The following is a 55,700-nucleotide window of genomic DNA, read 5'->3' on the forward strand; positions in this document are numbered from 1 at the left end:
GAAACCTGGCCAGTGCTGGCCATTGCGCCAGCGCCCAGTCAATCCGCGATTACTTCCGGCTTAAGGCCCATGGCCAGGGCTATACCCTCAGCCACAGCCAGCAGCGGGTGATCGACTGCATGGCACAACAGGCCGGCCTGTTGTTCGGCCCTTCGGCGCAAACCCCGCCCAGTCTCTACCTGCACGGTGCCGTCGGGCGCGGCAAGAGCTGGTTGCTCGACGGTTTCTTCCAGGCGTTGCCGATCCAGCAGAAACAACGCCTGCACTTTCATGAGTTCTTCGCCCGCCTGCATCAGGGGATGTTCCGGCATCGCGAACAGGACGACGCCCTCGGCACCACCCTTGATGAGTTGCTGCAGGACTGCCGGGTGCTGTGCTTCGACGAATTCCATGTGCATGACATCGGCGACGCGATGCTCATCACCCGGTTGTACAAGGCCTTGTTCCAGCGTGGAATTCTGTTGCTGGTGACCTCCAACTACCCGCCGGAAGGCCTGTTGCCCAATCCGCTGTATCACGCGCGGTTCAAACCGGTGATCGACCTGATCAACGCCCGCATGCAGGTCATGGAAGTTGGCGGCCCCCACGACTACCGCAGCCAGGCGCGCAATCACGCGCATCAGTTGTTCACCCAGGGCCATTACGTCTGGCCGGCCACACCGGCACAACGGCTGGCGCTGGATTTGCCGCCACGGGATACCGCACCGCAGCCGTTAACGGTCGGCAATCGGGTTTTACAGGCGCGTCTATGCGAAGGCCGCCGCGCTGCCTTTACCTTCAATGACCTGTGCGAGCAGCCCACGGCCGTGATGGATTATCTGGAGCTGTGCCGGCGCTTCGACCAGTGGATCATCGATGAACTGCCGGAACTGGACGAATGCTCGATCGCCGTCCAGCAGCGTTTCATCAACCTGATCGATGTGCTCTACGACCAGGACAAACACCTGACGCTGCTCGGACAACTGCCTCTGCACGAAAGCCTGGCCGGCAACGCCATTGACCTGGCCCGCACCCGTAGCCGGCTGGGGCAATTGGCGGAAGTGCGCGAACCGGCCTGATTTGCCGTTATCATGCCGCCCATTCCCGGCGTCATGGCGCCCTCTCGATAGCGACCTTTTACATGCACACCCTTGCTCAATTGCGCGCCGGCGAACTGTCGGGCATCACCCGGCTGGACCTGGTCGAAGGCTTGACCGAGTTCCCACAAGAGATCTTCGAACTGGCCGACACGCTTGAGGTACTTAACCTCAGTGGCAACGAACTGAGCAGCCTGCCGGACGATTTGCACCGTCTGCCGCACTTGCGCGTGCTGTTCTGTTCCGATAACCGGTTCACCGAGTTACCCGAATGCCTTGGCCAGTGCCAGGCCCTGAGCATGATCGGCTTCAAGGCCAACGGGATCGTCCGAGTGTCCGGCACCGCCCTGCCACCGCAGTTGCGCTGGCTGATCCTGACCGACAACCTCATCGAAACCCTGCCAGCCGAACTGGGCGAGCGCCCGCTCCTGCAAAAGCTCATGCTCGCCGGTAACCGTCTGCGCGCCCTGCCGCCATCGTTGAGTCAGTGCCATCGACTGGAGCTGATCCGCATCGCTGCCAATCAGCTGACAGAATTGCCGCAATGGCTGTTGACCCTGCCGAGCCTGACCTGGCTGGCCTACGCCGGCAACCCGCTGGAAACCGAGGCCGACGCCGCCGCACTCCAGGCCACGCCGCTGATCGACTGGTCGACCCTGCGTCTGGAGCAACGGTTGGGCGAAGGCGCGTCCGGGGTCATTTCCCGTGCGTCGTGGCAGCCGGTCGGCCAGCCTGAGCGTTCCGTGGCGGTAAAGCTCTACAAGGGCGAAATGACCAGCGACGGTTCACCGTTGCACGAGATGAATGCCTGCATCACCGCCGGGCTGCACCCCAACCTGATCCGGGTCGAAGGACGCATCGACAATCACCCAGATGGCCAGCAAGGATTGGTGATGCAACTGATCGACCCGAGCTATCGCAACCTCGCCGCATTGCCGAGCCTGGCGTCCTGTTCGCGGGATATCTACACCGATGACTGCCGGTTCAGTGCCGATGTCGCCTTGCGCATCGCCAAGGGGATTGCGTCGGTCGCCGAACATCTGCATGAACAAGGCATCACCCATGGCGACCTCTATGGGCACAATATCCTGTTGAATGATCGGGGCGATTGCCTGCTGGGAGACTTTGGCGCGGCGTCGTTTCATGCCACCACGGACAACCCGGAAACCCGCGCGCTGCAACGCATCGAAGTACGTGCCTTCGGCATTTTGCTGGGGGAACTGCTGGCGCGAATCGACTCGGGTCTGAGCGCGGATCGACGTGTGCGGCTGGAGGCACTGGAACAGCGCTGCTGTCAGCCGGAGGTGCTGGCGCGGCCGGGTTTCAACGAGGTCGTGCAGCAGCTGGAATCGTTATAACCGCTACACCGCCATCGCGAGCCGGGCTCGCGATGGCAGCACTTTTGACGCAGCGGATCAGCCGGCCAGGCCGACGAACATTTCCTGCACGTCGTCGTGGTTGTCGAGGCCTTCGAGGAACGCTTCGACTTCAGCCATCTGCTCATCGCTCAGGCCGCTGACCGGGTTCTTCGGCTGATAGCCCAGCTTGGCCGACAGCACGGTGAAACCTTGCTCCGGCAGGGCTTTCTGCACGGCGTCGAGGTCGGTCGGATCAGTCAGGAACAGGGTCGCACCGTCTTCGCCCGGCTCGAAGTCCTGAGCACCGGCTTCGATCGCGGCCATTTCCGGATCGGCGTCCGGGGTGTCTGGCGAGGCTTCGATCATGCCGACGTGGTTGAAGTCCCACGCTACAGAACCGGAAGCACCCAGCTGGCCCTTGCGGAACGCCACGCGGATTTCCGCGACGGTGCGGTTGATGTTGTCGGTGACGCACTCGACGATCAACGGAACCTGGTGCGGAGCGAAACCTTCGTAAGTCACGCGATGGTACTGAACGGTCTCGCCCAGCAGGCCCGCGCCTTTCTTGATCGCGCGATCCAGGGTTTCCTTGGGCATCGAGGCTTTCTTGGCCTGTTCGACCACCAGACGCAGGTGTGCGTTGGTGGCGGTATCGGCACCGTTGCGGGCAGCGATGGTGATTTCTTTCACCAGTTTGCCGAAGATCTTGCCCTTGGCGTTGGCTGCCGCTTCTTTGTGTTTAACCTTCCACTGTGCGCCCATTACTCACTCTCTTGATCTGTGGCGCCGAGACATCTATTGGCCGACGCGTGGCGCCAAGTTTATACGGCCTAAAGTCGGCAATCGACCAAAAATTCCGTCACGTGTCGACATCTTCTACACACCTCGTAGGGCGATTCTGAAAAACCGGTTTGTCATGACCATTTCGTACTGCGGTTTCGTACCCTCTGTGGCCCGTATCACCCAACAGAGCCCATCCGAATGCTCAATGACAAGGAAAGTCCCTTCACGCTGAACCTCATCGAGGGTGGTCTGCGCCTGCCGGTACTGCGCTTCAGCGGCCACGAAGGCCTGAACCGGCCCTTTCGTTTCGAGATAGAAGTCGTTGGTCTTGCCCCAGCCCTCGCCCCCGCTACCCTGCTGCATCGGTCGGCCTTCCTGCAGTTGAGTGAAAACCATGGCCTTCACGGCACCCTTCACAGCGCCAGTTGCGAACATCGCGGCGCCCATCGGATCGGTTACAGCGTTGTGCTGGTACCGCACCTGCAGAGGTTGGAGCAGCAACCCAGGCGCCGGGTGTTCACCCGTTTGAGCGTGCCGGACATTCTCGAACGACTGCTCACCGAACATCGCCTGCCCGCAGACGGTTACCGGCTCGACCTGACGGTGGGACACTATCCGCCGCGCCCATTCTGCATCCAGTACGACGAGTCCGACCTGGCGCTGTTGCATCGACTGTGCGAGGAAGAAGGCATCCACTATCACTTCGAGCACCGGCCGGATGGCCATGTCGTGGTGTTCGCCGATGACAGCCTGAACCTTCCGCAGTCACCGATACCCGTGCCCTTCAGCCCAGAGAGCGAGGCTCAATCCCCCGCCCTAAGCACGCTGTTCCTGCGTCACGACGCGGTCATGACGCAAGTGTCACCCACCGTCCGTGAGCGCGGGCAACCGAGCAACGACGATGACGCTGCCAATCACCCGGTGACAGGCGTCATACCCCTGCGAGGATTCCCGCCCTCCGGGCAACGCCACGCCGATCAACGCAGCCGTCGACAGCTGGAGCGCCAGCGCTGCCAATACCGTTGCATTCAGGGACGCAGTGACTGCACGCAATTGCTCAGTGGCCACTTGTTGCAGGTCACGGATCATCCGCTGGGCGCGTTCAACGAGCAGTGGCTGATCACCGAATTGCGTCATCAGGGCCAGCAACCGTCGATTCTCGACCCGATGTCCGCGCCCCGCCGATATCACAACGACTTCACCGCACAGCCTTGGTCGACGGAGTTTCGCCCACTGCTGCGACAGCCGCGCCCGAGCATTCCTGGGTATCACCCGGCGCAAGTGCTGGGCTCGCCCGGGCAACCTCCACAGCTGGACGATCTGGGCCGAATCGCTATCCGGTTATGGCCCGCGCTGACGCAGAATACCGACAGTGAGGGGTTATGGCTGGCGGTTGCCTTGGTCGGCAGTGGCGGCCGGATCGCCAGGGAAGCGCTGCCCCGTGCCGGCAGCGAAGTGTGGGTGAGTTTTCTCGACAGCGATCCGGATCGACCGATCCTGTGCCTGGACGTCAGCCAGCCTCGTCCGGCGCGCAAAAAACCGGAACCGCACGATGACGGCCTGTTGCTCGACTGGTTGCTCAACCGCCCCTCGCCTTCGTCCTGACGTTCAACCCTTGTCGGCCTTGCCGGCGGCGGCAGCGAATTTCGCCAGACGCACATCGAGGTGCCGAGGCCGCCGCCCGTGATCTTCGGCGCGTTCTTTGCGGCGAATGGCGTTGCGCACCATCAGCGAGCCGAGATAGCGGATCGGTTCCGGCGGGAAATAGCCCAGCGGCCCGCTGACCAGCGGCGAGCGTGTCCACGGGTTGTCGAGCCCCTGCACCAGCGAGGCGAGAATCTGCCCGCCCATGTGACACGGCCCGACGCCGCTGCCGGAATAACCGAATCCGTAGAACACATTGCCGCTGGCACTCATCTGGCCAAAAAACGGCAGGCCGGTGACCGAGCGATCCGACGGGCCGTTCCACGTTGCGTCGACTTTTACATTGGCGTAGGCCGGGAAGAAATCGTCGAGGCTGCGCTTGAGCAACCCGGCGTAAGGTGATGGCTGATCGAACACCGGCAGCATCCGCCCGCCGTAAGCGAAGGTGTTACCGCCCTTGCCGAGCATGATCCGGCCGTCCGGGGTGTTGTGGTAGTAGTGCACGAAAATCCGCGAATCGAGCACAGTCACGCCGCTGGTCAGGCCGATTTCCTGCAAAAGCTCCGGGCGCGGCTCGGTGATCAGCATGTCACTGGAGACAATCGCCACACTGCGCTCGAACTGTGGAAAAGCCCGCGCCATCCAGGCATTCATCGCCAGCACCACGCGGTCAGCGACCACACTGCCGCTGGTCGTCTGGAGGCGTACCGGACGCCCTTCCTCCAATCCGGTCATCGCTGTGTTCTCGTGAATTTTCACGCCCAGTTGCAATGCGACTCTGCGCAACCCGCGCACCAGTTTGCCCGGCTGCACACTGGCGGCCGCCGGCGAAAACCAGCCTTCCAGATGTTTATCGGAGCCGGCCATGCGCTGAACATCGGCGAGCGGACGCTGGGTGAACGAGTTGATGCCGTTGCGCTCAAGCGCCGCAATCACTGCATCGGTCGAGCCGCATTGCGCCCGATTGGTCGCGGTGTAAAGCGTACCGTCGAGCCGGTAATCGGCATCGACGCCGTACTGCCCGCAGAACTCGCCGATGGCGTGAATGCTGCGCTCGGACTCCTGGACCAGCCGCACCGCCTCTTCGACGCCAAACAGCCGCTCGAGGGTGAAATACTTCGCCGACCATGACAGCGCACAACCGCCGTTGCGCCCACTGGCGCCGGCGCCGCAAATATCGGCCTCGATCAGCAACACATCGAGTTCGGGGTTCTGCTGCTTGAGCATGATCGCCGTCCACAACCCGGTGTAACCACCGCCGACGATGCACACGTCGGTGCGCACTTCGCCTTGCAGCGGCGGGCACGGTTCGGACGAATCGAGCTGCAAGGCCTGCTCCAGCCAAAACGGTCTCATGAAAACTCTCCAGTCAGTCGGCCACGGCACAGCCTGCCGCGAATGCCGCGAATGCCGCAGCAGGCCGCGAGGCAGGGATTGTTCAGTTACGCAGAGGTTTGATGGTCAGGGCCCGATTGGGCACATAGGCACGAGGCTCCATGACGCCGACAGGGCGGCTGTTCCAATGCGGAATCAACACCAGCGCCGAGAACAGCGCGCAACCAGCGAAGACAATGAAAACCGTCACCGAGTCGAAATAGCCCGGCAGCAATCCACCGAGCACCGCACCGACCGAACCGCAGCCGTTGACAAATCCGGCCGCCGTGGCGCCTGCCTTGGCCTTACCGAAGTCGATGGCGGCCGCACCGCTGATCATCGAATCCGGGCCGTACAGGGTCAGGCCCATCACGAACAGCAGCGCCACCACGAGCATCACGCTGCCGGTGTGCAAGGCGCCCATGAACAGCGCCAGGGTTATGGTCAGCGCCAGCAGGCTCAGTACGCAGGCCGGCATGCGCCGGGCGCCGAACAGTTTGTCCGAGGCCAAGCCGATCATGATCGGGCCGAGAAGACCTGCCAATTCAAACGCGGTGGGAATGATCGCAGCACCGACCTTGCCCACGGTGGGCATCTGTTCAAAAACGATCACCGGGCCCCACAACAGAATCGCGTAACGCGCCGGTTTCAGCAGGAAATACGCCAGCCCGAGCACCAGCACCGTGCGGTTGCGCAGGATTTCCTTGAGCGGTTCCCAGACGCTGAGTTTGCTGTTGGCTTCGGCTTCCTCGGCGCTGATGACCGGCTCCGGCTCCACGGCGGGCAAGCCGACATCTTCCGGTTTGTTGCGCTGAAAGATGAAGAACAGCACCGCCACCAACGCGACCACCGCCGCACTGGAAATGAACGCCGCGTGCCAGGTACCGACCAGTGTGTAAGCCCACCAACCGGCGAACGGTGACGCCACCAGGCCGCCAAACGCGTAGCAGGAACTCCATAACCCAAGCACCCGCCCGCGCTGTTCGGCGGGGAAGAAACTGCCGAGGTTCTTGCACAATCCCGACCATCCGGTGGACTGCGCCAGCCCCTGAATCAGCATGCAGGTCGCGAAGATCGGCAAGGTCGCGAAGCTGCCCATCACCAGCGCCGCAGCGGCGGAAATAAGCAAGCCGCCGAGGACCACGATCCGTGGACCAAAGCGGTCGGCGAGCATGCCCCAGGTGAACTGACCGATGGCGTAAGCCGCCAGATAAATCGCGTCGAGGTTGGCCATCGCCATTTTGTCGAGCATGAAGGTGGGGTCTTCTGCGATGCCCAGTTTGGCCACCGAAAAGGCTTTGCGGGTGAAATAGAACGCGGCGTAAGCGAGCCAGGTGACAGCGAAGATCTGCATGCGCCAACGCGCAAGGGTGCCGATGTGCTTGTTCATTGTGGTTCTGACCTCAGGGTGTGAGTGTGCCGGCAGAATCGTTAAGTAAACGCCTGTGTTTTTTATTGTTGAGCACTGCGATATCACCCCGTCCCTTCGGCGATACCGGTCAGATGAGTCCTGGTGTTGCACGCACAGGCTCATGGCCAGCGTCGCTGCCCGACCGGGCAGTCAGCGTTGGCGTGAGCGGATCAAAGCAATTACTGTTTAATAAATAAAATCGATTTATCGTATTTCACACATAAGCTCAGCTTGTTACTGGAGTCAGAGATGTCTGTTTCCCACGCCCAGCTCAAAGCCTTTCACGCCGTGGCCGTGCACGGAAGCTTCACCAAAGCCGCCGAGCGGCTGTATCTGACGCAACCGGCGATTTCCGACCAGGTGCGCAAGCTCGAAGAACGCTTCGGTGTGTTGCTGTTCCATCGCAACAAACGTTCGGTACGCCTGACGGATCTCGGCGAGCGTTTGCTGGCAATCACCCAGCGTCTGTTCGTGGTCGAGGCCGAAGCCCAGGAGTTGCTGCAGGAATCCCAGGCCTTGCAGACCGGCAGCCTGATTCTGGCGGTGGATGCTCCGGTGCATGTGCTGCCGCAGATCGCCCGATTCTGCGAGCGTTACCCGGGGATCAGCGTGAAGGTCGAAACCGGCAACACCGATGAATCGCTGTTTCGCCTGTTCAACTATCAGGCCGATCTGGCGTTGCTCGGACGCGATGTCAGCGATGAGCGCCTGCTGTGCGTGCCGTTGCGCAACGATCCGATGGTGGCATTCGTCTCGCGCCATCATCCGTGGGCCGAGCGCGAGTCGATCTGTCTGGAGGATCTGGACGACACGCCGCTGGTGCTGCGCGAACACGGTTCGGTGACCCGCCAGACCCTGGAAGAAGAAATGGCCCGCGCCGGTTTCCGCATCCGCCCGGCGATTCAGGTCGAAGGCCGGGAAGCGGCGCGTGAGGCGGTGGTCGTGGGGATTGGCGTGGGCGTGGTGTCAGCGGCGGAGTTCGGTGCGGACTCACGGGTCTGCGCGCTGCCGATCACCGATTGCACCCGGCGCTTGACCGAAACGCTGGTGTGCCTGCGGGAGCAGAGTTCGCGGCGGGTAGTGGCGACGTTTCTCGATATGGTGCGCGAGAGTCTTGTTCAGACCGGGGCCAATCCGAAAAACGCCTGAATCAACCGCAGCTCCCGCCGGCGCTCCACGCAACCGATCATGTGCCGGTTCACCAACCCTTCTCCCGCGATGGGGATCGCGACGACACGGGGGTCGTGGCTGACTTCCACCGATGACACCACGCCAACCCCCAATTCAGCCGCCACCGCCTCCGTCACCGCCTCACGGCTGTCCAGCTCCAGCAACACCCGTGGATTGACTGACGCCTGGGCACAGGCCTGATCGAAGGTGCGTCGGGTAATCGAACTCGGCTCGCGCAGGACCATGATCACCTGATCCAGCTCCTTGAGCCTGACCTCGCCACTTCGAGTCGCCCACGGATGCCCGGCGGGCACCAGTGCGCAGATCCGCGACTCACTCAGCGCTTGCAGGTGTAGGCCCTTGCGCGGCTCGACTTCGGTCAGCACCGCCACGTCCGCATGTTCGGACAACAACGCCGCCAGGGTTTCCTGGGCATTGCCCAATCGCAGGTTCACCGTGATCCCCGGATACCGCGCTCGCAGGCTGGCAAGCATCGGCATGACCATGTGCGGGCCGTCCGCCGCGACCTCCAGACGCCCGGTCAGCAACTGCCGATTGGCTTCGAGCAGCGCCTGGGCCTCTTCGGCCATGCCGAACATCGCCCGGGTGATCGCCGCCAGTTTGGTGCCCTCTTCGGTCAACTCGACCCGGCGCGCCGTCCGTCGCAACAGGGTGATCTGGTAATGCTCCTCCAGCGCCTTGATGTGTCCGGTAACCGCCGGTTGGCTGATGAACAACCGCGCGGCGGCACGGGTGAAGCTGCCCTCCCGGGCCACGGCGTCGAAGGCACGGAGCTGGAACAGGTTCATGAATAACCCTCACTGATGGCTGGCATAACAACAAACAATTTGATTGATGATCCGCCGAATTGCAACGTATGCCCCGTAGCTTCATCCCACAGCGCTATCGCGAGGACACACGAATGAGTACTGCCGCACCCATCCTGCTCACTCCCGGCCCGTTGACTACCTCGGCCCGCACCCGTCAGGCGATGATGGTCGACTGGGGTTCATGGGATGACCGCTTCAATCAACTGACCGCCAGCCTCTGCGAACAACTGCTGGCCATCCTCAACGGCGCCGACAGCCACCACTGCGTGCCTTTGCAGGGCAGCGGCACCTTCGCCGTCGAAGCCGCGATCGGCACTCTGGTGCCTCGCGACGGCAAGGTGCTGGTGCTGATCAACGGCGCCTACGGCAAGCGTCTGGCGAAAATCTGCGAAGTGCTGGGCCGCTCGTTCAGCACCTTTGAAACCGCTGAAGACGAGCCGACCACCGCCGCCGACGTCGACCGCCTGCTGCGCGCCGACAGCGACATTACCCACATCGCGCTGATCCACTGCGAAACCAGCACCGGCATCCTCAATCCGCTGCCGGAAATCGCCCAAGTTGTCGAGCAACACGGCAAACGCCTGATCATCGATGCCATGAGTTCCTTCGGCGCGTTGCCGGTGGATGCACAGCAAGTCCCGTTCGATGCACTGATCGCCGCCTCCGGCAAATGCCTGGAAGGCGTGCCGGGGATGGGCTTCGTATTTGCCCGCAAGGAATCCCTGGCCGCTGCCGCCGGCAACTCGCATTCGCTGGCGATGGACCTGTTCGACCAGCACAGCTACATGAAGAAGACCGGCCAGTGGCGCTTCACCCCACCGACCCACGTGGTCGCGGCGTTGCATGAAGCCCTGCTGCAATACAACGAAGAAGGTGGCCTGCCGGCACGGCATGCGCGTTACGCCGCCAACTGCCAGGCGCTGATGGACGAGATGGGCAAACTCGGCTTGCGCAGCTTCCTGCCCGCCGCGATCCAGGCCCCGATCATCGCGACCTTCCATGCACCGAAAGATCCGCGCTACCAGTTCAAGGACTTCTACGAACGGGTCAAGGCCAAGGGTTACATCCTCTACCCCGGCAAGCTGACCCAGGTCGAGACCTTCCGCGTCGGCTGCATCGGCCACGTCACCCCGGCGCAGATGCGCGAAGCCGTCGCGGCGGTGGGTGAAGTGTTGCGCGAGATGGAAGTGCTCGACATCTGATTCATCCGGCCCGCTCCCCCATTTGAATTGCATTGCCCACTCAGGAATTTGATTGCCATGAACTACAACAACCCAAGCAAACTGCAAGCCGCCATCCTCGACTGGGCCGGCACCGTGGTCGATTTCGGTTCTTTCGCACCGACCCAGATCTTCGTCGAAGCCTTCGCCGAATTCGATGTCCAGGTCTCCATTGACGAAGCTCGTGGCCCGATGGGCATGGGCAAGTGGGATCACATCCGCACCCTGTGCGATCAGCCGCAGGTTGCCGAGCGCTACCGCAGGGCATTCGGTCGCACCCCGACCGACGATGACGTCACCGCGATCTACAACCGCTTCATGCCGCTGCAGATCGAAAAAATCGCCGAGCACTCGGCACTGATTCCCGGCGCACTGGAGACCATCGCCAACCTGCGCCAGCAAGGGATCAAGATCGGCTCCTGCTCCGGTTATCCGAAGCAAGTGATGGACAAGGTCGTGGAGCTGGCCGCCACCAACGGCTACGTCGCCGACCACGTCGTGGCCACCGACGAAGTGCCGAACGGCCGACCATGGCCGGCCCAGGCCCTGGCCAATGTGATTGCGCTGGGCATCGACGATGTTGCCGCCTGTGTGAAGATCGACGACACCGTGCCGGGAATCCTCGAAGGTCGTCGCGCCGGGATGTGGACCGTGGCGCTGATCTGCTCCGGCAACGCGCTGGGCCTGGATTACGAAGGCTACCGCGCACTGGGCAGCGACGCGCTGGCCAGCGAACGCAAGCGCATTCACGCGATGTTCGAAGGCTCGCGCCCGCACTACATGATCGACACCATCACCGACCTGCCGGAAGTGATCGCCGACATCAACAAGCGCCTGGCCAAGGGTGAGATGCCGCAAAGCAGCTGATAACGCGGCCTGCAGCAAACAAAAACGCCAGTGTCTGCCCGACACTGGCGTTTTTTTATGGGCAAACCCCTGATTTCGCGCAATGAAAGAGTTTTTAGACACGCGCAAATCGGCCAAAGCGGATTACAGTTAAAGCATGCCGTCGCTCAAGAACGGCACGTTTCGACCCTGATCAGTGAGGAAACACCGTATGCCGTGGACAAGTTCCGAATCACGCTACAGCACCGTGTCGGTCCTGTTGCACTGGTTGATGCTGGTGTTGTTGGTGCTGGTGTATGCCAGCATGGAATTGCGAGGCATCTTTCCCAAGGGCAGTGGCGGCCGCTCGCTGATCCGCGAAGTGCATTACATGCTCGGCCTGACCGTGTTCGTGCTGGTGTGGTTTCGCCTGCTGGCGCGCAGCCTCGGCCCGGCGCCGAAAATCTTCCCGGCTTCACCGCAGTGGCAGATCGCACTGGCCCGGCTAATGCACTGGGCGCTGTACCTGTTCATGATCGCCATGCCGATTCTTGGCTGGCTGATCACCAGCGCCGAGGGCCATCAAGTGATGTTCTACGGTTTCGACCTGCCGTTGCTGGTGCACGAGGACAAAGCCTTCGCCAAACAGGTAGAGCACTGGCACGTACTGATCGGCAACATCGGTTACTGGCTGATCGGCCTGCATGCGCTGGCCGGGCTGTATCACCACTACGTGGTGGGCGATAACACGCTGCTGCGGATGATGCCCAAGCGCAACCAGGTTTAGCCGTCGAGTCCACGCCGGCCCTGCAAGCCGCCGGTGTGGACGAAGATCAGTCGCGTTCCACTCTTTAAACGACCCGCCTCGGTGTGTTGTTTGAGCGCCAGCAAAGCCTTGCCGGTGTACAGCGGTTCGAGGGGGACGCCGCTGACATGTTCAGCGTGCGCGATGAACTCAAGCAACGGCGCATCGACTTTGGCGAAGCCGCCACGGCTGGCGTCGATCAGTTCGTAGCCCTCGATGTCACCGACAATCGCCTCGACATTGGCCGCGACGCCGTGATCGTCGGGCACGGCCATTGCGCCATACACCGGGTGTTCACCCGCCTCTGCCAGCACCAGTCCCGCAAGAGTGGTGCCGGTGCCACAAGCCAGCCACCAGCCGTCATGGTCGTCCCAACCGAGCTTGCCGAGTTGATTACTCACTTGATCCTTCAGTGATGCGCAACCCTGCGCACCGGGCACCCCGCCACCACCTTCGGGCACCGGATGCAACGTCGGATATTGCGTCAGCCACGGCTGCCAGAACCCCGGCTCGTGCCGCGCCCGATAACCGCCATAACCGAGCCAGTGCAATTGCATGCCGAAGTCCTGCAGATCCCTGACCGTCGGCGTGTCCTGCGGATGTCCGCGCAACAGCCCGACCGTTGTGAATCCCAGGCGCTTGCCCGCAGCGGCCAGTGCATGCAGATGATTGGAGTGCGCGCCCCCCAGGCTGATGATGCCTTCGGCGCCCGCACGGTCGGCAGCCTTGAGGTGTTCAACGAGTTTGAACCACTTGTTGCCGCTGATCAGCGGGTCAATCCGGTCCAGACGCAGTATCGCGACTTCAATGCCGGCGGCAGTGAGCCAGTCCAACTGAAGCGGTTCGAGGGGGGCTGGGGCCAGCCAATCGGTGGGAGGCAGAAACATGAAGGCCGGCTCTGTGCAAAGAGCCGGCATTCTAGGGTGGATCAGAGCTCGGCGGCCAGACGCGAACCTTGATTGATCGCACGTTTGGCATCCAGCTCGGCGGCCACGTCAGCGCCGCCGATCAGGTGCACGTTCTGTCCGGCTGCCACCAACCCTTCTTGCAGCTCGCGCAGTGGATCCTGGCCGGCGCAGATGACGATGTTGTCCACCGGCAGCACTTGCGGCTCGCCGGTTTCGCCGATGCGGATGTGCAGGCCTTCGTCGTCGATCTTCAGGTACTCGACGCTGTTGAGCATCTGCACTTGCTTGTTCTTCAGACCGGTGCGGTGAATCCAGCCGGTGGTTTTGCCCAGACCGTCGCCGACCTTGGATTTCTTGCGTTGCAGCAGGAACACGTCACGGGCCGGTGCGTGCGGTGCAGCCTTGATCCCGGCCACGCCACCACGAGCTTCCAGGTTCGTGTCGATGCCCCACTCTTTCCAGAACGCAGCGCGATCCTGGCTGGTGGCCACGCCTTCATGAACGAGGAATTCCGACACGTCGAAACCGATACCGCCGGCGCCGATCACCGCCACACGCTTGCCCACCGGTTTGCGCTCGAGCAGCACATCCAGATAGCTCAGCACTTTGGCGTTCTCGATACCCGGAATCGCCGGCACTCGCGGCGCAATGCCGGTGGCCAGGATGACTTCGTCGTAACCGCCCTCAACCAGTTTTGCCACATCGACGCGGGTATTCAGGCATACCTCGACATTGGTGGTCTGCAACTTGCGTTTGAAATAACGCAGGGTTTCGTAGAACTCTTCCTTGCCCGGCACGCGTTTGGCGACGTTGAACTGGCCACCGATCTCGCTGGCCGAATCGAACAGCGTCACCTGATGCCCGCGCTCGGCAGCCACGGTGGCAGCGGACAGACCCGCAGGGCCGGCACCGACCACGGCGATTTTCTTGATCTGCTTGACCGGCAGATAGTTGAGTTCGGTCTCGTGGCAGGCACGCGGGTTGACCAGGCAACTGGTGAGCTTGCCGCCGAAGGTGTGATCGAGACAGGCCTGGTTGCAACCGATGCAGGTGTTGATTTCGTCAGCGCGGCCTTCAGCGGCTTTGTTGACGAAATCCGGGTCGGCGAGGAACGGCCGCGCCATCGACACCATGTCGGCATCGCCTTCGGCGAGGATCTGCTCGGCGACTTCCGGGGTGTTGATGCGGTTAGTGGTGATCAGCGGAATGCTCACCGAGCCACGCAGCTTGGCCGTGACCTTGCTGAACGCCGCACGCGGCACTTTGGTGGCGATGGTCGGAATCCGTGCTTCGTGCCAGCCGATACCGGTGTTGATGATGGTCGCACCGGCCTGCTCGATGGCTTTGGCCAGGGTAACGATTTCTTCCCAGGTGCTGCCGCCTTCCACCAGATCGAGCATCGACAGGCGGAAGATGATGATGAAGTTCGGACCGACCGCTTCACGTACGCGGCGAACGATTTCCACTGGCAGGCGCATGCGGTTTTCGTAGCTGCCGCCCCAGCGGTCGGTACGGTGGTTGGTGTAAGCCGCCAGGAACTGGTTAATGAAATAACCTTCCGAGCCCATGATTTCCACGCCGTCGTACTCGGCGGTCTGGGCCAGTACCGAGCAGGTGACGAAATCGCTGATCTGTTTCTCGATGCCTTCCTCGTCCAGCTCTTTGGGCTTGAACGGGTTGATCGGCGCCTGGATTGCACTCGGTGCGACTTGTTTCGGGCTGTAGGCATAACGGCCGGCGTGGAGGATCTGCATGCAGATCTTGCCGCCCGCATCGTGCACGGCACGGGTGACGATGCGGTGCTTGAGTGCTTCTTCCTCGGTGGTCAGCTTGGCTGCGCCGGAGTACACACCGCCCTCGTCGTTCGGGCCGATACCGCCGGTCACCATCAGGCCGACGCCGCCACGGGCACGCTCGGCGAAGTACGCCGCCATGCGTTCGAAACCACCCGGCTTCTCTTCCAGGCCGGTGTGCATCGAGCCCATCAGGGTGCGGTTGCGCAACGTGGTGAATCCCAGGTCCAGCGGGGCCAGCAGGTGCGGGTAAGTGGCGGTCATCGGTAACTCCACAGCGAGCGATCACGGAAAATGCGGGAGCTCTGCGTCCCCCGTCAGTCATGTTCGACAGACTAAGAGTCGCATCGCTGTCACTCAATGACCGTAACTGACAAGTTATTGATCCAAATGCGCAGCGCCCCTTGGCAAGCGCAGGCATGGGCCCTACCCTAGTCCCACACCCTGTACCCGGTTGTTGTTGGTTTTCATGCGCAAACTTTTGTACCTGACCTTATCCATGGCGTTCGTCGCCGCGCTCACCTTCTACGCCATGTGGGCGGCTGACCGCCCGGCCGGTCATTACCTGTCGGACCTGAGGATCAAACTGGCGGTCGATCAGGGTACCCGCGCCGACCGTGGCAATTTGCTGGGCATTCAGCCGGAACTGTTCCCCACCGACTACCAAAGCTCCGAGCGCCTGCACCGCAAACTCGCCGCCTATCTGCAGCAAGCGCAGGATCAGGGTCTGCTCAATGACAAAACCATCGTGGTGCTGCCCGAGCACGTCGGCACCTGGCTGATGATCAGCGGCGAAAAAGACGAGTTGTACCAGGCGCCCACCCTCGAAGAGGCGATGAACTGGCTGGCCGCCAGCAACCCGTTGCAGTTCGCCCGCGCCTGGCTCACCGCCAGGGGCAGCAGCCGTCTGGATGACGCCCACCTGCGGATGAAATCCCGAGACATGGCCAAGGACTATCAGTTGTTGTTCGGCGGTCTGGCCAGGGAATTCCATATCACTCTGGTGGCCGGCTCGATCGTGCTGCCGGAACCGAACATCATCGACGGCCGGCTCAAGGCCGGCAGTGGCGCGCTGTACAACACCAGTGTGGTGTTTGGTCGTGACGGCGCCCCGATTGGCCAGCCACAGCGACAGATGCGCCCGATCTTCGATCAGGATGAAACGACCGACACCGGCGAGGCTTCACAGATCAACGTGGTCGACACCCCCGCCGGACGTCTCGGCGTGCTGATTGGTAACGACAGCTGGTATCCGGACAACTATCGCAAGCTCGACGCGCAAGGTGCGCAACTGATCGCAGTGCCGGCGTTCGTCATCGGTCACGGTGTGTGGGACCAGCCCTGGCAGGGTTACAGGGGCTTGAACGTGCCGGACTCGGTCAGCCTCAAACCGGGAGAGGTCAGCGAAGGCCAGGCCTGGCATCGCCTGACCCTGACGGCACAACCGCCGGGCAGCCGTGCGATTGCCGGCATGAGCGTGTTCCTGCGCGGGCAGTTCTGGGACAAGCCGAGTTCCGGGCAGAGCTTCCTCAGCAGCAATGGCCAGCAGTTCGCCGACGGCGAAGCCCGTGGCGCGCGCTTGCTCAATCTCTGGTTGTAGACCATGAAGCCGCTGCCGATGCGTCTTGGGGATCTTTCGGTAGGCTTCGTCCATAGCCTGGCCGATGCCGTGCGTAGCCATGACGCCGACCCGCAGCCGTTGCTCGAACAATATGGGCTCGACACCGCGCGAATGGCCGAGGCCGGCGCACGCCTGTCGATCCCGCGCTACATGCGCCTGGGGCATGCTGCGATCCAGTTGACCGGCGATTCGGCGCTGGGTTTGCGCATGGGCCGGCTCAGTCGTCTGAGTCAGGCCGGACTGGCGGGCGTCACGGCAGCGCAGGCGCCGACCGTGCGCGAAGCCGCCCGCTGCCTGACGCGCTTTGAGCCGCTGTACGGCTCCAATTATCGCGGCCAGTCGAGTTTCCACGAGGATGCCAGCGGAGCCTGGCTGCGCTTCTATTCGATCAGCCCGTACAACGCCTACAACCGCTTTGTGGTGGATTCAATCATCGCAGGCTGGCTGCATCAGTTGTCCAGCCTCAGCCCCGAACCACTGCGCGCCGAACGGATCGAGATCGAATTCGACACCCCGGATTATCGCGACGCCTACGCCGTACTCGGCGAATGCCCGATCCAATTCGGCGCCGAACACAATCAACTGCGTCTTAGCCTCACCAGCCTGGCCGCACGTAACCCGGAGCATTGCCCCAGCACCTGGAAGCATCTGCTGCAACTGTGTGAACGGGAGCTGGAGCAATTGACGCGAACCCGCAGCCTGCGTGAACGCATCACACAATTGCTCGGGCCGTTGCTCAATGGTGGCCGGGAACCCGACCTGGAAGAAGTGGCGGCACGCCTGAAGCTGCCGACCTGGACGTTACGGCGCAAGCTGGCCGAAGAAGGCACGCAGTTTCGCGCGATCCTCAACGACACTCGCCGTGATCTGGCGATGACCTACATTCGCGACACTGAACTGGCGTTCGGTGAAATCGCCTACCTGCTGGGCTTTGCCTCGGCCGAAGCTTTCCAGCGCGCCTTCAAGCGCTGGAACAGCCAGACACCGGGCGAGTTCCGCCGCAGTCACCGCAAGACCGGTTGAAGCCTCAGAGCTCGGTGGCGTCTTCCGCAGGCTCGGGCGAATCCAGTTCGTAAGCCTGGAACTCAAGCAGTTCTTCTTGATAGTCATCCATCGTGTAATCCCCCTCACTGCTTTGCTGAAATGGCCTGGAGCAAATGACCAGTGCCTCGAGCATAAAGTGCCCGTATGAAGGAAAAATGAAACAAGGCCTTCATGAAATAAACGTAGCAGGCGGTCAGGGATTTATCGCGGGGATATTTTCAGAATATGTGAACCGAAATTTCAGCTCACACAGGTAGCGAAGCGGGAGCGACGTTGCGTCGCTCCCGCAACCGGTCAATGCCCGCTTGGCATCGCCGGGATCGGCTCTGATGGCGGCGGCAAGTCAGCCGGGTTGGAAGGTGGTGTGATGACTTCCGGAGCCGGCGCTGCTGTTGGAACCAGCTCCGAACCCGGGGCCGGAGTGATCGGCGGCGCCTCGGCTGGCGGAACGACCGGTTCCGAGCTGACCGGACCAGCCTCTGCGGGAGCAGGCGCCGGCGTCGCGGCAGGTTCGGCGGCCGGGGCTGGCGCCGGAGTCGGCTCGGCCGCTGGCGTTGGGGCCAGCGCGGCCGGCGCAGCCTTGGCTTCCGGCACGCCCAGATCGGTCTTCGGCTTCTCGGTGATGTGCGCAGCTTTCTTCGCATCCGCCGGCAGGAACAGCTCCACCAGGGTGAAGAAGCGCTCGTAGAATTTCTGCGAGGACACGGTTTCGCTGGCCACCTTGACCATTGAGTCGTCAGAGGAGCCGATCGGCATCGACACCGAGCCCAGCACACCAACTCCGAGGCTGGCCGAGTTGTTGGTCTTCTTCAGCGCGTAACGGTCCTGCAGGGCGTTGGCGAACACCGTCGCGTGGTGCGCGGCACTGCCGTCATCGGTGCACACCACGTTGAAGCTGATCTCCATGTGGGTTTCACCGGTCTGCTGGAAGCTTTTGTGGCCGCTGACCAGTTTCGGGTCGCTGCTGGTGATGATGTAGCCCTGGCTGAGCAACGCGCGGCGCGCCGCTTCGCAGCTGGCGGCATCGGTGACCGGATAGTTGCGCGAAAAGGTGCCGGAATCGTCGAAGTTCTCATGCTCGTAGATAGGCTTGTCCTTGGAGCAGCCGGCAGCGGCGGTCAGCAACAACGCCAACCCGAAAAAACGCACGGGAATAGAATTCAACATTAAACATCCTGAGGGAAAACGGTCCGGGGCGTATTGTGCAACATATCGCTGCCCCGCGGCGTACGGATTAGTGTCTTAAAACAGTTACAACTCTACCGGTCATGGGTAAAGGGAAAAAGGCAAACCGGCCATTGGTCGATGAAAATCCTGTCACCCAGTGATTGATAGGCAAAAAAAAGCCCCGAATGTTCATTCGGGGCTTTTTTTATCGCTCAGTCAGGCATCAGAAACGCTTGATGTCCGCTTCGCTTTCCAGCTGCTTGCGGTACGCCGCGAAGTCTTGCTGGCCTTCACGCGAGGCAAGGAAGCGACGATATTGCGCTTTCTCTTCATCGGTCGGCGCAGCGGCTTCGTTCACAGCGTTCAGACGCACGATGGTCAGGCTGCCATCAGGCAGTGTCACGCTACTGAAAGTCGGCTTGTCCTTGCCTGCCGGTTTCGGCATGCGGAACAACGCTTGCAGCACTGCAGGATCAACACCTTCCTGGGCGCGGGTTGCCGCCTGGGTAACTTTCCAGTTCTGGCCGTCGATGGCCTTGTCCAGCGGAGTCTTGCCATCGCGCAGACCGGCGATCAATTGCTCGGCCTTGGTCTTGGCAGCCGCGCTGGCGTGCTCTTTGGCCAATTGGGTGCGAATGGCAGTCGCCACGGCTTCCAGCGGCAGTTGCGCAGGCTTGAGGTGCTCCTTGGCGCGCAATACGATCACGGTTTCCGGATCCAGCTCGATGGCGGTGCTGTTGGCACCCTCTTCCAGTACTTCAGTGCTGAACGCTGCAGTTACCACCGCGCGGTTGGCTGTAACACCTTCGCCACCTTCACGGCCGAACGGCTTGGAGGTGTGCACGGTCAGTTTCAGATCCTGCGCCGGCTGAGCCAGGTCAGACGATTCGAACGAGGAGTCTTCCAGCTGCTTGGTCGCCTCGACAAAACGCTGCTCGACCTGTTGGGTTTTCAACTCTCGGGTCAGCTTGTCTTTCAGACTGGCGAAAGTCGGAACTTCCGGTGCTTCGACGCCCAGCAGCTTGATCAGGTGGAAACCGAAGTCGGTGCGAACTGGCTCTGACACTTGATCCTTGTTCAACGAGTACAGGGCTTTCTCGAAGGCCGGGTCGTAGACGCCAGGACCGGCATAACCCAGGTCGCCGCCGTTGTTGGCCGAGCCCGGATCCTGCGAGAACTCCTTGGCCAGCGCTTCGAACTTCTCGCCCTTGGCCAGACGGGCCTGAACGTCTTCGATCTTCGCCTTGGCCTGGGCCTCGGTGGTCTTGTCGTTCACTTCGATCAGAATATGCGCCGCTCGACGCTGTTCCGAAAGGTTGGCGATCTCTTTCTGATACGCCGCCTGCAGGTCTTCGTCCTTGACGGCGACCTGATCGAAGAACGAAGCCTTCTTCAGTTCGAGGTAATCGATGACCACCTGATCCGGGGTCATGAATTCCTTGGCGTGTTCGTCGTAGTAAGCCTTGACCTCATCGTCGGTCAGCTTCACGGCGGCCGGGTCGGCCTTGATGCTCAGCGAGGCGAAGTCACGGGTCTGTTTTTCCAGACGGGCGAAAGCCAGCACTTGAGCGTCAGTCACGAAACCACTGCCCGCCACACCGGCGCGCAGTTGGCCGATCAGCATTTCCTGAGCCAGCATCTGGCGGAATTGCATACGGCTGTAGCCAAGCTGACGGATCACCTGGTCAAAACGGTCGGAGCTGAACTTGCCATCAACCTGGAATTCAGGTGTTTGCAGGATCACCTGGTCCAGCGCCGCGTCGGAGAAGGCGAACTTCGATTTTTCTGCGCCTTGCAGCAGCAGCTTGCGATCGATCAGACCCTTGAGGGCCGATTCGCGCAGCATTTTTTCGTCCAGCAAGGAAGCATCGAAGTCCTTGCCCAGCTGTTGCATCAGCTGACGGCGTTGCATGTCAACGGCCTGGCTCAGCTCGTTCTGGCTGATTTCTTCACCATTGACCTTGGCCGCCTCGTTGGTGTGAGTCGTGGCCTTGAAAATGGCATCGAAACCGGTCAGGGCCATCAGTGCAACGATGACCCCGATAATGGTCTTGGCAATCCAGCCTTGTGAATTGTCCCTGATATTCTGCAGCATGCGTCCCCCAGAAACGGTTGAACTTCAAAAATTAGGCAACCGTGGAGCGTGGGTAGAATCCGGATAGAAGAAAGGCGCATCCGAGGATGCGCCTTCTCGTAACTGGCGGAGCGGACAGGGCTCGAACCCTCGATCCCGGCGTAGCAGGCAATTATTCCAAACCGCCTGCTCTACCGCTCCGCTGCCAAGTCAGGCATGACCCCGACCCGGATGGGTAAAAACCTGAATCAAACTTAGTTGACGGCTTCTTTCAGGGCTTTACCGGCTTTGAAACCTGGCTTCTTGGCTGCCGCGATTTCCAGTGTCTTGCCGGTCTGTGGGTTACGACCGATGCGAGCTGGACGATCGGTTACCGAGAAAGTACCGAAACCTACCAGAACTACGGAGTCGCCAGCCTTCAGAGCGCCAGTGACGGATTCGATTACAGCGTCCAGCGCACGGCCAGCAGCAGCTTTCGGGATATCAGCGGATGCAGCGATAGCATCAATCAGTTCCGACTTGTTCACTCTAAGTCCCCTTATATCTATTTGAGTATGATTCTAAGTTTTTTGGTGAAAGCAAAAACGAGTGCTGAATGGCCTACAGACACTTAAGAGCCGCTTTATAACAAGGGCTCTAAAAAGCTGTCAAGGAAGCCCCCCAGGCAAAAGCGTATTAATGCGTGCTAATTCTTTCCTTAGAGTCAGACTCACGTTTTTCGTCCTTGGCAACTATCTCCGGAGCCACATCCGGCAAGGGCTCCGGCGCGTATTGCAGCGCAATTTGCAGGACCTCGTCAATCCATTTAACCGGTTTGATCTGCAGATCCTGCTTGATATTGTCAGGAATCTCCTTCAGATCGCGCACGTTCTCGTCCGGAATAATCACTGTCTTGATTCCGCCACGGTGAGCGGCAAGCAGTTTTTCCTTCAGACCGCCAATGGCGAGGACTTGACCACGCAGGGTGATCTCGCCGGTCATGGCGACATCGGCACGCACAGGAATACCCGTCAAAGCCGACACCAGCGCAGTACACATGCCTACACCGGCGCTAGGACCGTCTTTCGGCGTAGCACCTTCCGGCATATGGATGTGCGTGTCGCGCTTCTCGTGGAAGTCCAGGGGAATGCCCAGACTCTTGGCACGGCTGCGCACCACGGTCAGGGCCGCAGTGATCGATTCGACCATTACGTCACCCAGCGAACCGGTCTTGATCAGTTGCCCTTTACCCGGCACGACGGCCGCTTCGATGGTGAGCAATTCACCGCCGACCTGAGTCCAGGCCAGGCCGGTCACCTGACCGATCTGATCCTGTTGCTCGGCCAGACCGTAGCGGAATTTGCGGACACCGAGAAAGTGTTCCAGCAGATCAGCTGTCACTTTCACCGAGAAGCGTTTTTCCAGTGCATGCTCTTTCACTGCCTTGCGGCAGACCTTGGCAATCTGCCGCTCGAGGCCACGCACACCGGCTTCACGGGTGTAGTAACGGATGATGTCGCGGATCGCTTCCTCGTCGAACTCCAGCTCGCCTTTCTTCAGGCCGTTGGCGGCAATCTGCTTTGGCGACAGGTACTTGACGGCGATGTTGATCTTTTCGTCTTCGGTGTAGCCCGGCAGACGGATCACTTCCATCCGGTCCAGCAGCGCCGGCGGAATGTTCATCGAGTTCGAGGTGCAGAGGAACATCACATCCGACAGGTCGTAATCGACTTCCAGATAGTGATCGTTGAAGTTGTGGTTCTGCTCCGGATCGAGCACTTCCAGCAACGCCGACGCCGGATCGCCACGCATGTCGCTGCCCATTTTGTCGATTTCATCGAGCAGGAACAGCGGGTTGCGAACGCCCACCTTTGTCATCTTTTGAATCAATCTTCCTGGCATCGAACCGATGTAAGTCCGACGGTGACCACGGATTTCCGCTTCATCACGCACGCCACCCAGGGCCATGCGCACGAATTTGCGGTTGGTGGCATGGGCGATCGACTCGGCCAGCGAGGTTTTACCCACGCCCGGAGGACCGACCAGGCACAACACCGGGCCACGAATCTTCTTCACGCGCTTCTGCACGGCGAGGTATTCAAGGATGCGCTCCTTGACCTCTTCGAGGCCGTAGTGATCGGCATCGAGAATGTCTTCGGCGCGAGCCAGGTCCAGACGCACCTTGCTCTGGGCCTTCCACGGCACCTGTACCAGCCAGTCGATGTAGGAACGCACGACGGTGGCTTCGGCCGACATCGGCGACATCTGCTTGAGCTTGTTCAGCTCGGCGGTAGCCTTGGCCAGGGCATCTTTCGGCAGACCGGCAGCGTCGATGCGCTTTTTCAGGTCTTCGATTTCGTTATGGCCTTCGTCGCTGTCGCCGAGCTCCTTCTGAATGGCCTTCATCTGCTCATTCAGGTAGTACTCGCGCTGACTGCGCTCCATTTGCTTCTTGACGCGGCCACGGATGCGTTTTTCGACCTGCAGCAGGTCGATTTCGGCGTCCAGCAGAGCCAGAACGTGCTCGACCCGAGCAGCCAGATCGATGATTTCGAGGATTTCCTGCTTCTGCTCGATCTTCAGCGCCATGTGCGCAGCCATGGTGTCTACCAGACGGCCCGGCTCATCGATGCTGTTGAGCGACGACAGGACTTCAGCCGGGACTTTCTTGCCCAACTGAACATATTGTTCGAACTGCGAAAGCAGCGTACGAACGAAGACTTCGGACTCGCGCTCAGCGGCATCGACTTCGTCGATCAAGGAAACTTCGGCACGGCAGTGGCCATCGACCTCGCTGAAACGCTCGACAGTACCGCGCTGCTCGCCTTCGACCAGAACCTTGACGGTGCCGTCAGGCAGCTTGAGCAGTTGCAGAACGGTGGCAATGGTACCGACGCGATACAGTGCGTCTTCTCCGGGATCGTCGTCAGCCGGGTTTTTCTGGGCCAGCAGGAGGATCTGCTTGTCTCCCGTCATCGCGGCCTCGAGGGCTTCGATGGATTTCTCGCGCCCCACGAACAGCGGGATAACCATGTGCGGATACACAACGACATCACGCAATGGCAGGAGAGGCAATTCGATGGTGGTCTTCATGATTTCGCCTCTACGGCGGCCATATGGCCGTAATCAGATGGAATTAAGCTTGAAGCCAAGATGGGGGCTGCCTTGAAAAAAAACAAGCGTAAAGCGGATGTAAAAAACGACATAAAAAAAAAGAGGCCCGAAGGCCCCTTCTTGTTCCGGCAGAGTGGACACTTATGCGTCCGGCGCTGCTTTGGCCGTCGGCTCACTGTTTTCGTAGATATACAGTGGCTTGGACTTGCCTTCGATCACGCTTTCATCGATCACGACTTTGCTCACCTCGGACTGCGAGGGGATTTCATACATCGTGTCGAGCAACACACCTTCGAGAATCGAACGCAGGCCACGGGCACCGGTTTTACGCTCCAGGGCACGTTTGGCGACCGACTTCAGCGCGTCGGAACGGAATTCCAGATCCACGCCTTCCATCTCGAACAGCTTGGCGTACTGTTTGGTCAGGGCATTTTTCGGCTCGGTGAGAATCTGCATCAATGCAGCCTCATCCAGCTCGTCCAGCGTCGCGAGGACCGGCAGACGACCGACGAACTCCGGGATCAGACCGAACTTGACCAGATCGTCAGGCTCGACTTCACGCAGGGATTCACCAACCTTCTTGCCTTCTTCCTTGCTGCGCACTTCTGCGTTGAAACCGATGCCACCCTTGGTGGAACGGTTCTGAATCACTTTCTCCAGACCGGAGAACGCACCACCGCAGATGAACAGGATGTTACGGGTGTCGACCTGCAGGAACTCCTGCTGCGGATGCTTGCGGCCACCTTGCGGCGGAACGGAAGCGACCGTGCCTTCGATCAACTTCAGCAAGGCCTGCTGCACGCCTTCACCGGAAACGTCCCGGGTGATAGACGGGTTGTCGGACTTGCGCGAAATCTTGTCGATTTCATCGATGTAGACAATGCCCATCTGGGCCTTTTCCACGTCGTAATCGCACTTCTGCAGCAGCTTCTGAATGATGTTCTCGACGTCTTCACCCACGTAACCCGCCTCGGTGAGGGTAGTTGCGTCGGCGATGGTGAACGGAACGTTCAGCAAGCGGGCCAGGGTTTCGGCCAGCAGGGTTTTACCAGAGCCTGTCGGGCCGATCAGCAGGATGTTGCTCTTGCCGAGTTCGACGTCGTCAGCCTTTTTGTCACGCTGGTTCAGACGCTTGTAGTGGTTGTACACCGCTACCGCGAGAACCTTCTTCGCACGCTCCTGACCGATTACGTACTGGTCAAGGATGCCGCTGATTTCTTTAGGCGAAGGCAATTTATGCGCGCTGCTTTCGGCCTGTGCTTCCTGCACCTCCTCACGGATGATGTCATTGCACAGGTCGACGCACTCGTCGCAGATAAAGACCGAGGGGCCGGCAATCAATTTGCGCACTTCATGCTGGCTTTTGCCACAGAAGGAGCAATAGAGCAGCTTGCCGTTGTCCTCGCCGTTGCGGGTGTCAGTCATTCGTTCGATCCAAATCCGATAGGCTTGCAACACAAGATGAAGGCTATTGCGGGCTTTTTCAAGCCCGCCACTGATCGGACCAGCCGATCAGGCCTGTTTTGAGCTGCTTATTTTAAGCTGGACGCTGGTTGATCACTTCGTCGATCAAGCCGTATTCCTTCGCAGCTTCTGCACTCATGAAGTTGTCGCGGTTGGTGTCGCGCTCGATTTCTTCAAGCGTACGGCCGCTGTGCTTGGCCATCAGCGTGTTCAGACGCTCGCGGATGAAGAGGATTTCCTTGGCATGGATTTCGATATCCGACGCCTGGCCCTGGAAACCGCCCAGTGGCTGGTGAATCATCACACGCGAGTTCGGCAGGCAGTAACGCTTGCCCGGTGCACCTGCGGTCAGCAGGAATGCGCCCATGCTGCAGGCTTGACCGATGCAGGTGGTCGACACGTTTGGCTTGATGAACTGCATGGTGTCGTAGATCGACATGCCTGCAGTGACCGAGCCGCCCGGGGAGTTGATGTAAAGATGGATGTCCTTGTCCGGGTTTTCCGCTTCAAGGAACAGCAATTGCGCGCAGATCAGGTTGGCCATGTAGTCCTCTACCGGCCCCACCAGAAAGATCACTCGTTCCTTGAGAAGACGCGAGTAGATGTCATAGGCGCGCTCGCCACGAGCAGATTGCTCGACAACCATCGGGACCAGGCCGCCGGCGGCCTGAATATCAGAGTTCTGCTGAATATAGGAATTACGGAACATGCTCTGCAGTCACTCCCAAATAGTCATGTCTTGAATACGCATAAGCCAGCTCGAAGGCTGGCTTATGGTGTGTGCTTCTAACGCAGAAACAATCAGTCGGCTTTTGGAGCTTCTACCGGCTTGACCGCTTCTTCGTAAGAGACCGATTTGTCGGTCACGCTAGCTTTCTGCAGAACAGTATCCACAACTTGTTCTTCCAGCACAACCGAACGGACTTCGTTCAGTTGCTGCTCGTTCTTGTAGTACCAGGACACGACCTGCTCAGGCTCTTGGTAAGCCGAAGCCATTTCCTGAATCATTTCGCGAACGCGGGCTTCGTCTGGCTTCAGGTCGAATTGCTTGACCACTTCAGCCACGATCAGACCCAGGACAACGCGGCGTTTGGCTTGCTCTTCGAACAGCTCGGCCGGCAGTTGGTCAGGCTTGATGTTGCCGCCGAACTGCTGAACAGCCTGCACGCGCAGACGGTCAACTTCGTTGGACAGCAGAGCCTTTGGCACTTCGATCGGGTTGGTGGCCAGCAGACCGTCCATTACCTGATTCTTGACCTTGGATTTGATGGCCTGACGCAGCTCACGCTCCATGTTCTTGCGAACTTCGGTGCGGAAGCCGTCGATGCCGCTTTCCTTGATACCGAACTGGGCGAAGAACTCTTCGTTCAGCTCTGGCAGTTTTGGCTCGGAAACGGTGTTGACGGTCACGGTGAACTCGGCGGCTTTGCCAGCCAGGTCCAGGTTCTGATAGTCCTCTGGGAAGGTCAGGTTCAGAACGCGCTCTTCGCCGGCTTTAGCGCCAACCAGGCCTTCTTCGAAGCCTGGGATCATGCGGCCGGAACCCAGCACCAGCTGAGTGCCCTTGGCGGAACCGCCGGCGAAGACTTCGCCGTCAACCTTGCCAACGAAATCGATGTTCAGTTGGTCTTCGTTCTGGGCAGCGCGATCGGCCACTTCGAAACGGGTATTCTGCTTGCGCAGGATGTCCAGCATCTTGTCCAGATCGGCGTCAGCCACTTCAGCGCTCAGACGCTCAACGGTGATACCTTCGAAACCGGCAACGGTGAACTCAGGGAACACTTCGAATACGGCTACGTATTCCAGGTCCTTGCCAGCTTCGAGCGACTTAGGCTCGATCGACGGCGAACCGGCCGGATTCAGCTTCTGCTCAACAACAGCTTCGTAGAAAGAGGACTGGATCACGTCGCCGATCGCTTCCTGACGCGCATCAGCACCAAAACGGCGCTTGATTTCGCTCATAGGCACTTTGCCTGGACGGAAGCCAGCAATCTTGGCCTTCTGGGCAGTCTGCTGCAGACGCTTGTTGACCTGAGTCTCGATGCGCTCAGCCGGCACGGTGATGCTCATGCGGCGCTCAAGAGCAGTAGTATTTTCAACAGAAACTTGCATGGATATTCCTCGTTGCACAGACGTTAGCCGGCCGTTTCCGACCCAAGAATCAAGGGCAAGCATTCTAGTAGGTCAAACTCAAGAAGTCACCCTACTGAAAACGGGTAAAAAAACAGCAGGCAAATTGAAGGCGGGGACAAACGGTTGCGCCTCGCCCTGTTAGCAAATACAGCCAATCAAGCCAGGGCCCTGCGCCAACCTCTTCTATATATAGAGGCGGTTGAATCATCTCCCTGACAGCCGACCTCGCAAGCAAGATCGGCGGGCAACGCAGCATCATCGAGTAACATTAATACGACGAAGCACCCTGCCCTGCGACCCGAAACCGGCAGTCGCCAGAAACTCGAATTCCTGAAACAAAAAAGGCGCCAGACTGTTAAATCTGGCGCCTTTCGAAATATGGGGTGGACGATGGGGATCGAACCCACGACAACGGGAGTCACAATCCCGTGCTCTACCAACTGAGCTACGCCCACCATATTGCGTGCCAAAGAAGCCAAACAACTTCTTTGTAGAACTTCACCCTACCAACGGCATGAATGAAGCTTTGATTGGTGCGGATGAAGAGACTCGAACTCTTACGCCTCGCGGCGCTGGAACCTAAATCCAGTGTGTCTACCAATTCCACCACATCCGCGGATGAAGCTTTTTAAAGCAAAGGCGCCAGACTGTTACATCTGGCGCCTTTCGAAATATGGGGTGGACGATGGGGATCGAACCCACGACAACGGGAGTCACAATCCCGTGCTCTACCAACTGAGCTACGCCCACCATATCGCGTTACTTGTGCCAAAGCTGCCTAATGGCGCACCCGGCAGGACTCGAACCTGCGACCATCCGCTTAGAAGGCGGATGCTCTATCCAGCTGAGCTACGGGCGCCTTGTTAGCTGTACCCTTGGAGGACTACAAACTAAGTGCTTTCCAGCCTCGCAAAACCTTGATTTCGCTCGACCTTCTTAACCAGTGCTAGGCTGTGCCCGACAAGTGCGACGAATAGTATAGAGCGACCTGCAGGTCGTCAAATCCTTTTTGAAAAAAATTCATTTAATTAAAGGGCTTAGGGGAATTTGCTGACCAAGCGCCTTTGCCCTCACCGTTTGACATGCGAGAATGCGTTCTCTTTTTTTCCCCTCTCGATGGTTAATCACGCGCAATGACTGCACAACTAATCGACGGCAAATCAATCGCCGCCAGCCTGCGCCAGCAGATCGCCCAACGGGTAGCCGAACGTCGCGAGCAAGGCTTGCGCACTCCCGGCCTCGCGGTGATCCTGGTCGGCAGCGATCCTGCCTCTCAGGTTTATGTCTCGCACAAGCGTAAAGACTGTGAAGAGGTCGGCTTCCTCTCCCAAGCCTACGACCTGCCTTCCGAAACCACTCAGGAAGCACTGACCGATCTGATCGATCGACTGAACGACGACCCGGCAATCGACGGCGTTCTGCTTCAACTTCCTCTGCCTGAGCACCTGGACGCGTCCAAGCTGCTGGAGCGCATCCGCCCGGACAAGGATGTCGACGGTTTCCATCCTTATAACGTCGGTCGCCTGGCCCAGCGCATTCCGCTGCTGCGTCCGTGCACGCCGAAAGGCATCATGACCCTGCTGGAAAGCACCGGTGTCGATCTGTACGGAATGGATGCAGTGGTCGTCGGCGCTTCCAACATTGTTGGTCGCCCAATGGCCATGGAGCTGCTGTTGGCCGGCTGTACCGTGACCGTGACCCACCGTTTCACCAAGGACCTGGCCGGCCATGTCGGCCGCGCCGATCTGGTGGTGGTTGCCGCCGGCAAGCCGGGCCTGGTCAAGGGCGAGTGGATCAAGGAAGGCGCGATCGTGATCGACGTCGGCATCAACCGTCAGGACGACGGCAAACTGGTCGGTGACGTCGTGTACGAAACCGCCCTGCCCCGTGCCGGCTGGATTACTCCAGTACCGGGTGGCGTCGGCCCGATGACCCGTGCCTGCCTGCTGGAAAACACCCTCTACGCGGCAGAAACCCTGCACGCTTAAGCGCTTTTTCCGCTTCAGGAGAACCCCGCCTTGTGCGGGGTTTTTCGTATCCTCGAAAAAACCTTTACCGTTCGCCGGAAACCCCTATTTTCACAGGGCTTTTCACGACTTTTTCATACCCTTCAAACAACCATCGACAGTTCTTCAGCCATACTCCTAAAATGCGTCGTTTTACGACACAGTCCGTTACAAAAAACGGCATTTCCAACCTTCATGAGTTCGCCCGCGTGAATATTCGTCTGTCCATCCTGAGCCTGGTTTTTGCATTTTCAGGCACACTCCTCACGCCAACGGTCAACGCCGCCGAAACCACCGCTGCCCCCCGAGACGCCTCGCAACTGAAAATCGCCTCCGGCAGCGCCCTGCTGATGGATCTGCAGACCAACAAAGTCATCTATTCCAGCAACCCGGACGTGATCGTGCCAATCGCCTCCGTCAGCAAGTTGATGACCGGTTTGGTTGTGGTTGAAGCGCACCAGAACATGGACGAATGGATTGACGTCGACATCAGCCACACCCCGGAAATGAAAGGCGTGTTTTCCCGGGTCAAGCTGCGAAGTGAATTGCCGCGCCGGGAGATGCTGCTGATCGCTTTGATGTCCTCGGAAAACCGCGCCGCCGCCAGTCTCGCTCATCACTATCCGGGCGGATATGCAGCCTTCATCGCAGCAATGAACGCCAAGGCCAAGGCGCTGGGCATGACCAGCACCCACTTTGTGGAACCGACCGGCCTATCGGAGCGCAACGTCTCCACCGCGCGCGACCTGAGCAAGTTGCTGATGGCTGCGCAAAAGCATCCGATCCTGACCGAACTCACCACCACCAAGGAAAAAACCGTCTCGTTCCGCAAACCCAATTACACCCTGGGTTTTCGTAACACCGACCACCTGGTGAACAAGGCCGACTGGGACATCAAGATCACCAAGACCGGCTTCACCAATCCGGCCGGCCATTGCCTGGTGCTCGTGACCCGGATGAGCAACCGCCCGGTCGCCCTGGTGATTCTCGATGCGTTCGGTAAGTACACGCACTTCGCCGATGCCAGCCGCATCCGCAGCTGGGTGGAAACCGGTCGGAGCACCAACGTTCCGGCAGTGGCCCAGCAATACAAGGCCGAGAAAAACCTCAAGGGTCGCCAGAGCGGCGTGGTCGAAGCTTCGAAGTAAATCGCGACACAAGAAAAAGCCCCGAACATTCGGGGCTTTTTTTCGTCTGCCGGTTCAGTCGTTGGGCAGCGGCATCTGGTCATCATCGGGAATGCCGTCGCCGACACTGGGATCGCGCCGATGTTCCGGAGGCACCACGGTTGGGCGAGCCAATGGATCGCGCAGCGGGCTGTCCGGATCCAGCACCGGATCAACGTCCGGCTCCGGCGTAGTCGGCACACTGTCCGGCTTATGGTCGTCAAAGCTCGAATCGGTACTCATACGCACCTCTCATTCGGGTAATCACCCGAAAAAACCGGGCGTTACCCTTAAGAGCATAGCTGCGCGCCAGGGTGCCCGTCAGGAGACGGACGGAACCTCACTTCGCGTCCAGTGCCTTGCGCGCCTGCGCCGCCTCGCGTTCCTGGCCAGCCTGCGCCAGCTCATCAGCGGCTTTCAGCCAACGCTGGCGATCGACCGCTGCCGGGAGCTGCGAAGGCTTCTGAATCAATACCGCCCAGCCACCCGACTTCTCGAGCGCCGATTCAAAAGAACTGAAACTCATCAGTTCACGACGATTCATCCCCGCGCGCAACAGAACCTTCTGCTTCTTGCGGTCATAACCGGAAAGAATCGCGTACCGCGGCTCGGCCCAGAACGCCGATCCTTCGCTAAAGCGCACCATCACCGGATAACCTGCCGCCACCTGGGTCAGCAGCGCCGGCAAACGGGCATCTACCGGGTATACGACCATGCCGTATTCACGCGCCAGGTTCTGCATATTCTGTTGCAGCTTGTCCTCGGCGCCCGGTAGGTGCAGCGGCTTTTCCAGCAAGCCCGGCGTGATGACTATGCCCTGCTGCGACAGCAAGCTGGCGAGCACTTGCGGCCCACTCTGATTGGCTTCGCCACGATAGAAAGTGCCGCTGAGTTCGACGCGCTCCGGCAGGCGCTGGACTTCCGGCGCCACACTGCCCGCACACCCCACCAAAGCTGTCACGCAACCGGCCACCAGCAGTGCCATGCGAATCCGGGAAAATAGCTGCACCATCGTCACTCTCTTGATCAGTTACCGGTCATCGTGTTCCGGCTTGGTCGAGGATCATAGGACGGCGCAACGCTGCGGTATAGCCCAAAGGGGCAGATGCATCGGCTGCATAGAGCGAAGTGATTGGTCACCACCGACCTTTGGTCAATAGCCTGAAACACGCCAGCGACTAGACTGTCACTCGAAAGACAGCAAAAGAGTGAGCGCCCGACGCAGGGCAAAGAGGAGGCACCGATGAGCCTGACCATGACCATTGTGATGTTGATTGCCGGCTGGCTGGCCGTTGCCGGCGCCATGCTGTGGGGCGTACTGCGGATTTCCCGCCGCCATCACCACCCTGTGCAACCTGCACCGATCAAGAAGATCGAAAAACACAGCGCCCGTCACGCCACCGCGCACTGACGTCTTTCAACCGATTCAAACGAAAAAGGCCGCGTGACTCTTGCGAGTGACGCGGCCTTCGATTTTCCAGCGGTTACGCCTGGGCAGCCAGTTTCTTCTGCTTCGCCCGACGGGACATCATGTTCAACACCTCGATCGCAGCCGAGAACGCCATGGCGGCATACACATAACCTTTCGGTACGTGGGCGCCGAAGCCTTCTGCGATCAGCGTCATGCCGATCATGATCAGGAAGCCCAGAGCCAGCATCACCACCGTCGGGTTGTCGTTGATGAACTTGGCCAACGGATCAGCCGCAAACAGCATCACCAGTACTGAAACCACCACCGCGATCACCATGATCGGCAAGTGTTCGGTCATGCCGACAGCGGTGATGATGCTATCGATCGAGAACACCATGTCCAGCATCAGGATCTGCCCGATGGCGGCAGCGAAGCCCAGGGTGACCGTCGACGTCGCGGACTTCGGATCTTCCGGCGCCGGGTCCATGCTGTGATGGATCTCGGTCGTCGCTTTCCACACCAGGAACAGGCCACCGGCAATCAGGATCATGTCCTTCCAGGAGAACGCCTGACCGAGGATCTCGATGACCGGAGCGGTCAACTGAACGATGAACGCGATAGTGCTCAGCAAGGCCAGACGCATGATCAGCGCCATGCCGATGCCCAGGCGACGGGCCTTCTGCCGGTACTGCTCGGGCAGTTTGTTGGTCAGGATCGAGATGAAGATCAGGTTATCGATGCCCAGCACGATTTCCATCACCACCAGTGTGGCCAAGGCAATCCAGGCGGTCGGGCTGGAAGCGAGTTCTAACAGATATTCCATGGGTCAGTCCTGACTCTTGTAAGACGGTTTAAATTTCCTTGGAGGAAGATTCGGATTTTTCCGCATCTTTTTCCGATGATTCTTTCTTGCCGATCAGATCGCCCGTGGCGTCACTGAGTGCCTGTTCGGCGGCTTTATGGGTGTCATCGATGGCTTGCTTGGCGCTCTCGGCGGCCTTGCCCATCAGTTGTTGCGCGCTTTTCTCGGCCTGGTCGCAACCAGCCATAAGCAGTAAAGACGTAAGCATCAGTGCCGGGATCGTGTATTTCATAAGGCTTCCTTCGAATGAACAGACAGGGTCACAGACCGCCCGTCGATGGCTGGGCATTCTAGGGAGACAAACACTTCAGAAAAATTCGTATTTTTAGCAGCTACACTTCGGTTTATACGAACTGTATTTGATGGACCAAACCCCATGCTCAATTACCGACAACTGCATTACTTCTGGGTGGTGGCCAAGACCGGCAGCATCGTGCGCGCCTGCGAGCAACTGAACCTGACGCCGCAGACCATCAGCGGGCAGATTTCCCTGCTCGAACAGACTTACGGCATCGAATTGTTTCAACGGGTCGGCCGGCAACTCGAACTCTCCGAAGCCGGACGCCAGGCCCTGCCCTACGCCGAGCAGATGTTCCAGCTCGGCGGTGAACTGGAATTGATGCTGCGCGCACAGCCCAACGAACAGCAGATCCTGTTCCGGGTCGGCGTGGCGGACGTGGTGCCCAAATCCATCGTCTATCGCCTGATCGCACCAACCATGGAGCTCAGCGAACCACTGCGCATCACTTGCCGTGAGGACAAACTCGAACGCCTGCTGGCGGATCTGGCGATCCAGCGTCTGGACCTGGTGATCTCCGACAGCCCGATGCCCTCGCACCTGGACATCAAGGGCTACAGCCAGAAGCTTGGCGAATGCGGAATCAGTTTTTTCGCCACCGCCGAACTGGCGGCGTTATACGGTCAGGACTTCCCGCGCAGCCTGCACGGTGCGCCGCTGTTGATCCCCGGCGCGGAGACCGTGGTGCGCAGCCGTTTACAGCGCTGGTTCGCCGAGCAACAGATTCAGCCAAGGATTGTCGGGGAGTTCGATGACAGCGCCTTGATGCAGGCGTTCGGTCAGTCCGGCAGCGGGATCTTCATCGGCCCGAGCGTGATTGCCGATGAGGTGAAGCGCCAGTACGGCGTCAAGTTGATCGGTCAGACCGATGCGGTGAGCGAGTCGTTTTACGCGATTTCGGTGGAGCGCAAGGTCAAGCACCCCGGCATCAAAGCGATTACCGAAGGTGCCCGACGCGAGCTGTTTACCGAGTTTTAAGCCTGTGCGCAGACCTCGCGCGGCTTGAGCACCATCAACACCATGGCGAGGAAAATCGACAGCAGGATGAATGCGGCCGCCGCAAATCCTACGAAGCCCAGCCCGGCACTGTCGATCACTCGACCGCCAATGATCGCGCCAAGGCCGATCCCGAGGTTGGCCCCGGCAATGTTCAGCGACGCGGCGAAAGCCGGCGCTTCAGGAGCCGCTTTCATCAAGCGCACGTGGCTGACCAGAAACAGCGCAGCCTGCGTCACGCCCCAGATACCCATTGCCGCTGCCAGACCCAGCGACGAATTGATGTTGGGCACCAGCGCCACCATCCCGGGGATCATGAACGCGCAGAACATCACCGAGGCCATCAGCGGATGGCGATCCACCGCGCGACCGCCCAACGAGTTGCCGATCAGGCCGACCGCGCCAAAGCCCATCAGGCACCAACCGACCACGGTGCCATTGAAGCCGGCCAGACGTTCGAGGATATCCGCCAGATAGGTGTAGGCGGTGAACATGCCGCTGAACACCAGGATCGACAGCAACACATGGCCAAGCATCAGCGGGCTGCGCAGGATCTTGAACTGCGAAGCGAAACTTACCTGATGCTGGTGCAGGCTGGTTTTCGGCAGATAGACAAACAGCAGCAACGCCTTGGCGAACGCGATCACCGCCAGAATGGCGAACGCACTGCGCCAGCCGAACGCATCGGAAATCAGCGTGCCGACTGGAATGCCGAATACCGTGGCGCAGACGATGCCGAAGCCGATCTTGGCAATGGCGCGACCGGCGAAGTCCGGACCGACGATGTCCACGGCAGTTTCACTGGCCAAGGCCCAGAACACCGGCAAACCCAGCGCCGGGATCAACCGGGCAATGGCCATGACCCAGATGTTCGGCGCCAGCGCCGCCACCGTATTAGCCAGACCGAACATGACCAGGATGGTGATGAACAGTTTGCGTCGTTCGAAACGGGCGAAATATGCGGTCAAGAAAGGACCGAACATGGCCACGGTGAAGGCGAATAGAGTCACCAGCAACCCGGCTTGCGGGATGGTGACGGCCAGGTCGCGGGCAATCGCCGGCAGCAGGCCGACGATGACGAACTCCGTGGTCAGCACCGTGAATCCGGCGGCAGACAACAGAAGGATGGGCAACAGCATGAGGAACTCCAGCAAAACGACGACACCAGCGTTGACCCGAAGGCCCGCCGGCAGAACTTGAAAATAAGGATGCGCAATCTTAACAGAGTGTTTCCCGAGTGACTTGCACAAACCTGTCTATGTTGCCGAACGTTTCGGTGGCAGATCGTCACAGGCCTGAAGGATAAGGCCCACGCTGTGATAAAGTCCGCGCCCTGAAAAACGTACACCCTGTTCAGCCACCCGTTTAACGGCGTGGCTGTCGCGTCATTCCTTTCGGTTCGTGTCTGTGGCCTGCCCCCGATTCACCCCCCGGATCACGCAACCTTGCACCCTATAAAAAAGCAGAGATGCCGTTATGACCGCTTCATCCCCTTCTCTAATGCAACGCCTGAAACGCCTCAGCCTGGTCACGCAGATCCTGATCGGTCTGATTGCGGGTATTGCCCTGGCTCTCCTCGCGCCCGAGGCCGCCAAAGGCACCGCGTTCATCGGCAAGGTGTTCGTCTCGGCGCTCAAAGCCGTGGCGCCGATTCTGGTGTTCGTGCTGGTCATGGCCTCGATCGCCAACCACAAGCACGGCCAGGAAACCCATATCCGGCCGATTCTGTTCCTCTATCTGCTGGGCACTTTTGGCGCTGCGGCGGTGGCCGTGGTTGCCAGCACCCTGTTCCCGTCGCATCTGGTGCTGTCCACCGACAACGTCGCCGTGACGGCACCGGGCGGCATCGGTGAAGTCCTGCAAAGCCTGCTGTTGAGCGTGGTCGACAACCCGGTCACGGCGCTGATGAACGCCAACTTCATCGGCATTCTGGCCTGGGCCATCGGCATGGGCGTCGCCATCCGCCACGCCGGTGACACCACCCGCGAAGTGGTCAGCGATTTGTCCAACGGCGTGACCCTGATCGTGCGCGTGGTGATCCGCTTCGCACCGCTGGGGATTTTTGGCCTGGTGGCTTCGACCCTGGCCACTTCCGGTTTTGGCGCACTGGTCGGTTACGCCCACCTGTTGGCGGTGCTGTTGGGCTGCATGGCGTTCGTGGCGCTGGTGATGAACCCGCTGATCGTGTTCTGGAAGCTGCGCCGCAACCCGTACCCGCTGACGCTCAAATGCCTGCGTGAAAGCGGCATCACCGCGTTCTTCACCCGCAGCTCGGCAGCGAACATTCCGGTCAACCTGGAATTGAGCAAACGCCTGGGCCTGCATGAAGACACCTATTCAGTATCGATTCCACTGGGCGCGACCATCAACATGGCCGGTGCGTCGATCACCATCACCGTGCTGACTCTCGCCGCCGTGCACACCCTGGGCATCGCGGTAGACATCCCGACCGCGATCCTGCTCAGTGTTGTCGCTGCAATCTGTGCGTGCGGCGCGTCCGGTGTAGCGGGTGGTTCGCTCTTGCTGATCCCGCTGGCGTGCAGCCTGTTCGGCATCCCGAGCGAAATCGCCATGCAGGTGGTGGCAGTCGGCTTCATCATCGGCGTACTGCAGGATTCGGCCGAGACGGCGCTGAACTCCTCCACCGACGTGCTGTTCACCGCTGCGGCTTGCCTGGGCGAAGAACAGAAAGCACAGCGCCCGGCGTAAACACCGAGCGCAACAAAAAGCCCGCCAAGGCGCAAACCTTGGCGGGCTTTTTTATGCGTCGGGGTTTAGAACGCGCCCATGTAATCGCGCTTGCCGATTTCAACGCCGTTGTGACGCAGCAGGTCGTAAGCAGTGGTGACGTGGAAGAAGAACTGCGGCAGGCCGTAGCTCAGCAGGTAAGCCTGGCCACTGAAGCGCTTCTCTTTCGGGGTGCCCGGACGGGTCACGATCTCGATGCCTTCCTTGCCGTTGATTTGCTCAGGCTTGATCTCGCCGATGAAGGCCAGCACCTTGGTGATCAGCGCTTGCAGCTCGGCGAAGGTGGTTTCGGTGTCGTCGTATTTCGGGATTTCGACTTCAGCCAGACGCGAGGACACGCCTTTGGCGAAGTCCACGGCGATCTGCACCTGACGCACCAGCGGGAACATGTCCGGGTACAGACGCGCTTGCAGGAAGGCATTCGGGTCGATGTTTTTCGCGGTGGCGTGGGCTTCGGCTTTTTTCAGCACATCGCTCAGGGCGTTGAGCATTTGTTGAAAAACCGGGACGGATGCGGCGTACAGGGAAATGGTCATGGCAGTCTCACGTGGTGGCTGGGTGAATCGTGGGCCGATTATAGCCATGCTCGCGGGCCGCGCGACTTGTCTTTTATCCAGCAAGGATTAGGCTAGGCGCCTTCGACTGCAGAGGGAACGCGCGATGTCCACAGAACTTGAAACCAACGTCAACGAACCACGGCTCAACGCCACGGAAATCCGCATCCTGGGTTCGCTGATCGAGAAACAGGCCACCAGCCCGGAAACCTATCCGCTGACCCTCAACGCGCTGGTACTGGCCTGCAATCAGAAAACCAGCCGGGAACCGGTGATGAACCTGACCCAGGGCCAGGTCGGCCAGAGCCTGCGCGCCCTCGAAAGCCGCGGTTTCGCCAAACTGGTGATGGGCAGCCGCGCCGACCGCTGGGAGCACAAGGTCGACAAGGCGCTGGAACTAGTGCCGGCGCAATTGATCCTGACCGGCTTGATGTTCCTGCGCGGCCCGCAGACCGTCAACGAACTGCTGACCCGCAGCGGTCGCATGCATGAGTTCGAAGATGCCGAACAAGTGGTGCATCAGCTGGAACGCCTGATCGCTCGGGACCTGGCGGTACTGATTCCGCGTCAGGCCGGCCAGCGCGAAGACCGCTACACCCATGCACTTGGCGATCCGGCAGACATCGAGGCGATTATCGCGGCGCGGCAGAATCCGAGTGAGCGAGGGACTGTCAGCGGTGTTTCTGTCGAGCGCATCGAAGAGCTGGAAGCGCGGATTGCAGCGCTGGAAGAGCGTCTGGCCCGCCTCGAAGAATAAGCGCACCCGGGGCGGCGTTATTCGCCGTCCCAGTAATCCACCCCGTCCGCCTGCCGCGCCACCGCGACGAAGCCCGAGGCCTTGCCTTCGGCATCGATGCTGAAATTATCCATTACCGCGTATTTGTTCGAATCCGGGTACTCACAGATTTCCGGCTGTTGCTGAGTGCTTACCGCCAGATAGCGCAGTTCTTGCGAGCTGGTATTGATGATCTGATGCGCCGCTTCAGGACCGCCCGGTGGACAGGCGATCACGTCGCCGGCGCGTATCGGGAAACGCTCAGCGCCAAGGCGCACCTCCCCTTCCCCGGCCACCACGTAGAACATTTCCTCATTGACCCGATGACTGTGAAACGGACTGCCGCGCATCCCCGGCGGCAGCGCATACAGCCGATAACCAAGCTTCTGCGCGCCCAGTTGCTGGCCGACCCGGGCGAACCTCTGCTGATAACGCCTGGCGGTTTCGCCTTCGGGGGCCAGGGATTCGGGGAATGGTTCGAGTTCGACATCATTCAGGTTGAGAATCGGCGGGTGCATGCAAACCTCGGTTCTTGTGATGGGCAAGTCTGTACTTGCTGATCCAGCAGTATAGGCAACGGCAAATCCGGGCGGATTTGCCGTTGCTCAGGCCCCATCAACTGCGGGCAAACGCCACGGCCGCATCGAACTGCTCGACCGTCGGTCGCACGCCGGTGTACAGCACGAACTGCTCCAGCGCCTGGATCGCGATCACTTCCAGCCCGGTGATCACTTTTTTACCTTCAGCACGGCCGCGCACGATCAGCGGGGTTTCCGAGGGGATCGCCACCACATCGAACACGGTGTCGGCAGACTTGATCACATCCACCTCAAATGCCAGCTGCCCCGCTTCCGGACCGCCGTCCATGCCCACAGGCGTTACGTTGATCAGCATCTGCGGGCGTTCCTCGCCCAGTTCCGCCTGCCAGCGATAACCCAGGGAATCTGCCAACGCACGGCCGGCGCGCTCGTTGCGGGCGACGATCAGACCGTTCTTGTAACCGCCATCGCGCAAGGCACTGGCCACTGCCTTGGCCATACCGCCGCTGCCGCGCAGGGCGAAAGTCCAGCCTTTCGGCACCGCGTGGGTTTCCAGCAATTGGGCGATGGCGATGTAATCGGTGTTGTAGGCCTTGAGATGGCCGTTGGTGTTGACGATGGTGTTGATCGACTGAATCGCCGCTGCCGAGGCATCCAGTTCATCGACCAGCGCAATGCTGGCCTCCTTGAAGGGCATCGACACCCCGCAACCGCGAATGCCCAGCGCCCGGATCCCGCCGACGGCGCCCGGCAGGTCCTGGCTGCTGAAGGCCTTGTAGTAGAAATTCAGGCCCAGTTGCTCGTACAAATGGTTATGAAAACGCAGACCGAAATTCCCGGGACGCCCAGACAGGGACATGCACAGTTGGGTGTCTTTGTTGGGGTTCATCTGCATGGGAGGCTCCTTCGAATGCACTTTCGGATGGACGGGATTAGCCAGACCATCGGGTTCTGAACGATCATAAGGCGGTCTGTTCCGGGCATCACAGCCGTTGCCTGAAACCCGGTAAGCAAGCCGGTACAGACCTTACACAAAATTTACCCAGCCGCCGTGCTGTTTTTCCAAATGTTGCTGTCTTAGAAGTATCCCCGCGCTATCCCGAGCCTGTTGCAGGCCCGGACGCCGGGTCGAAGAACCGAGGATTAATCATGATTCGTAAACTCCCCATCGTGGCCTTGTTGATTGGTGCATTCGCGATCACGGGTCAGGCAGAAGCCCACGGCGGTGGCTGGCAGGGTCCGGCGGTATTTGGTGCGATCGTCGGCTCGGCCATCATCGGCTCGGCGCTCATCAACCAGGATCGGCCGGTGTACGTCCAACAGCCTGTTTACGCTCAACCGGCACCGGTCTACGTGCAGCAACCGCCGCCACCGGTCTACTACCAGCCGGCCCCGGTTTATGTGCAGCAACCGGTTTATGTTCCGGGCCCGGTCTACTACGGTCCGCCCCGTGGTTATTACGGCCACCCGCACTACTACGGTGGTCGCTGGTAAGCACACAGACAAAGCCCCGCTTTTACAGCGGGGCTTTTTTTGGCCTTGAGCAAGCCGACCGTCCGTCGGCCAACGTCTGAAAAAATCTCGCCAAGGTCGCTGTGGAGACAGTTCCACCCGTTAAAGTCGGCATGATGGACTTGACTGTTGAGCCGAAACACACAACGGTCATCTATTTGTCATGACGGAACCGCAATCTGAATCCGTCCGCATACAACAGGTTGATAAAAACAAGGACGACTGGAATGCCAACACAGAATCCGCACCGCATCGTCGGTTTATGCACCTCAAGCAAGGTGTACAACGCCCTGACCGAGCTCAAGCACCTGGAAGGCCACCGCACGGCGAAGTTTGTGTCGCTGCTGGCGGAAAACCTGGTGCGCAAGGGTTTGCTCAACGAGCACGAGATTGTGCACATGCTCGATCAAGTGGTCGATTGAGCCAGTCCTCAACGGCATCAATGTCCACTATCGAAAGCGTTGATTGTCCCTGAAACGGCCAAGTCCCTAAGGTAGCTCCATAGATTGATGGAGGTACTTTTCATGGCACAGGTTCAAATCATGTCAGTTGTCGGCAGCGCGGTTCCCGCATCCCTCAGAGAGCTTGGATTGCTCGCCTGCTGGTATCTGGTACGCGACGGCGAGCCGGTCAGCGGCCCGCTCACTTCGCTGCCAGCTGCCCAGGCGTTGTCGCAACGACTGATCAACGGCCCGTTCAAGGCTTAAGGCAACTGCACCTTCGGTCTGGTTTCGACGAACAGCGCCCAGCTCGACATGAACAATGCAGCGATCAGCGGCCCGATCACGAAACCATTGAGACCGAACACCGCCATCCCGCCCAGCGTCGAGATCAGGATCATGTAGTCCGGCATGCGCGTGTCCTTGCCCACCAGCACCGGACGCAGCACATTGTCCACCAGGCCGATCACGAATATCCCGAACAACCCCAGCACCACGCCCTGCCAGATCATCCCGCTGAGCAGGAAATACACCGCCACCGGCGCCCAGACAATGCCCGCCCCCACTGCCGGCAACAGCGACAGAAACGCCATCAACACCGCCCAGAGCAACGCGCTGGGAATATCGAGAAACCAGAAAATCGCCCCGCCCAATGCACCCTGAGTGATAGCCACCAGCAGGTTGCCTTTCACCGTGGCGCGCACCACCCGGTTGAATTTCAGTTGCAGCCGACGCTTGTGATGCTCTTCCAGCGGCACCGCCGTACGCACTTTGCGCGCCAGTTCGGCACCATCGCGCAGAAAGAAGAACAGCAAGTACAACATGATGAAAAAACTCACCACAAAATCGAATGTGCCCTGGCCGAAGCTGAACGCCTGGCTCGCCAGCACCTGACTGCCTTGCATCGAGGCCTTGACGATTTTCTCGCGCAAGGCATCGAGTTCGCCCACACCAAACCGGTCGAGCAAGTGCTGAAAGTACGGCGGCAGGCTGTGCTTGAACTGCGCCAGATAGGCGCCGATATCGAGCTTGCCGCTTTCGATATTGTCGTAGAGCGTCGCCCCTTCCTGCACCAGCAACACACTGATGACGATCACCGGCAAGATCGCGATCACCAGGCAGACACTCAGGGTGCACAGTGACGTCAGGTTGCGTTGCCAGCCGAATTTCTGCTGCAACCGGCGCTGCATCGGCGCAAACAGAATGCCGAGAATCACCGCCCAGAACACCGCACCGTAGAACGGCAGCAGGATCCAGATAAAGGCCACCGTCACCAGCAACAACAGCACAGTGAGGGATTTGAATTGCAGACTCTTTTGGTTCATGTCCGGTCCATGTCAGTCAGGCGCCACGCGCACCCGCCCAACTTAGTCAGCCCGCGCCCGCGCGAGTGCCATCTTTGTTCATGGAGCATAGATCCAGATCAATAAACCCTCGCCGCACCTCGTTTACCCTCCCGCGCTTTTGCGACCGACACCGCCATGATGCCCTCCTTCACCCCGGAACTGCTCGCCCCCGCCGGCACTCTGAAAAACATGCGCTACGCCTTCGCCTATGGCGCCGATGCGGTTTATGCCGGCCAGCCGCGCTACAGCCTGCGGGTGCGCAACAACGAGTTCGACCACGCCAATCTCGCCCTCGGCATTCGTGAAGCCCAAGCCCAGGGCAAGCGTTTCTATGTGGTGGTCAACATCGCGCCGCACAATGCCAAGCTCAAGACCTTCCTCAAGGATCTGGCGCCGGTGATCGAGATGGCGCCGGACGCACTGATCATGTCCGACCCCGGCCTGATCATGCTGGTGCGCCGGCACTTTCCGCAGATGCCGATTCACCTTTCAGTGCAGGCCAACACGGTGAACTGGGCGAGCGTCGAGTTCTGGCAGCAACAGGGGCTGAGCCGGATCATTCTGTCCCGGGAACTGTCACTGGAAGAGATCGGCGAAATCCGCGAGCAGGTGCCGGGCATAGAGCTGGAAGTGTTCGTCCACGGCGCGCTGTGCATGGCTTATTCCGGCCGCTGCCTGCTCTCGGGTTACATGAACAAGCGCGACGCCAATCAAGGCACCTGCACCAATGCCTGCCGCTGGAAATATTCGGCCCAGGAAGCCATCGAAAACCAGCTCGGCGAGATCGTGCAGACCTTCGAACCGCAGCCGACCCTCGGCCTCGGCGCCCCCACCGATCAGGTATTCCTGTTGCAGGAAGCCAACCGCCCCGGCGAGATGATGCCGGCCTTCGAAGACGAGCACGGCACCTACATCATGAACGCCAAGGATCTGCGTGCGGTGCAGCACGTCGAGCGCCTGACCCGCATGGGCGTGCACTCGCTGAAGATCGAAGGCCGGACCAAATCCCACTTCTATTGCGCCCGCACCACTCAGGTTTACCGCCGGGCCATCGACGATGCGGTGGCCGGTCGCGAATTCGACCGCAGCCTGATGACCGATCTGGAATCTCTCGCCCAGCGCGGCTACACCGAAGGCTTCCTGCGCCGGCACGTGCATGACGAATACCAGAACTATCAGAACGGCAGCTCGGTGTCGGAACGTCAGCAATTCGTTGGCGAGCTGACTGGCGAACGCCGGGATCGTCTGGCCGAGGTCAAAGTGAAGAACCGCTTTGCCCTGGGCGATCATCTGGAACTGATGACGCCCAAGGGCAACTTCCATTTTGATCTGCATGAATTACAGAGCCTAAAGGGCGAGGCCATCGACGTGGCGCCAGGGGACGGGCACACGGTGTACCTGCCGATTCCGGATGCGGTGGATCTGCGCTTCGGCTTGTTGATGCGCGACGTGAGCGGGACCTGATCCGGCTCAGGCAAACTCCTCGCGCAACATCGCCACAAACGCCTCACGCGCCGGGTGCACCCCGGCGTTTTCATGCCAGTAGAACAAGTTGTCGATGGCGGTCAGTTCGGAGAATTCGTAACCCGCACACCCCGCGCCTTTGGCGTATTGCTCGAACACGCCTTTGGGCACCAGCGCTACGCCAGCGCCGGCACTCACGCAACCGACAATCGCCCCGTAACTGGCCAGACTGACAATCGGCAAGGACAGGCCCTGACGCAACAGCCAGTGTTCCAGCGCGGCGCGATACGGACAGCCTTGGGGCCACATGAACACGGTCTTGTCCTGCAAATCGTCGAGGTCGCGTATCGGCCCGAAAGAAGTCGAAGCGATCAGCAGAAGTTCCTCTCGATACATCGGCGTGCGTTTGAGCTGGGAGCGCTCGACGTCCACCGCGACGATCGCGCCGTCCAGACGATGACTGACCGTATCGTCGAGCAACTGGCCCCAAGTGCCATTAGTCAGTTCCAACGCCACATTCGGATAGCGCTTGTGAAATTTCGCCAGCAGGCGTGGCAGACGCCCGGTGGCCGAAGACTCGATGGCGCCGATGCGCAGCGGCCCGGACGGCTCGGCGGCGGGATCGACTGCGCGTTTGGCTTCGGCCGTCAGCGCCAGAATCTTCTCCGCGTAGGCGAGAAAGGTCTGTCCCGCCGGACTGATCCGCAGCCCGCGCCCTTCGCGCAGAAACAGCGCAACCCCCAGTTCCGCTTCCAGGGATTTGATCCGCGCCGTGATGTTCGACGGTACGCAAAACAGCTTTTCAGCCGCTTTGGCGATGCTGCCGACCTCGGCCACGGTCTTGAACATGCGGATTTGCGCCAGCTCCATAATCATCACTCTGAGTGAATGGTTCGCGCAGTATAAGTCAGTTGTGGCGAATGATTGGCCACCCGGATACTCGACGCATCAACCCTCCTGGTGCCTCGCTCATGCCTTCCACTTCGCCTTTGAAAATTCTGTTGGCCATGGCTTTCGTCGTCGGCTGCTGGGCCTATTCGCCGACCGGCATCCATATCGGCCTGCAAGCCTACGATCCGGGTCATCTGGCGTTGCTGCGGTTTCTGCTGGCGTCGCTGTTCATGGCGGTGATTGCTGGTTTCAAAGGCATTCATCTGCCGCGCCTACAGGATTTGCCACTGTTACTGGCCCTGGGCTTCTTTGCCGTCAGCCTGCATCACGTGGTGCTGAACATCGGCCAGCAAAGCGTCAGCGCCGGCGCGTCCAGTGTGCTGGCGCAATCGACGCCGCTGTTCAGCACGCTGCTGGCGCGGTTTCTGTTCAAGGATCGGGTCAGCGTCTGGCGCTGGGGCTGTGTGCTGACGGGATTCGTCGGCGTGGTGATTGTGGTCAGCGGTGATCGCGGCCTCGGCAGCATCGACGCCCATGGTCTGCTGATCCTGCTGGCGGCGGTGTCGTGGAGCATTTACTTCGCCCTGCAAAAACACCACGCCCGGCGCTATGACGGGCTGACGCTGGTTTGCTACACGGTGTGGTCCGGCACGCTGCTGTTGTTGATTTACTTGCCGGAGCTGGCCGACAGCGTGGCCAGTGCGCCGCTGCGAGTGCAATGGGCGGTGCTCGCTCTGGGGGTGTTTCCCAGCGCCCTCGCCTATCTGGCGTGGGCGTTCGTGCTCAAGCATGTGGACCTGAGCCGGGCGACGATGACGCTGTACCTGATTCCGCCGACCGCAATGGGGATCGCTTCCGTGGGCCTGGGCGAACGCCCGACGCAGCTGGTGCTGGTGGGTTCGGCGGTGGTGTTGATTAGCGTGCTGGCGTTGAATCTGGAACGGCCGGCGGTGGTCCGGGCCATCGAGACTTGAGTCGCAGCGTCAGGCACCGCCCGCCGAAAACCGGTCGCGGCTGTTGCTCAGGTGCAGCCACATCGCTGCCCGGGCCGCTTCCGGATCCTGGCGTTTGATCGCGTTGAAAATCGCTTCATGTTCGAGATTCGCCAGTTGCCCGAGCTTGCTCAAATCCACCGCCCCGCGCTCGGCCGCATTGACTCGAGTGCGCGGGATCATCGCGCTGCCCAACTGCTGCATGATTTCGGTGAAACAGACATTGCCGGTGGCTTCGGCAATCAGCAGGTGAAAGCGCCGGTCGGCCTCGACGCAACTGTCGTTGTTGGCCAATAGACGCTGGTAGTCGTCCAGCGCCTGACGCATCTGCATCAGTTGCTGTTCGGAACGACGCTGCGCGGCCAGTGCTGCTGCTTGCGTCTCCAGCCCCATGCGCAATTCGAGAATGCTGCGCACGCCCAGCGCGGTGTCGACATTCAGCCGCAACCCCTGCTCCGGCACGCGCTCGATCACAAAGGTGCCGATGCCGTGCCGCGTCTCCACCAACCCCGACGCCTGCAATTTGGAAATCGCCTCACGCACTACGGTGCGGCTGACGCCGTGCTCCTGAACGATCGAGTTCTCCGACGGCAACTTGTCACCGGGCAACATCTGGCCGAGCAGGATGCTCTGGGTGAGTTTTTCCACCAGGTCATGGGCCAGGTTGTGCGCGCGTTTACGGGCGGGGGCGTCGAGGTCTTCTTGCATGGTCGGTTCCGGTGATCGGGGCAAGCCGATCGTAGCACTGCAGGCGATGACTTGTATGAGCTCCTATGATTTCAGGCGCTCTACTTGTATGACAACAAGTGATTTTCGCTAAAAACCATTAACTAGTTTCACGCCAGCACTGCACATTCGCTGGCTTGGCATTCTGCACCGCAGCCCGTCACAATCCTTTAAAACCCAACAAATACGGCACTTTAAATCCAGGAAAGCATAAAAGCCCTTCGCCGTAGATAAATTTGATTGAGCGTTCCCGCTTGTAGGACAAAAAAATCTAGTTGTATGATGTCTATCAACAACGCAGCAGCCAATCACACCCCGCATAAAAATAACGAGTGGGAGAAAACCAAGTGAAATCATCCATTGCCGGGATGAACGAGGGCACCGATTCGGTGCTGTCCTCCGCCATTGCCAAAGTCAAACGCCACGTCCTGCCGCTGTTCGTCATCATGTTCATCGTCAATTACATTGACCGGGTGAACATCGGCTTCGTCCGCACCCACATGGAACATGATCTCGGCATCGGCGCCGCTGCCTATGGGTTCGGTGCCGGTCTGTTCTTCATCGGTTACGCGCTGTTCGAAGTCCCCTCCAACATGCTGCTGCAAAAGGTCGGCGCGCGAATCTGGCTGACCCGCATCATGCTCACCTGGGGACTGGTGGCCGCCGGCATGGCGTTCATCCAGAACGAAACCCACTTCTACATCCTGCGCTTCTTGCTCGGTGTGGCCGAGGCCGGGTTCTTTCCCGGGGTGATCTACTACTTCACCCGCTGGTTGCCGGGGGCCGAGCGCGGCAAGGCGATTGCGATTTTCTTGAGTGGTTCGGCGGTGGCCTCGCTGATTTCCGGCCCGTTGTCCGGCCTGCTGTTGCAGATCGAAGGTCTGGGCCTGCACGGCTGGCAGTGGATGTATTTCATTGAAGGGATGTTCTCGGTCGGCCTCTGCGTGTTCGTCTGGTTCTGGCTCGACGCCAAACCCCACGACGCCAAGTGGCTGACCCACGCCGAGCAGGATGCGCTGGTCAAAGCCATCGACGACGAACAGAAGGCCCGCGAAGCCACGACCCCGATCCGGCCGTCGCTGGGCAAACTGCTCAAGGACCGCCAGATCATTCTGTTCTGCCTGATCTACTTCTTCATTCAATTGACCATCTATGCCGCGACCTTCTGGCTGCCGAGCATCATCAAGAAGATGGGCGAGATGAGCGACTTCCAGGTTGGCCTGTTCAACTCGATTCCATGGCTGCTGTCGATCATCGGCATGTATGCGTTCGCCTCGTTCTCGGCCAAATGGAAACACCAGCAGGCGTGGGTGGCCACCGCATTGCTGATCGCCGCTGCGGGGATGTTCATGTCCACCACCGGCGGGCCGATTTTTGCCTTCGTCGCGATCTGCTTTGCCGCACTGGGTTTCAAATCTGCTTCATCGCTGTTCTGGCCGATTCCGCAGGCCTATCTCGATGCGCGGATCGCCGCTGCCGTGATCGCGCTGATCAACTCGGTGGGCAACCTCGGCGGCTTCGTCGCCCCCACCACTTTCGGCCTGCTGGAACAACACACCGGTTCGATCCAGGGCGGCCTCTATGGTCTGGCCGCGACCTCGATCATCGCCGCGATCATCGTGTTCGCCGCCCGCATGACACCCAAATCCGCACCTGATATCGCCGTGGCCGATGCCGCGCCGAAACACGCTTGAAAGGACAACGCCAAATGACCGCACACGACATCGCCAAAGCCCCGATCATCACCGAGATGCAAGTCATCCCGGTGGCCGGCCACGACGGTATGCTGCTCAACCTGAGCGGCGCCCACGGGCCGTTTTTCACCCGCAACATCGTCATTCTCAAGGACAACGCCGGCCACACCGGCGTCGGTGAAGTACCCGGCGGCGAGCGTATCCGCCAGACCCTTGAAGACGCCCGCAGCCTGGTGGTCGGCAGCCCGATCGGCACGTATCAGAAGATCCTCAATCAGGTGCGCCAGACTTTCGCCGACCGCGACGCCGGCGGCCGTGGCCTGCAGACGTTCGACCTGCGCATCACCATTCACGCGGTCACCGGGCTGGAAGCCGCCCTGCTCGACCTGCTCGGCCAGCACCTCGACGTGCCGGTGGCCGCATTGCTCGGCGAAGGCCAGCAACGCGACGAAGTGAAGATGCTCGGTTATCTGTTCTACGTGGGCGATCGCCGGGAAACCGACCTCGCCTACCGCAGCGAACCGGATGCCGACAACGACTGGTTCCGCGTGCGTCACGAAAAAGCCATGACTGCCGACGCCGTGGTGCGTCTGGCGGAGGCGGCCCATGCGCGTTACGGCTTCAAGGACTTCAAGCTCAAGGGTGGCGTGCTCAGCGGCGATGCCGAAATCGAAGCGGTGACGGCACTGGCCGAGCGCTTCCCCGACGCCCGCATCACCCTCGATCCGAACGGCGCGTGGTCACTGAAAGAAGCGATCCGTCTGTGCCGCGACCAGCATCATGTGCTGGCCTACGCCGAAGACCCGTGCGGTGCGGAAAACGGTTATTCAGGACGTGAAGTGATGGCTGAATTCCGTCGCGCCACCGGCCTGAAAACCGCCACCAACATGATCGCCACCGACTGGCGCGAAATGGGCCACGCAATCCAGTTGCAGTCGGTAGACATCCCGCTGGCCGACCCGCATTTCTGGACCATGCAGGGCTCGGTGCGGGTGGCGCAGATGTGCCACGAATGGGGCCTGACGTGGGGTTCGCACTCCAACAATCACTTCGACATTTCCCTGGCGATGTTCACCCACGTCGCGGCCGCGGCGCCGGGCGACATCACTGCCATCGACACCCACTGGATCTGGCAGGACGGCCAGCGTCTGACCAAGGCACCGCTGCAAATCGTCGACGGCTGCGTGCAGGTGCCGAAGAAACCGGGGCTGGGGGTGGAGCTGGACATGGACCAGGTGTCCAAGGCCCACGAACTCTATAAAGGCATGGGGCTGGGCGCACGGGATGACAGCGTGGCGATGCAGTTTCTGATTCCGGGCTGGACGTTCGATAACAAGCGGCCGTGCCTGGTGCGCTAAGCCTGCGCGGCCTCCAGCAACCAGTGCCTGAACGCCGCCATCGCCGACGTCTCCGGCCGTGACTGCAAGCGCGTCAGCCAGTAGCTGCCGGTGGTGATTTCGATGGCAAAGGGTTGGCGGATCAGGTCCGCCGCCAGTTGTCGTGCAAACATTAATGGCGGCGCCAGTGCTACCCCGCCGCCCTGCAACGCCGCTTCCATCATCGCCAGCGACGAGTCGAACACGATGCTCTGGGGCGGCGCGGCATGGGTCGCCAGACCGGCCGCGTAAAACCAGTCCGGCCACTCATCGGTGCGATAGGAACGCAGCAAACGCTGCTGCAAAAGATCACCCGGCGTGTGCAATTGCCGGGCAATTTCCGGGACGCATAACACCGACAACGGGGCCTCAAGCAAACGGGTCGCCTCGATACCGTGCCACGCCCCGGCGCCAAACCGGATCGCGTAATCCAGCCCTTCAGCGGCGACGTCCACCCGATTGTTGTTGGTCGACAGTCGCAAATCTATGAGCGGATGTTTCGCCTGGAAGTCCGCCAGCCTCGGCAACAACCAACCCACGGCGAAAGTACCCACCGCGCCGACCGTGAGCATTTCCCGATATTGCCCGCCCGCCAGACGCTCGAGCATCTGCGCGATATGATCGAACGACGTGGTCAGCACCGGCAGCAGGGTTTCGCCCTCGCCGGTCAGCATCAGCCCACGGGGCAGGCGTTTGAACAGGATCACGCCGAGTTGCGCCTCCAGGCTTTTGACCTGATGGCTGACGGCGGCCTGGGTCACGCACAACTCCACGGCGGCGCGAGTGAAGCTCAAATGACGCGCAGAAGCTTCGAAAGCGCGTAATGCATTCAGCGGCAATTGAGGTCGAATCATACCCAATCCCAAATTTTTCTAATGGCTCGTCCGAGATTTCATCGTTTGTCGAAAGACGCGGGACTGCCTAGATTTGCGGCGCTGATCAGCAACCCGATGAAAAAACGCTCGCAGTGTAGCGGGATAACACCATCAACACTCATGGAGAGTGGTTCAAGCATGTCTTCGATCAACCTGAACAAACTCAAGTCTTTCAGCGCTTTCGGACTTTTCTTCAGCGCCGCCACTTGCCTGGCCGCCCCGCAAACCGACGATCAGTTGCAGGCGCTGGTCAAGGCCACTGTGACACCGGTCATGCAGCAACAGGACATCGCGGGGCTGGCCGTGGCCGTGACCGTCGATGGCAAGGAGCATTACTTTAACTACGGGGTCGCCGACAAGAGCACCGGGCAAGCGGTGAATGAAAACACCCTGTTCGAAATCGGCTCGGTGAGCAAAACCTTCACCGCGACCCTCGGCGCCTACGCCCAGGCCAGCGGCAAACTGGCGTTTTCCGACAAGGCCAGTCAGCACTGGCCCGAGCTGAAAGGCAGTGCCTTCGACCAGATCAGCCTGCTGCAACTGGGCACCTACAGCGCCGGCGGCCTGCCGCTGCAATTTCCGGATGCCGCGGATTCTTCCGACAAGATGCTCGGCTATTACCAACAGTGGAAACCGACTTATCCGGCCGGCAGCCAGCGCCTGTATTCCAACCCGAGCATCGGCCTGTTCGGTTATCTGGCAGCAAAAAGCCTCGGCCAGCCGTTCGATCAGGTCATGACCGAAACCCTGCTGCCGAAACTCGGGCTCAAGCACACCTTCCTGTCGGTGCCCGCGTCTGAGCAAAATCTGTATGCCCAAGGCTATGACAAGAACAACAAACCGATTCGAGTCAGCCCCGGCGCCCTCGACTCCGAAGCCTATGGCGTGAAAACCAGCACTTCAGATCTGCTGCAATTCGTCCAGGCCAACCTCGACAGCGCCAAACTTGAAACACCGCTGCAAAAAGCCATCGCCCTCACCCACACCGGCTACTACACCGTCGGCGACATGACCCAGGGACTGGGCTGGGAACGCTACGCCTACCCGATCAGCCTGGCCCGCCTGCTGGACGGCAACTCCACGCCGATGGCCATGGAACCGCACAAGGTCAAATGGCTCACTCCGCCACAGCCGGAACCGGCGAACGTGCTGCTGAACAAGACCGGCTCCACCGCTGGCTACGGCGCGTATGTCGCGTTCGTGCCGTCGAAGAACGTCGGGATCGTGATTCTGGCGAACCGCAACTACCCGAATGGAGAGCGGGTGAAGATTGCGCACAGGATTCTGGGGGAGTTGACCCGGTAATCACGCCATAAAAAACGGGCGGCCTGAGAAGGTCGCCCGTTTTTGTTTGAGGGTTTGAAAACTACGCCTGTAGCTTCCAGCCCAGTACATCCATCAGGTCGCAGCTGTCGCGCAGAGGGATTGCCAGCACTCGGGCGAAATCCTGCAGCAGTAATGCGTCATGGCCGGTGCCGTCGCTGAGGGAAAGGGTTTCCAGCAGTTGAGTCACGCTGCGCAAGCGGTAGGCGGCGGTGCCGTGGAGTACGTCTACCGGGGCTTCGCGATCGATCAGAAGGCAGGGAATCTGGCAGTCGATGCCGGTGATGGGAATGTAGCGGGGTTTGGGGTTGGCGATGTGTTCGGGGGAATCTGGGTTCGCGGAGGTTTCGGCTGCGTTCGAATCAAATTTGTTCATGCGTGAAGATCTCGTGCAGTTAGAGAAAAAACTGCCGAGCTCCCTTCCACAAGAGGGTGGCAGCTTTGCGCAGGTGTGGAAGTCCGGGACCCCGAGAAAAACCCGGTGCACTCTAGAGTGCTCCTGCGCATAGCTGCCATAAACAAACAATGTTGGCATATAAGGCGCCAACAAGTGTTTACAGGCGCACATGCGCTTTCAGGATTCACCGGACTTCCACATCCGACCGCTGATTTTGCAGCGGCCCGGAAAGGTTATCGACATGGGTCTCGGAGCACCAGATCACCAGCGCCGACGCGCGTTGCAGGAAAAATCCGATGGATTTGAAGGGTGTTGCGCAACTCATTCCACTCGGAATATGCGGCAACTATTTTCATAAGGCGGGTATCACTACAACTTGTGACACGCGGGCAATAAAAATGGCGAACGGTAAAATCCGTTCGCCATTTTGTGTTCAGGTCACCCGAACCACGCTCTCAATCATCCGGCATTTCCGGCGGCTTGGCGGGTTTCGCAGGTTTTGCCGGTTTGCCGTTCTTCGTTCCCTTGGCCGGTGCCGCCTCGGCGGCCGCTGGAGGTGGAGGCGCGGCGACCAGTTCCTTCTCGGCGGCCGGCAATGCATCGATGGTGTCGAAGACTTTCTTCAGGTCCACCGACTTTGCCTCGTCCCCGGCGGCCGACAGTTTGGTTTCCCCGTCCTTGCCCATCAGAAAGACTTTCGGATAGGCCCCGGCACCCAGCTTCAGCGAGCGCAGCAACGCCATGGTGTCCTGTTGACCAAGATCCTTGCCGTCAAGCTGTCCGGCCATATTGAGGATGGTGTAGACCTTGAGCTTGCGGTCAGCGATCCCCTGCTTGTTGGCCGGATCCTCAAGGGACTTTTTCAGGCTCACCCAGACCGGGTCGACCGTACTGCTGGCGATGACGATCAAGGGGCGGTAGTTTCCTTTGTCGACATCCAGAGGGGAATCGTTGTCCCCGGCGAACAAGGGGCCGGCAATCGCCAGCAAGAGTGTCAGGGTCAATGACCTGATGAGCATGCGCATCTCCTTTTGATATCCACGCTCTAATGATTGCGCATCGTGGCGATTGTTCCGGGGTTGCCCGGCAAATATGTTTCGCCTTGTTCAAAGCGTAGGTCAGCAACGATTTTGCGCAACCGCATGCGCTCGATCATGTCGCGCATTTGATTACCTTTTATGACCGTATCGGGATGACGATTCAGCCAGAAATACTCGCCTGGCGCAGTACCGAATCCAGCGCCGCTTCCAGCCCGGACGAATCGACACGTCGGCCTTCAAGCCGCAGCGCTCCGTCAGCGAGGTTGACGCTCAAGGTCACCGCAGGCATGTCGCCCGGATACTTGCGCAGCAACAGGTCGATGCCGTCGGCTGTTTCTTCACTGGAGATCAGATCCCACTGGCTTGCGCTCAAGTCCAGCAGCGTCCGATTGCGCTGCTGATCGACGACGAGTGGCGCGTAGAGCCAGTGACTCATGCGCATTTCCCGGGGCTCGACCGTGATGGCGAGGCGGCCATTGCAATGGAATGTTGTTTCGCTCATGTCTGCCTGCCGATCAGAACGCCAGTTTGTAACCGATCAACACCAGCATCGTCGCCAGGCACGGACGCAGCAGTTCATCGGAGACCCGACCGGTCAGGTGGCTACCGAGCCAGATGCCCGGCAACGACCCCATCAGCAGGAAGCCCAGCACGCCCCAGTCCATGTTGCCCATGCTGGCGTGGCCGAGGCCGGCGACCAGGGTCAGCGGTACGGCGTGGGCGATTTCGGTGCCGACCAGGCGGCGGGTCGGCAGCAGCGGATAGAGGATGAACAGCGCGACGGTGCCGAGGGCGCCGGCGCCGATGGAGGTCAGGGCGACCATGGTGCCGAGGATCAGACCGGTGATCACGGTCATGATGTTCAGGCGCGTGCCGCTGGGGTTGTAGTTGCCGCCGGCACGTTTGTGGGCGAATTCCAGCAGGCGTTTCTTGAACAGAATCGCCAGCGCCGTGGCGAACAGCACGAAGCCCAGCGCCTGCTTGATGATGGCGTTCATCGCATCCGGCGCGGTGTGCAGGGTACTGAGGAACCACAACGTCATCGCCACCGCCGGGACACTGCCCAGGGTCAGCCAGCCGGTGATGGCCCAATCGATGTTCTTGTTTTTCCTGTGCACCAGCACGCCGCTGGATTTGGTGATGGCGGCGTACAGCAGGTCAGTGCCCACCGCTGTGGCCGGATTGATGCCGAACCACAGCAGGATCGGCGTCATCAACGAACCGCCGCCGACACCGGTCATGCCGACGATGAACCCCACCACCAGCCCGGCAATCACCAGACCGAAATTTGCCAATTCCATTAAGACATCCAGAAGACGACAGGAAAAATCTGGCCCGCAGCATAGCGATTTTTCTTATAACCTCCTATATCGATCCGATCTATCGTTATTCCATTTCACTGCACCGGTAGAAAATTCAAAAACAGCAGGCTCTGGGCGTAATTCAAACCGATTCGCCGGTAGCGCTCGTCGAGCATCTGGGTCAGCAGATCGAGGCGCGCCACGACTTTGCCGAACTCGGTGGCGAAGCTCAGGTTGCTGCCCTCTTCTGAAATTTCGTTGGAGAACAGCAGCGGCTGGCCTTCCTTGTTCTGCCGCTGGGCGAGGATCCACGTGGCTTTCTCGATGTTGCGCGCGGCGTTGTTGACGAACGTCGGGTTGATCGCATCGGTCATGTAGAACTCGATGCGGTTGCCGTGGGCCGTGACCAGCATGCTGCCGATGGCATAGATGAAGGCGCCTACCCGGTCACCGAGGAACTCCGGGCTCATCGCATAGCTCAGCGCGGCCAGGTCTTTTTTGCCGCCAAGGGTCGGCAGTGGTTGCTGCTGCTCGATGGCCAACCGCACCTGCTTGACCGCCGTGCGAATGTCGAGGAAACCGGATTTGCGCAGTTCGTCCGGGTTGCGCAGGTACAACTTGCCCATCAAGCGATAGAGGCTGTCGAGGTTGTCGCGCATCGCCAGCGTGGCCATGCGGTCGACGCTGGTCTGAAGAAACTCCTGAGGCCTGCCCTCGCGCATCTGGCTGATGAAATTGTTGCCGTCCTGATGACTGCAACCACCGAGCAGCAGCGTCGACAAGCAGGCCAGCAGCAGGCACGGGCGATGAATGAATGCAGCGATGGGGTGCAAAACTCTCGGCATGAATTCTTTGACGGACACGTTCCTGTGCGGCGGAAGTCACCGCACCCTGGCCATGGATAGAGCCGGGGATTTCGCAAAAGTGCAGTGCCGGCGTGTATTCCCGACCTTCGGCACCGTTGACTCAATCAATTTAGTCCGACTTTATTTTTGCATTAACCGTTTAATCCGCTATAAATTCCAATTCACCCATTAATTAGCATGACTATTTATCGATTTTCAAAACAACAACAAAAAGGAAGGTCAACCCATGCTTCAATCCCGACACTCACTCTGCGGCCTCGGACTGTCCCTGATGATCGCCACCCTCTCCGCCCAGGCCGCCGGCCTGTC

Annotated in this window: 55 protein-coding genes and 4 tRNA genes (2 of these 59 cut by a window edge); 24 read left to right on the forward strand and 35 right to left on the reverse strand. The window is 60.0% G+C overall.

Annotated features, from left to right (window positions below; all coding sequences use genetic code 11):
* Positions 1-1,058, forward strand: the 3' portion of a protein-coding gene (zapE, locus tag NH234_RS19550) for a cell division protein ZapE (RefSeq protein WP_367253955.1). 73 nt of this gene lie to the left of the window's left edge; 1,058 of the gene's 1,131 nt are visible here — the last part of the coding sequence; its start codon lies off the left edge, out of view; it ends in the stop codon at positions 1,056-1,058.
* A 62-nt stretch (positions 1,059-1,120) separates the two neighbouring features.
* A complete protein-coding gene (locus NH234_RS19555; RefSeq protein ID WP_367253956.1) occupies positions 1,121-2,434 on the forward strand; it encodes a leucine-rich repeat-containing protein kinase family protein in 1,314 nt (437 codons plus the stop codon).
* Between the two features lie 57 nt (positions 2,435-2,491).
* Here the strand turns inward: NH234_RS19555 and NH234_RS19560 are convergent, their stop codons facing one another.
* The gene (locus NH234_RS19560; RefSeq protein WP_085732202.1) at positions 2,492-3,196 is read right to left on the reverse strand and encodes a YebC/PmpR family DNA-binding transcriptional regulator; all 705 of its coding nucleotides are present in this window, start codon (positions 3,194-3,196) and stop codon (positions 2,492-2,494) included.
* Positions 3,197-3,415: 219 nt separating this feature from the next.
* Between NH234_RS19560 and NH234_RS19565 the strand changes: the two genes are divergently transcribed.
* Positions 3,416-4,822: a type VI secretion system Vgr family protein gene (locus NH234_RS19565; protein ID WP_367253957.1), complete on the forward strand. Its 1,407-nt coding sequence runs from the start codon at positions 3,416-3,418 to the stop codon at positions 4,820-4,822.
* Between the two features lie 3 nt (positions 4,823-4,825).
* Here NH234_RS19565 and NH234_RS19570 read toward each other — a convergent pair whose 3' ends face one another.
* Both NH234_RS19570 and NH234_RS19575 read right to left on the reverse strand, forming a co-directional pair.
* Complete coding sequence (locus NH234_RS19570) at positions 4,826-6,217, reverse strand: FAD-dependent oxidoreductase (RefSeq protein WP_367253958.1); 1,392 nt, start codon at positions 6,215-6,217, stop codon at positions 4,826-4,828.
* Between the two features lie 82 nt (positions 6,218-6,299).
* Positions 6,300-7,625 (reverse strand): MFS transporter, encoded by a 1,326-nt coding sequence (locus tag NH234_RS19575; protein WP_367253959.1) that lies wholly within the window; start codon positions 7,623-7,625, stop codon positions 6,300-6,302.
* Between the two features lie 270 nt (positions 7,626-7,895).
* Here NH234_RS19575 and NH234_RS19580 point away from each other — a divergent pair, with 270 nt between their 5' ends.
* Positions 7,896-8,795 (forward strand): LysR family transcriptional regulator, encoded by a 900-nt coding sequence (locus NH234_RS19580; protein ID WP_085732206.1) that lies wholly within the window; start codon positions 7,896-7,898, stop codon positions 8,793-8,795.
* Here the strand turns inward: NH234_RS19580 and NH234_RS19585 are convergent.
* The gene (locus NH234_RS19585) at positions 8,765-9,625 is read right to left on the reverse strand and encodes a LysR substrate-binding domain-containing protein (protein ID WP_248743230.1); all 861 of its coding nucleotides are present in this window, start codon (positions 9,623-9,625) and stop codon (positions 8,765-8,767) included. The two genes, NH234_RS19580 and NH234_RS19585, sit on opposite strands and share 31 nt — an antisense overlap.
* Positions 9,626-9,738: 113 nt before the next feature.
* Between NH234_RS19585 and NH234_RS19590 the strand changes: the two genes are divergently transcribed.
* From NH234_RS19590 to NH234_RS19600, 3 genes are all read left to right on the forward strand, one after another.
* On the forward strand, positions 9,739-10,848 hold the full coding sequence (locus tag NH234_RS19590) for a 2-aminoethylphosphonate--pyruvate transaminase (protein ID WP_367253962.1): 1,110 nt from the start codon (positions 9,739-9,741) through the stop codon (positions 10,846-10,848).
* Between the two features lie 57 nt (positions 10,849-10,905).
* Positions 10,906-11,733 (forward strand): phosphonoacetaldehyde hydrolase, encoded by an 828-nt coding sequence (phnX, locus tag NH234_RS19595; RefSeq protein ID WP_085732209.1) that lies wholly within the window; start codon positions 10,906-10,908, stop codon positions 11,731-11,733.
* 190 nt (positions 11,734-11,923) lie between these two features.
* Positions 11,924-12,478: a cytochrome b gene (locus tag NH234_RS19600; protein WP_085732210.1), complete on the forward strand. Its 555-nt coding sequence runs from the start codon at positions 11,924-11,926 to the stop codon at positions 12,476-12,478.
* Here the strand turns inward: NH234_RS19600 and NH234_RS19605 are convergent.
* Both NH234_RS19605 and NH234_RS19610 read right to left on the reverse strand, forming a co-directional pair.
* Positions 12,475-13,383: a 1-aminocyclopropane-1-carboxylate deaminase/D-cysteine desulfhydrase gene (locus tag NH234_RS19605; RefSeq protein ID WP_085732211.1), complete on the reverse strand. Its 909-nt coding sequence runs from the start codon at positions 13,381-13,383 to the stop codon at positions 12,475-12,477. The two genes, NH234_RS19600 and NH234_RS19605, sit on opposite strands and share 4 nt — an antisense overlap.
* 41 nt (positions 13,384-13,424) lie before the next feature.
* Positions 13,425-15,461, reverse strand: coding sequence for an FAD-dependent oxidoreductase (locus NH234_RS19610; protein ID WP_085732212.1), 2,037 nt, complete (start codon positions 15,459-15,461; stop codon positions 13,425-13,427).
* Between the two features lie 205 nt (positions 15,462-15,666).
* Between NH234_RS19610 and NH234_RS19615 the strand changes: the two genes are divergently transcribed.
* Positions 15,667-16,797 (forward strand): carbon-nitrogen hydrolase family protein, encoded by a 1,131-nt coding sequence (locus NH234_RS19615; protein WP_367253963.1) that lies wholly within the window; start codon positions 15,667-15,669, stop codon positions 16,795-16,797.
* A gap of 3 nt (positions 16,798-16,800) precedes the next feature.
* Positions 16,801-17,841, forward strand: coding sequence for an AraC family transcriptional regulator (locus NH234_RS19620; RefSeq protein WP_367253964.1), 1,041 nt, complete (start codon positions 16,801-16,803; stop codon positions 17,839-17,841).
* 4 nt (positions 17,842-17,845) lie between these two features.
* On the opposite strand, the gene NH234_RS19625 is transcribed toward NH234_RS19620, so the two are convergent.
* From NH234_RS19625 to NH234_RS19680, 12 genes are all read right to left on the reverse strand, one after another.
* Positions 17,846-17,995: a hypothetical protein gene (locus tag NH234_RS19625; RefSeq protein WP_170929600.1), complete on the reverse strand. Its 150-nt coding sequence runs from the start codon at positions 17,993-17,995 to the stop codon at positions 17,846-17,848.
* Positions 17,996-18,156: 161 nt separating this feature from the next.
* Positions 18,157-19,029 (reverse strand): DUF2242 domain-containing protein, encoded by an 873-nt coding sequence (locus tag NH234_RS19630; RefSeq protein WP_367253965.1) that lies wholly within the window; start codon positions 19,027-19,029, stop codon positions 18,157-18,159.
* 223 nt (positions 19,030-19,252) lie between these two features.
* Positions 19,253-21,124, reverse strand: a complete 1,872-nt coding sequence (locus tag NH234_RS19635; RefSeq protein WP_367253966.1) for a SurA N-terminal domain-containing protein — start codon at positions 21,122-21,124, stop codon at positions 19,253-19,255.
* A gap of 233 nt (positions 21,125-21,357) precedes the next feature.
* Positions 21,358-21,630 (reverse strand): HU family DNA-binding protein, encoded by a 273-nt coding sequence (locus tag NH234_RS19640; protein WP_002552737.1) that lies wholly within the window; start codon positions 21,628-21,630, stop codon positions 21,358-21,360.
* Between the two features lie 148 nt (positions 21,631-21,778).
* Positions 21,779-24,175, reverse strand: a complete 2,397-nt coding sequence (lon, locus tag NH234_RS19645; RefSeq protein ID WP_085732216.1) for an endopeptidase La — start codon at positions 24,173-24,175, stop codon at positions 21,779-21,781.
* Positions 24,176-24,337: 162 nt separating this feature from the next.
* Complete coding sequence (gene clpX / locus NH234_RS19650; RefSeq protein ID WP_016775335.1) at positions 24,338-25,621, reverse strand: ATP-dependent Clp protease ATP-binding subunit ClpX; 1,284 nt, start codon at positions 25,619-25,621, stop codon at positions 24,338-24,340.
* A gap of 112 nt (positions 25,622-25,733) precedes the next feature.
* Positions 25,734-26,369, reverse strand: coding sequence for an ATP-dependent Clp endopeptidase proteolytic subunit ClpP (gene clpP / locus NH234_RS19655; RefSeq protein ID WP_053161532.1), 636 nt, complete (start codon positions 26,367-26,369; stop codon positions 25,734-25,736).
* Between the two features lie 92 nt (positions 26,370-26,461).
* The gene (gene tig, locus NH234_RS19660) at positions 26,462-27,772 is read right to left on the reverse strand and encodes a trigger factor (RefSeq protein ID WP_085732217.1); all 1,311 of its coding nucleotides are present in this window, start codon (positions 27,770-27,772) and stop codon (positions 26,462-26,464) included.
* A 400-nt stretch (positions 27,773-28,172) separates the two neighbouring features.
* Positions 28,173-28,248 (reverse strand) — tRNA-His (locus NH234_RS19665).
* Between the two features lie 76 nt (positions 28,249-28,324).
* Positions 28,325-28,409 (reverse strand) — tRNA-Leu (locus tag NH234_RS19670).
* A gap of 58 nt (positions 28,410-28,467) precedes the next feature.
* Positions 28,468-28,543, reverse strand: a tRNA-His gene (locus tag NH234_RS19675).
* Positions 28,544-28,575: 32 nt separating this feature from the next.
* Positions 28,576-28,652 (reverse strand) — tRNA-Arg (locus NH234_RS19680).
* A 274-nt stretch (positions 28,653-28,926) separates the two neighbouring features.
* On the opposite strand from NH234_RS19680, the gene folD reads away from it, so the two are divergent.
* Together folD and pbpG are read left to right on the forward strand one after the other, a co-directional pair.
* Positions 28,927-29,781, forward strand: coding sequence for a bifunctional methylenetetrahydrofolate dehydrogenase/methenyltetrahydrofolate cyclohydrolase FolD (folD, locus tag NH234_RS19685; protein ID WP_085712473.1), 855 nt, complete (start codon positions 28,927-28,929; stop codon positions 29,779-29,781).
* 227 nt (positions 29,782-30,008) lie between these two features.
* Positions 30,009-30,947 (forward strand): D-alanyl-D-alanine endopeptidase, encoded by a 939-nt coding sequence (gene pbpG, locus NH234_RS19690; protein WP_085712474.1) that lies wholly within the window; start codon positions 30,009-30,011, stop codon positions 30,945-30,947.
* Between the two features lie 54 nt (positions 30,948-31,001).
* Here pbpG and NH234_RS19695 read toward each other — a convergent pair whose 3' ends face one another.
* Both NH234_RS19695 and NH234_RS19700 read right to left on the reverse strand, forming a co-directional pair.
* Entirely contained in the window at positions 31,002-31,208 is a 207-nt protein-coding gene (locus NH234_RS19695; protein ID WP_367253977.1) for a hypothetical protein, read from the reverse strand.
* 97 nt (positions 31,209-31,305) lie between these two features.
* Positions 31,306-31,977 carry a peptidase C39 family protein gene (locus NH234_RS19700; RefSeq protein ID WP_085732219.1) on the reverse strand — a complete coding sequence of 224 codons (672 nt, stop codon included), beginning with the start codon at positions 31,975-31,977 and terminating at the stop codon, positions 31,306-31,308.
* Positions 31,978-32,208: 231 nt separating this feature from the next.
* Between NH234_RS19700 and NH234_RS19705 the strand changes: the two genes are divergently transcribed.
* Entirely contained in the window at positions 32,209-32,376 is a 168-nt protein-coding gene (locus NH234_RS19705; protein ID WP_170929601.1) for a hypothetical protein, read from the forward strand.
* Positions 32,377-32,449: 73 nt separating this feature from the next.
* Here the strand turns inward: NH234_RS19705 and NH234_RS19710 are convergent, their stop codons facing one another.
* Both NH234_RS19710 and NH234_RS19715 read right to left on the reverse strand, forming a co-directional pair.
* A complete protein-coding gene (locus tag NH234_RS19710; protein ID WP_085732220.1) occupies positions 32,450-33,199 on the reverse strand; it encodes a TerC family protein in 750 nt (249 codons plus the stop codon).
* A gap of 28 nt (positions 33,200-33,227) precedes the next feature.
* Positions 33,228-33,470, reverse strand: coding sequence for a hypothetical protein (locus NH234_RS19715; protein WP_085732221.1), 243 nt, complete (start codon positions 33,468-33,470; stop codon positions 33,228-33,230).
* Positions 33,471-33,614: 144 nt separating this feature from the next.
* On the opposite strand from NH234_RS19715, the gene nhaR reads away from it, so the two are divergent.
* A complete protein-coding gene (gene nhaR, locus NH234_RS19720) occupies positions 33,615-34,514 on the forward strand; it encodes a transcriptional activator NhaR (protein WP_367253979.1) in 900 nt (299 codons plus the stop codon).
* On the opposite strand, the gene NH234_RS19725 is transcribed toward nhaR, so the two are convergent.
* Positions 34,511-35,671: an MFS transporter gene (locus NH234_RS19725; RefSeq protein ID WP_367253981.1), complete on the reverse strand. Its 1,161-nt coding sequence runs from the start codon at positions 35,669-35,671 to the stop codon at positions 34,511-34,513. The two genes, nhaR and NH234_RS19725, sit on opposite strands and share 4 nt — an antisense overlap.
* Positions 35,672-36,008: 337 nt before the next feature.
* Here NH234_RS19725 and sstT point away from each other — a divergent pair, with 337 nt between their 5' ends.
* Complete coding sequence (gene sstT, locus NH234_RS19730) at positions 36,009-37,241, forward strand: serine/threonine transporter SstT (protein ID WP_367253982.1); 1,233 nt, start codon at positions 36,009-36,011, stop codon at positions 37,239-37,241.
* A 65-nt stretch (positions 37,242-37,306) separates the two neighbouring features.
* Here sstT and NH234_RS19735 read toward each other — a convergent pair whose 3' ends face one another.
* Positions 37,307-37,816 (reverse strand): DUF1993 family protein, encoded by a 510-nt coding sequence (locus tag NH234_RS19735; protein ID WP_085732225.1) that lies wholly within the window; start codon positions 37,814-37,816, stop codon positions 37,307-37,309.
* Positions 37,817-37,940: 124 nt separating this feature from the next.
* On the opposite strand from NH234_RS19735, the gene NH234_RS19740 reads away from it, so the two are divergent.
* A complete protein-coding gene (locus tag NH234_RS19740) occupies positions 37,941-38,591 on the forward strand; it encodes a DUF480 domain-containing protein (RefSeq protein WP_085732226.1) in 651 nt (216 codons plus the stop codon).
* A gap of 17 nt (positions 38,592-38,608) precedes the next feature.
* Here NH234_RS19740 and NH234_RS19745 read toward each other — a convergent pair whose 3' ends face one another.
* Both NH234_RS19745 and NH234_RS19750 read right to left on the reverse strand, forming a co-directional pair.
* Complete coding sequence (locus NH234_RS19745; protein WP_367253983.1) at positions 38,609-39,127, reverse strand: cupin domain-containing protein; 519 nt, start codon at positions 39,125-39,127, stop codon at positions 38,609-38,611.
* 97 nt (positions 39,128-39,224) lie between these two features.
* On the reverse strand, positions 39,225-40,043 hold the full coding sequence (locus tag NH234_RS19750; RefSeq protein WP_367253985.1) for a shikimate 5-dehydrogenase: 819 nt from the start codon (positions 40,041-40,043) through the stop codon (positions 39,225-39,227).
* A gap of 254 nt (positions 40,044-40,297) precedes the next feature.
* On the opposite strand from NH234_RS19750, the gene NH234_RS19755 reads away from it, so the two are divergent.
* The 3 genes from NH234_RS19755 (at position 40,298) to NH234_RS19765 (ending at position 41,367) form a co-directional block, all read left to right on the forward strand.
* A complete protein-coding gene (locus NH234_RS19755; RefSeq protein ID WP_025108898.1) occupies positions 40,298-40,642 on the forward strand; it encodes a hypothetical protein in 345 nt (114 codons plus the stop codon).
* Between the two features lie 245 nt (positions 40,643-40,887).
* The gene (locus tag NH234_RS19760; protein ID WP_085712486.1) at positions 40,888-41,082 is read left to right on the forward strand and encodes a hypothetical protein; all 195 of its coding nucleotides are present in this window, start codon (positions 40,888-40,890) and stop codon (positions 41,080-41,082) included.
* A gap of 102 nt (positions 41,083-41,184) precedes the next feature.
* Positions 41,185-41,367 carry a hypothetical protein gene (locus NH234_RS19765; RefSeq protein ID WP_085712487.1) on the forward strand — a complete coding sequence of 61 codons (183 nt, stop codon included), beginning with the start codon at positions 41,185-41,187 and terminating at the stop codon, positions 41,365-41,367.
* On the opposite strand, the gene NH234_RS19770 is transcribed toward NH234_RS19765, so the two are convergent.
* Positions 41,364-42,425 (reverse strand): AI-2E family transporter, encoded by a 1,062-nt coding sequence (locus NH234_RS19770; protein ID WP_085732229.1) that lies wholly within the window; start codon positions 42,423-42,425, stop codon positions 41,364-41,366. The genes NH234_RS19765 and NH234_RS19770 overlap by 4 nt on opposite strands.
* Before the next feature lie 156 nt (positions 42,426-42,581).
* Between NH234_RS19770 and yegQ the strand changes: the two genes are divergently transcribed.
* Complete coding sequence (yegQ, locus tag NH234_RS19775) at positions 42,582-43,910, forward strand: tRNA 5-hydroxyuridine modification protein YegQ (protein ID WP_367253988.1); 1,329 nt, start codon at positions 42,582-42,584, stop codon at positions 43,908-43,910.
* Positions 43,911-43,916: 6 nt separating this feature from the next.
* Here yegQ and NH234_RS19780 read toward each other — a convergent pair whose 3' ends face one another.
* Entirely contained in the window at positions 43,917-44,780 is an 864-nt protein-coding gene (locus NH234_RS19780; RefSeq protein ID WP_367253990.1) for a LysR family transcriptional regulator, read from the reverse strand.
* A 101-nt stretch (positions 44,781-44,881) separates the two neighbouring features.
* Between NH234_RS19780 and NH234_RS19785 the strand changes: the two genes are divergently transcribed.
* Positions 44,882-45,775 (forward strand): DMT family transporter, encoded by an 894-nt coding sequence (locus tag NH234_RS19785; RefSeq protein WP_367253992.1) that lies wholly within the window; start codon positions 44,882-44,884, stop codon positions 45,773-45,775.
* 9 nt (positions 45,776-45,784) lie between these two features.
* Here the strand turns inward: NH234_RS19785 and NH234_RS19790 are convergent, their stop codons facing one another.
* Positions 45,785-46,501, reverse strand: a complete 717-nt coding sequence (locus NH234_RS19790) for a FadR/GntR family transcriptional regulator (protein ID WP_085732233.1) — start codon at positions 46,499-46,501, stop codon at positions 45,785-45,787.
* A gap of 365 nt (positions 46,502-46,866) precedes the next feature.
* On the opposite strand from NH234_RS19790, the gene NH234_RS19795 reads away from it, so the two are divergent.
* Together NH234_RS19795 and gudD are read left to right on the forward strand one after the other, a co-directional pair.
* The gene (locus NH234_RS19795) at positions 46,867-48,213 is read left to right on the forward strand and encodes an MFS transporter (protein WP_367253994.1); all 1,347 of its coding nucleotides are present in this window, start codon (positions 46,867-46,869) and stop codon (positions 48,211-48,213) included.
* 14 nt (positions 48,214-48,227) lie between these two features.
* The gene (gudD, locus tag NH234_RS19800) at positions 48,228-49,571 is read left to right on the forward strand and encodes a glucarate dehydratase (RefSeq protein ID WP_367253995.1); all 1,344 of its coding nucleotides are present in this window, start codon (positions 48,228-48,230) and stop codon (positions 49,569-49,571) included.
* Here gudD and NH234_RS19805 read toward each other — a convergent pair.
* Positions 49,568-50,443: a LysR family transcriptional regulator gene (locus tag NH234_RS19805; protein WP_085732236.1), complete on the reverse strand. Its 876-nt coding sequence runs from the start codon at positions 50,441-50,443 to the stop codon at positions 49,568-49,570. The two genes, gudD and NH234_RS19805, sit on opposite strands and share 4 nt — an antisense overlap.
* Positions 50,444-50,602: 159 nt before the next feature.
* Here NH234_RS19805 and ampC point away from each other — a divergent pair, with 159 nt between their 5' ends.
* Entirely contained in the window at positions 50,603-51,769 is a 1,167-nt protein-coding gene (gene ampC / locus NH234_RS19810; protein WP_367253996.1) for a class C beta-lactamase, read from the forward strand.
* A 61-nt stretch (positions 51,770-51,830) separates the two neighbouring features.
* Here ampC and NH234_RS19815 read toward each other — a convergent pair whose 3' ends face one another.
* The 5 genes from NH234_RS19815 to NH234_RS19835 form a co-directional block, all read right to left on the reverse strand.
* On the reverse strand, positions 51,831-52,103 hold the full coding sequence (locus NH234_RS19815; protein WP_085732271.1) for a hypothetical protein: 273 nt from the start codon (positions 52,101-52,103) through the stop codon (positions 51,831-51,833).
* A 536-nt stretch (positions 52,104-52,639) separates the two neighbouring features.
* On the reverse strand, positions 52,640-53,203 hold the full coding sequence (locus tag NH234_RS19820) for a DUF4174 domain-containing protein (protein ID WP_085732272.1): 564 nt from the start codon (positions 53,201-53,203) through the stop codon (positions 52,640-52,642).
* Between the two features lie 181 nt (positions 53,204-53,384).
* Positions 53,385-53,726 carry a hypothetical protein gene (locus NH234_RS19825; protein ID WP_367253997.1) on the reverse strand — a complete coding sequence of 114 codons (342 nt, stop codon included), beginning with the start codon at positions 53,724-53,726 and terminating at the stop codon, positions 53,385-53,387.
* 13 nt (positions 53,727-53,739) lie between these two features.
* On the reverse strand, positions 53,740-54,525 hold the full coding sequence (locus tag NH234_RS19830) for a sulfite exporter TauE/SafE family protein (RefSeq protein WP_085732239.1): 786 nt from the start codon (positions 54,523-54,525) through the stop codon (positions 53,740-53,742).
* 95 nt (positions 54,526-54,620) lie between these two features.
* On the reverse strand, positions 54,621-55,370 hold the full coding sequence (locus tag NH234_RS19835; RefSeq protein WP_085732273.1) for a hypothetical protein: 750 nt from the start codon (positions 55,368-55,370) through the stop codon (positions 54,621-54,623).
* A 247-nt stretch (positions 55,371-55,617) separates the two neighbouring features.
* Between NH234_RS19835 and NH234_RS19840 the strand changes: the two genes are divergently transcribed.
* On the forward strand, positions 55,618-55,700 hold the start of the coding sequence (locus tag NH234_RS19840; RefSeq protein ID WP_085732240.1) for an aldose epimerase family protein. It continues 1,066 nt past the right edge of the window; 83 of the gene's 1,149 nt are visible here — the first part of the coding sequence; the start codon lies at positions 55,618-55,620; its stop codon lies beyond the right edge, outside the window.

It is taken from the genome of Pseudomonas sp. stari2 (assembly GCF_040760005.1).
In the GTDB taxonomy this organism is placed as follows: domain Bacteria; phylum Pseudomonadota; class Gammaproteobacteria; order Pseudomonadales; family Pseudomonadaceae; genus Aquipseudomonas.

What these genes read in the sequence shown, in the direction of transcription:
- NH234_RS19765 (WP_085712487.1), top strand. Translation starts at nt 41,185, where the DNA reads ATGGCACAGGTTCAAATCATGTCAGTTGTCGGCAGCGCGGTTCCCGCA.
- NH234_RS19725 (WP_367253981.1), bottom strand. Translation starts at nt 35,671, where the DNA reads ATGCTGTTGCCCATCCTTCTGTTGTCTGCCGCCGGATTCACGGTGCTG.
- lon (WP_085732216.1), bottom strand. Translation starts at nt 24,175, where the DNA reads ATGAAGACCACCATCGAATTGCCTCTCCTGCCATTGCGTGATGTCGTT.
- clpP (WP_053161532.1), bottom strand. Translation starts at nt 26,369, where the DNA reads ATGTTCCGTAATTCCTATATTCAGCAGAACTCTGATATTCAGGCCGCC.
- yegQ (WP_367253988.1), top strand. Translation starts at nt 42,582, where the DNA reads ATGATGCCCTCCTTCACCCCGGAACTGCTCGCCCCCGCCGGCACTCTG.
- tig (WP_085732217.1), bottom strand. Translation starts at nt 27,772, where the DNA reads ATGCAAGTTTCTGTTGAAAATACTACTGCTCTTGAGCGCCGCATGAGC.
- folD (WP_085712473.1), top strand. Translation starts at nt 28,927, where the DNA reads ATGACTGCACAACTAATCGACGGCAAATCAATCGCCGCCAGCCTGCGC.
- NH234_RS19805 (WP_085732236.1), bottom strand. Translation starts at nt 50,443, where the DNA reads ATGATTCGACCTCAATTGCCGCTGAATGCATTACGCGCTTTCGAAGCT.
- NH234_RS19590 (WP_367253962.1), top strand. Translation starts at nt 9,739, where the DNA reads ATGAGTACTGCCGCACCCATCCTGCTCACTCCCGGCCCGTTGACTACC.
- NH234_RS19630 (WP_367253965.1), bottom strand. Translation starts at nt 19,029, where the DNA reads ATGTTGAATTCTATTCCCGTGCGTTTTTTCGGGTTGGCGTTGTTGCTG.
- NH234_RS19615 (WP_367253963.1), top strand. Translation starts at nt 15,667, where the DNA reads ATGCGCAAACTTTTGTACCTGACCTTATCCATGGCGTTCGTCGCCGCG.
- NH234_RS19715 (WP_085732221.1), bottom strand. Translation starts at nt 33,470, where the DNA reads ATGAAATACACGATCCCGGCACTGATGCTTACGTCTTTACTGCTTATG.
- NH234_RS19790 (WP_085732233.1), bottom strand. Translation starts at nt 46,501, where the DNA reads ATGCAAGAAGACCTCGACGCCCCCGCCCGTAAACGCGCGCACAACCTG.
- gudD (WP_367253995.1), top strand. Translation starts at nt 48,228, where the DNA reads ATGACCGCACACGACATCGCCAAAGCCCCGATCATCACCGAGATGCAA.
- NH234_RS19570 (WP_367253958.1), bottom strand. Translation starts at nt 6,217, where the DNA reads ATGAGACCGTTTTGGCTGGAGCAGGCCTTGCAGCTCGATTCGTCCGAA.
- NH234_RS19700 (WP_085732219.1), bottom strand. Translation starts at nt 31,977, where the DNA reads ATGGTGCAGCTATTTTCCCGGATTCGCATGGCACTGCTGGTGGCCGGT.
- NH234_RS19830 (WP_085732239.1), bottom strand. Translation starts at nt 54,525, where the DNA reads ATGGAATTGGCAAATTTCGGTCTGGTGATTGCCGGGCTGGTGGTGGGG.
- phnX (WP_085732209.1), top strand. Translation starts at nt 10,906, where the DNA reads ATGAACTACAACAACCCAAGCAAACTGCAAGCCGCCATCCTCGACTGG.
- NH234_RS19580 (WP_085732206.1), top strand. Translation starts at nt 7,896, where the DNA reads ATGTCTGTTTCCCACGCCCAGCTCAAAGCCTTTCACGCCGTGGCCGTG.
- sstT (WP_367253982.1), top strand. Translation starts at nt 36,009, where the DNA reads ATGACCGCTTCATCCCCTTCTCTAATGCAACGCCTGAAACGCCTCAGC.
- NH234_RS19785 (WP_367253992.1), top strand. Translation starts at nt 44,882, where the DNA reads ATGCCTTCCACTTCGCCTTTGAAAATTCTGTTGGCCATGGCTTTCGTC.
- NH234_RS19695 (WP_367253977.1), bottom strand. Translation starts at nt 31,208, where the DNA reads ATGAGTACCGATTCGAGCTTTGACGACCATAAGCCGGACAGTGTGCCG.
- NH234_RS19780 (WP_367253990.1), bottom strand. Translation starts at nt 44,780, where the DNA reads ATGGAGCTGGCGCAAATCCGCATGTTCAAGACCGTGGCCGAGGTCGGC.
- NH234_RS19705 (WP_170929601.1), top strand. Translation starts at nt 32,209, where the DNA reads ATGAGCCTGACCATGACCATTGTGATGTTGATTGCCGGCTGGCTGGCC.
- NH234_RS19575 (WP_367253959.1), bottom strand. Translation starts at nt 7,625, where the DNA reads ATGAACAAGCACATCGGCACCCTTGCGCGTTGGCGCATGCAGATCTTC.
- NH234_RS19745 (WP_367253983.1), bottom strand. Translation starts at nt 39,127, where the DNA reads ATGCACCCGCCGATTCTCAACCTGAATGATGTCGAACTCGAACCATTC.
- NH234_RS19605 (WP_085732211.1), bottom strand. Translation starts at nt 13,383, where the DNA reads ATGTTTCTGCCTCCCACCGATTGGCTGGCCCCAGCCCCCCTCGAACCG.
- NH234_RS19710 (WP_085732220.1), bottom strand. Translation starts at nt 33,199, where the DNA reads ATGGAATATCTGTTAGAACTCGCTTCCAGCCCGACCGCCTGGATTGCC.
- NH234_RS19610 (WP_085732212.1), bottom strand. Translation starts at nt 15,461, where the DNA reads ATGACCGCCACTTACCCGCACCTGCTGGCCCCGCTGGACCTGGGATTC.
- NH234_RS19835 (WP_085732273.1), bottom strand. Translation starts at nt 55,370, where the DNA reads ATGCCGAGAGTTTTGCACCCCATCGCTGCATTCATTCATCGCCCGTGC.
- NH234_RS19635 (WP_367253966.1), bottom strand. Translation starts at nt 21,124, where the DNA reads ATGCTGCAGAATATCAGGGACAATTCACAAGGCTGGATTGCCAAGACC.
- NH234_RS19750 (WP_367253985.1), bottom strand. Translation starts at nt 40,043, where the DNA reads ATGCAGATGAACCCCAACAAAGACACCCAACTGTGCATGTCCCTGTCT.
- NH234_RS19820 (WP_085732272.1), bottom strand. Translation starts at nt 53,203, where the DNA reads ATGCTCATCAGGTCATTGACCCTGACACTCTTGCTGGCGATTGCCGGC.
- NH234_RS19560 (WP_085732202.1), bottom strand. Translation starts at nt 3,196, where the DNA reads ATGGGCGCACAGTGGAAGGTTAAACACAAAGAAGCGGCAGCCAACGCC.
- NH234_RS19770 (WP_085732229.1), bottom strand. Translation starts at nt 42,425, where the DNA reads ATGAACCAAAAGAGTCTGCAATTCAAATCCCTCACTGTGCTGTTGTTG.
- NH234_RS19825 (WP_367253997.1), bottom strand. Translation starts at nt 53,726, where the DNA reads ATGAGCGAAACAACATTCCATTGCAATGGCCGCCTCGCCATCACGGTC.
- NH234_RS19755 (WP_025108898.1), top strand. Translation starts at nt 40,298, where the DNA reads ATGATTCGTAAACTCCCCATCGTGGCCTTGTTGATTGGTGCATTCGCG.
- NH234_RS19625 (WP_170929600.1), bottom strand. Translation starts at nt 17,995, where the DNA reads ATGCTCGAGGCACTGGTCATTTGCTCCAGGCCATTTCAGCAAAGCAGT.
- ampC (WP_367253996.1), top strand. Translation starts at nt 50,603, where the DNA reads ATGTCTTCGATCAACCTGAACAAACTCAAGTCTTTCAGCGCTTTCGGA.
- NH234_RS19735 (WP_085732225.1), bottom strand. Translation starts at nt 37,816, where the DNA reads ATGACCATTTCCCTGTACGCCGCATCCGTCCCGGTTTTTCAACAAATG.
- NH234_RS19740 (WP_085732226.1), top strand. Translation starts at nt 37,941, where the DNA reads ATGTCCACAGAACTTGAAACCAACGTCAACGAACCACGGCTCAACGCC.
- nhaR (WP_367253979.1), top strand. Translation starts at nt 33,615, where the DNA reads ATGCTCAATTACCGACAACTGCATTACTTCTGGGTGGTGGCCAAGACC.
- NH234_RS19585 (WP_248743230.1), bottom strand. Translation starts at nt 9,625, where the DNA reads ATGAACCTGTTCCAGCTCCGTGCCTTCGACGCCGTGGCCCGGGAGGGC.
- clpX (WP_016775335.1), bottom strand. Translation starts at nt 25,621, where the DNA reads ATGACTGACACCCGCAACGGCGAGGACAACGGCAAGCTGCTCTATTGC.
- NH234_RS19760 (WP_085712486.1), top strand. Translation starts at nt 40,888, where the DNA reads ATGCCAACACAGAATCCGCACCGCATCGTCGGTTTATGCACCTCAAGC.
- NH234_RS19565 (WP_367253957.1), top strand. Translation starts at nt 3,416, where the DNA reads ATGCTCAATGACAAGGAAAGTCCCTTCACGCTGAACCTCATCGAGGGT.
- NH234_RS19600 (WP_085732210.1), top strand. Translation starts at nt 11,924, where the DNA reads ATGCCGTGGACAAGTTCCGAATCACGCTACAGCACCGTGTCGGTCCTG.
- NH234_RS19620 (WP_367253964.1), top strand. Translation starts at nt 16,801, where the DNA reads ATGAAGCCGCTGCCGATGCGTCTTGGGGATCTTTCGGTAGGCTTCGTC.
- NH234_RS19555 (WP_367253956.1), top strand. Translation starts at nt 1,121, where the DNA reads ATGCACACCCTTGCTCAATTGCGCGCCGGCGAACTGTCGGGCATCACC.